At 43.5% G+C, this 52,706-nt stretch carries 36 protein-coding genes; 18 read left to right on the top strand and 18 right to left on the bottom strand.

The features are described from left to right. Positions 1-403, top strand: a 403-nt coding sequence (locus G8O23_RS17285; protein WP_219932520.1) for a hypothetical protein, incomplete at its 5' end; no start/stop codon positions are given. A gap of 149 nt (positions 404-552) precedes the next feature. Here G8O23_RS17285 and G8O23_RS13135 read toward each other — a convergent pair. Next, a complete protein-coding gene (locus tag G8O23_RS13135; RefSeq protein ID WP_166365576.1) occupies positions 553-1,539 on the bottom strand; it encodes a PorP/SprF family type IX secretion system membrane protein in 987 nt (328 codons plus the stop codon). 842 nt (positions 1,540-2,381) lie between these two features. Then, complete coding sequence (locus G8O23_RS13130; protein ID WP_166365574.1) at positions 2,382-10,763, bottom strand: PKD domain-containing protein; 8,382 nt, start codon at positions 10,761-10,763, stop codon at positions 2,382-2,384. 778 nt (positions 10,764-11,541) lie between these two features. Between G8O23_RS13130 and G8O23_RS13125 the strand changes: the two genes are divergently transcribed. From G8O23_RS13125 to G8O23_RS13115, 3 genes are all read left to right on the top strand, one after another. After that, entirely contained in the window at positions 11,542-11,709 is a 168-nt protein-coding gene (locus G8O23_RS13125) for a hypothetical protein (protein ID WP_166365572.1), read from the top strand. A gap of 461 nt (positions 11,710-12,170) precedes the next feature. Next, entirely contained in the window at positions 12,171-12,488 is a 318-nt protein-coding gene (locus G8O23_RS13120) for a GIY-YIG nuclease family protein (RefSeq protein WP_166365570.1), read from the top strand. Positions 12,489-13,248: 760 nt separating this feature from the next. Beyond that, entirely contained in the window at positions 13,249-19,905 is a 6,657-nt protein-coding gene (locus G8O23_RS13115; RefSeq protein WP_166365569.1) for a T9SS type A sorting domain-containing protein, read from the top strand. A gap of 345 nt (positions 19,906-20,250) precedes the next feature. On the opposite strand, the gene G8O23_RS13110 is transcribed toward G8O23_RS13115, so the two are convergent. Then, on the bottom strand, positions 20,251-22,431 hold the full coding sequence (locus G8O23_RS13110; RefSeq protein WP_166365567.1) for a TonB-dependent receptor plug domain-containing protein: 2,181 nt from the start codon (positions 22,429-22,431) through the stop codon (positions 20,251-20,253). A gap of 355 nt (positions 22,432-22,786) precedes the next feature. On the opposite strand from G8O23_RS13110, the gene G8O23_RS13105 reads away from it, so the two are divergent. Both G8O23_RS13105 and G8O23_RS13100 read left to right on the top strand, forming a co-directional pair. Then, complete coding sequence (locus G8O23_RS13105; RefSeq protein WP_166365565.1) at positions 22,787-25,189, top strand: YfiR/HmsC family protein; 2,403 nt, start codon at positions 22,787-22,789, stop codon at positions 25,187-25,189. Between the two features lie 161 nt (positions 25,190-25,350). Then, positions 25,351-25,746, top strand: a complete 396-nt coding sequence (locus G8O23_RS13100; protein WP_166365562.1) for a DUF1987 domain-containing protein — start codon at positions 25,351-25,353, stop codon at positions 25,744-25,746. A 7-nt stretch (positions 25,747-25,753) separates the two neighbouring features. Here the strand turns inward: G8O23_RS13100 and G8O23_RS13095 are convergent, their stop codons facing one another. After that, complete coding sequence (locus tag G8O23_RS13095; protein WP_166365560.1) at positions 25,754-26,452, bottom strand: hypothetical protein; 699 nt, start codon at positions 26,450-26,452, stop codon at positions 25,754-25,756. Positions 26,453-26,600: 148 nt separating this feature from the next. Between G8O23_RS13095 and G8O23_RS13090 the strand changes: the two genes are divergently transcribed. From G8O23_RS13090 to G8O23_RS13070, 5 genes are all read left to right on the top strand, one after another. Then, positions 26,601-26,885, top strand: coding sequence for a hypothetical protein (locus G8O23_RS13090; protein ID WP_166365558.1), 285 nt, complete (start codon positions 26,601-26,603; stop codon positions 26,883-26,885). A 102-nt stretch (positions 26,886-26,987) separates the two neighbouring features. After that, a complete protein-coding gene (locus G8O23_RS13085; protein ID WP_166365556.1) occupies positions 26,988-28,163 on the top strand; it encodes a MalY/PatB family protein in 1,176 nt (391 codons plus the stop codon). A 159-nt stretch (positions 28,164-28,322) separates the two neighbouring features. Continuing rightward, positions 28,323-29,417 carry a serine hydrolase domain-containing protein gene (locus G8O23_RS13080; RefSeq protein ID WP_166365554.1) on the top strand — a complete coding sequence of 365 codons (1,095 nt, stop codon included), beginning with the start codon at positions 28,323-28,325 and terminating at the stop codon, positions 29,415-29,417. Positions 29,418-29,446: 29 nt separating this feature from the next. Continuing rightward, a complete protein-coding gene (locus G8O23_RS13075; RefSeq protein WP_166365552.1) occupies positions 29,447-30,454 on the top strand; it encodes a dihydroorotate dehydrogenase-like protein in 1,008 nt (335 codons plus the stop codon). A gap of 4 nt (positions 30,455-30,458) precedes the next feature. After that, positions 30,459-31,805: a deoxyribodipyrimidine photo-lyase gene (locus tag G8O23_RS13070; RefSeq protein WP_166365550.1), complete on the top strand. Its 1,347-nt coding sequence runs from the start codon at positions 30,459-30,461 to the stop codon at positions 31,803-31,805. 48 nt (positions 31,806-31,853) lie between these two features. Here G8O23_RS13070 and G8O23_RS13065 read toward each other — a convergent pair whose 3' ends face one another. Next, complete coding sequence (locus tag G8O23_RS13065) at positions 31,854-32,399, bottom strand: DUF3575 domain-containing protein (RefSeq protein ID WP_219932518.1); 546 nt, start codon at positions 32,397-32,399, stop codon at positions 31,854-31,856. 252 nt (positions 32,400-32,651) lie between these two features. On the opposite strand from G8O23_RS13065, the gene G8O23_RS13060 reads away from it, so the two are divergent. Next, positions 32,652-33,887 (top strand): alkaline phosphatase family protein, encoded by a 1,236-nt coding sequence (locus G8O23_RS13060; protein WP_166365548.1) that lies wholly within the window; start codon positions 32,652-32,654, stop codon positions 33,885-33,887. Positions 33,888-34,037: 150 nt separating this feature from the next. On the opposite strand, the gene G8O23_RS13055 is transcribed toward G8O23_RS13060, so the two are convergent. The 3 genes from G8O23_RS13055 to G8O23_RS13045 all read right to left on the bottom strand — a co-directional run bounded on the left by G8O23_RS13055 (position 34,038) and on the right by G8O23_RS13045 (position 39,442). After that, positions 34,038-36,452: a TonB-dependent receptor gene (locus G8O23_RS13055; RefSeq protein ID WP_166365546.1), complete on the bottom strand. Its 2,415-nt coding sequence runs from the start codon at positions 36,450-36,452 to the stop codon at positions 34,038-34,040. A 99-nt stretch (positions 36,453-36,551) separates the two neighbouring features. Next, positions 36,552-36,911: a hypothetical protein gene (locus tag G8O23_RS13050; RefSeq protein WP_166365544.1), complete on the bottom strand. Its 360-nt coding sequence runs from the start codon at positions 36,909-36,911 to the stop codon at positions 36,552-36,554. Positions 36,912-37,108: 197 nt separating this feature from the next. Next, on the bottom strand, positions 37,109-39,442 hold the full coding sequence (locus G8O23_RS13045; protein WP_166365542.1) for an ATP-binding protein: 2,334 nt from the start codon (positions 39,440-39,442) through the stop codon (positions 37,109-37,111). A gap of 79 nt (positions 39,443-39,521) precedes the next feature. Here G8O23_RS13045 and G8O23_RS13040 point away from each other — a divergent pair, with 79 nt between their 5' ends. Beyond that, positions 39,522-41,669 (top strand): Tex family protein, encoded by a 2,148-nt coding sequence (locus G8O23_RS13040; protein WP_166365541.1) that lies wholly within the window; start codon positions 39,522-39,524, stop codon positions 41,667-41,669. A gap of 236 nt (positions 41,670-41,905) precedes the next feature. Here the strand turns inward: G8O23_RS13040 and G8O23_RS13035 are convergent, their stop codons facing one another. From G8O23_RS13035 to G8O23_RS13025, 3 genes are read right to left on the bottom strand one after another with little or no spacing between them, the layout of a single operon-like run. After that, positions 41,906-42,703 carry a hypothetical protein gene (locus G8O23_RS13035; RefSeq protein WP_166365539.1) on the bottom strand — a complete coding sequence of 266 codons (798 nt, stop codon included), beginning with the start codon at positions 42,701-42,703 and terminating at the stop codon, positions 41,906-41,908. Between the two features lie 43 nt (positions 42,704-42,746). After that, a complete protein-coding gene (locus G8O23_RS13030) occupies positions 42,747-43,025 on the bottom strand; it encodes a hypothetical protein (RefSeq protein ID WP_166365537.1) in 279 nt (92 codons plus the stop codon). Positions 43,026-43,085: 60 nt separating this feature from the next. Continuing rightward, complete coding sequence (locus G8O23_RS13025) at positions 43,086-43,634, bottom strand: phospholipase D-like domain-containing protein (RefSeq protein WP_166365535.1); 549 nt, start codon at positions 43,632-43,634, stop codon at positions 43,086-43,088. A gap of 538 nt (positions 43,635-44,172) precedes the next feature. Between G8O23_RS13025 and G8O23_RS13020 the strand changes: the two genes are divergently transcribed. From G8O23_RS13020 to G8O23_RS13010, 3 genes are all read left to right on the top strand, one after another. Beyond that, positions 44,173-44,940: a type IV toxin-antitoxin system AbiEi family antitoxin gene (locus tag G8O23_RS13020; protein WP_166365533.1), complete on the top strand. Its 768-nt coding sequence runs from the start codon at positions 44,173-44,175 to the stop codon at positions 44,938-44,940. Continuing rightward, a complete protein-coding gene (locus tag G8O23_RS13015; RefSeq protein WP_219932516.1) occupies positions 44,937-45,863 on the top strand; it encodes a nucleotidyl transferase AbiEii/AbiGii toxin family protein in 927 nt (308 codons plus the stop codon). Before G8O23_RS13020 ends, G8O23_RS13015 begins: the two co-directional genes overlap by 4 nt. Positions 45,864-45,993: 130 nt before the next feature. Further along, positions 45,994-46,524 (top strand): hypothetical protein, encoded by a 531-nt coding sequence (locus G8O23_RS13010; protein ID WP_166365531.1) that lies wholly within the window; start codon positions 45,994-45,996, stop codon positions 46,522-46,524. A gap of 3 nt (positions 46,525-46,527) precedes the next feature. On the opposite strand, the gene G8O23_RS13005 is transcribed toward G8O23_RS13010, so the two are convergent. Further along, positions 46,528-46,749 carry a helix-turn-helix transcriptional regulator gene (locus G8O23_RS13005; protein ID WP_166360980.1) on the bottom strand — a complete coding sequence of 74 codons (222 nt, stop codon included), beginning with the start codon at positions 46,747-46,749 and terminating at the stop codon, positions 46,528-46,530. 135 nt (positions 46,750-46,884) lie between these two features. Further along, positions 46,885-47,007, bottom strand: a complete 123-nt coding sequence (locus G8O23_RS17575) for a hypothetical protein (protein ID WP_262888070.1) — start codon at positions 47,005-47,007, stop codon at positions 46,885-46,887. 394 nt (positions 47,008-47,401) lie between these two features. Here G8O23_RS17575 and G8O23_RS13000 point away from each other — a divergent pair, with 394 nt between their 5' ends. Together G8O23_RS13000 and G8O23_RS12995 are read left to right on the top strand one after the other, a co-directional pair. Beyond that, on the top strand, positions 47,402-48,067 hold the full coding sequence (locus tag G8O23_RS13000) for a hypothetical protein (protein WP_166365529.1): 666 nt from the start codon (positions 47,402-47,404) through the stop codon (positions 48,065-48,067). Between the two features lies 1 nt (position 48,068). After that, on the top strand, positions 48,069-48,803 hold the full coding sequence (locus G8O23_RS12995) for a DUF3307 domain-containing protein (protein ID WP_166365527.1): 735 nt from the start codon (positions 48,069-48,071) through the stop codon (positions 48,801-48,803). Positions 48,804-48,838: 35 nt separating this feature from the next. On the opposite strand, the gene G8O23_RS12990 is transcribed toward G8O23_RS12995, so the two are convergent. The 5 genes from G8O23_RS12990 to G8O23_RS12970 all read right to left on the bottom strand — a co-directional run bounded on the left by G8O23_RS12990 (position 48,839) and on the right by G8O23_RS12970 (position 52,480). Next, on the bottom strand, positions 48,839-49,450 hold the full coding sequence (locus tag G8O23_RS12990) for a hypothetical protein (protein ID WP_166365525.1): 612 nt from the start codon (positions 49,448-49,450) through the stop codon (positions 48,839-48,841). A gap of 50 nt (positions 49,451-49,500) precedes the next feature. Further along, a complete protein-coding gene (locus G8O23_RS12985) occupies positions 49,501-49,761 on the bottom strand; it encodes a hypothetical protein (protein ID WP_166365522.1) in 261 nt (86 codons plus the stop codon). Positions 49,762-49,957: 196 nt separating this feature from the next. Further along, positions 49,958-50,857 (bottom strand): helix-turn-helix transcriptional regulator, encoded by a 900-nt coding sequence (locus G8O23_RS12980; protein WP_166365520.1) that lies wholly within the window; start codon positions 50,855-50,857, stop codon positions 49,958-49,960. Between the two features lie 88 nt (positions 50,858-50,945). Continuing rightward, positions 50,946-51,731 carry a uracil-DNA glycosylase family protein gene (locus G8O23_RS12975; protein WP_166365518.1) on the bottom strand — a complete coding sequence of 262 codons (786 nt, stop codon included), beginning with the start codon at positions 51,729-51,731 and terminating at the stop codon, positions 50,946-50,948. Positions 51,732-51,868: 137 nt separating this feature from the next. Next, positions 51,869-52,480 carry a hypothetical protein gene (locus G8O23_RS12970; protein WP_166365516.1) on the bottom strand — a complete coding sequence of 204 codons (612 nt, stop codon included), beginning with the start codon at positions 52,478-52,480 and terminating at the stop codon, positions 51,869-51,871. Positions 52,481-52,706: the final 226 nt, after the last annotated feature.

The following is a 52,706-nucleotide window of genomic DNA, read 5'->3' as shown; positions in this document are numbered from 1 at the left end:
TCAAGGCTACGCCTGCCTCGCACGAAAAACTACGCTTGCAGGCGGAAAAAATCTGAACTCGCACCTCCTACGTCGGTGCTCAAACAGCAGATTTTTTTTTACCGCCCGCTGCACTTGTTTTTCGGCTCACCAGCCGATGCCAGAGGGAAAACGAATAGACCTCGGAAAAACGAATCATATTCTAATTTCGAGTTTTTCAGCAGACCATAGGTTATCCATACCCCTGTTCCATATCGCCTACATCGCCATAGGGCTTGGGGTTCAGCAGGGCGGGCAGCAGCATCCCTGCCTGCCGAAACGGCAGTGCAGGCAGGGTTTTACATTCCCGCCTGACCGCTTCAGTCGGGCAGGGATTCTTTGCTTACTTTCTCATCAAGGAGAAAGTAAGGGGGCTTTTACCTAATGCTTAGTAATAAAGCTAGCCAGATGCGCTATATTGGGCGTGTAATATAGATTCTGATTTGGGTGACCCAATGCACAAAACGGGAACAAGATGCTGCTGATGGATAAGATTGCCAGACAATTTAGGGAAAAACAAAAGTAGGTAACCATCTAGAAGGTTGGGCAGGGAATTGCTCTATACCGCTTACGGACGTTGGCCTTAAAGGTGTAGTTAACCGAAATCTCATGCGAGCCACCCGATCCAAACCCTAACCGCGAAACGGTAAAATCGTAACTATACCCAAAGCTGATGTCTTGGAGACGATAGCCTAACAAAAAGGCTACTGCATCGGTTCCGGGGTACTCCTTAACAAGTGGTATCCCCCTATACCACACGCCAAATAGGAAAGGCTGACGGTACCAATACACGCCCAGGTCGAGCTGAATGGATTTATCCTGCATTTTAAGGTTAAAGGCAGTGGTAATGCTCTCCTCAATGGGTCGCATAATGAAGCCCCTTAGGATAAAGCGTGCTCCACCATAAACAGAGATTTTGTATGGAGTTCGCGCATCGTCGCCATAGAATGTGCGCTCGGGGCGTAGCATATGATCCCAGGTGGCACCAAGCCATATATTGTCGGAGTAAGCGAGTATAGATGTAGACACATCTATATCGCGGACAGTGGGGTTACCTGGCGCTTGGATTGAGGACGGGGGTATTGGAGTAGAGGTTAGCTGGTCGCCAAAGATCAATTTTGAGTAATCTACAGATTGCTGAACGTAGTAAAACCCAATCCCAGGACGAATATGGTAATCGGGGTGCGGCGTAATATCGTAGCTATACATTATACCCGCCAAGGTAGTTCCCATCCGACCATCGCCGGCAATGTCGCCCACCAAAAGTAACCCAAGACCACTCTTAAAGTTTATGAAGTTATGGTCGTACGATACGCTATAGGTTTGAAATGTGCCGGGTACCATCGACCACTGGTTACGATAGTTGGCCACCACGCGCTGGCCGGGAATACCACCTGCATACGATGGCGCCAAGTATAGCGGACTAGCGTAAAACTGCGTAAACTGTGGATCCTGCGAGTGAGCAGCAAATCCCAAAAAGGCTAAAAGCAATATGGCGAAAAAGCGTTTCAGTGATTTCAATTTTATACGTTAAACAGTAAAAATACTATAATTATTGTTATCTGCCATTAATTATCATTTTGATGCTGCCATTTTACCTGCCTCTGGTAGGTGAACCTGCCCTTGGCCGGGATCTTCGCACTCCTGTCAGGTCATCAGGCAACCCTCGTTATCTTTTAGACGCTGACAGGAGCTTCGCACCCTGTCTGCCGACAGGCAGGGCTGTCAGGTCAACCAAAACCAATCATTCAATCAAAACTCACTAAACTTTAAACTATATGAACCTGTCTGCCGACAGGCAGGCTCTACAAACTTTATGAACTCTAAACCCTAAACCTTAAACCCTAAACCTTAAACTCTAAACCTTAAACTCTAAACCTTAAACTCTAAACCTTAAACTCTAAACTTTAAACTCTAAACTTTAAACTCTAAACTTTAGACACTCTATGAACTTTATGAACTCTAAACATTAAACTCTAAACTCTACATTCATTTGACGCTGACAGGAGCTTCGCACCCTGTCTGCCGACAGGCAGGGCTGTCAGGTCAACCAAAACCAATCATTCAATCAAAACTCACTAAACTTTAAACTATATGAACCTGTCTGCCGACAGGCAGGCTCTACAAACTTTATGAACTCTAAACCCTAAACCTTAAACCCTAAACCTTAAACTCTAAACCTTAAACTCTAAACCTTAAACTCTAAACCTTAAACTCTAAACTTTAAACTCTAAACTTTAAACTCTAAACTTTAGACACTCTATGAACTTTATGAACTCTAAACATTAAACTCTAAACTCTACATTCATTTGACGCTGACAGGAGCTTCGCACGCTGTCAGGTCTCTAACTCAACCGACCTGCCTACCTCAACAGCGTAACATTACCCCGCACATCGAACAGCTCGCCATTAGAGAATTTACCCACAGCACGCCACACGTATACATCCTGATTGGCTAGCTTACCTTTGTAATAGCCATCCCAACCAATCTTAATATCATTACTTTCAAATATCTGCTCGCCCCACCGGTTAAATATCATCAACCTGTACTCAATAACCCCATCGGCAACGGGGTGGAACACCTCATTCTTGTAGTCCACCTCATCGTAGTAACCACCATTGGGACCCAACTTGCTAGGCATAAAAGCATTGGGGAATAGTATTTTACCCTCACCCTCAACCCAAACGGCAGGGAAACGCGAATCGTAATCGATACACTCATGAATCAGCAGGTTTCCATCATCGTCCTTATGCTCATACTCGGCAAAAGCCATAAGGCTAACCCTATACTCTCCCAGCTCATCGTAAATGTGAACCGGATCCTTCTCGCTCGACTTGGGGGTTCCATCGCCAAAGTCCCAAACGTACTTATTAGCATTCTCCGATAGGTTAAAGAAGTGAACCTTGGCATTGGGCAGAAGAACCCTTTCGGGCATCACCTCAAATCGTGCCACAGGATTCTCAAACACCCTAAAGGTGCGATAGTAGTTCTTCTCACCACCATCGCCGTATACCCTAAGCCCAATATTGTAATACCCAGGCTCAGTAATGGTTAGGGTAGGTTCAAACTCGGTTGAGAAAGGCTCATCGGCATTATTCAACCTCCACTCAAAGGCCGTTGCCTGTCTGTCGGTCAGGTAGAACTTGGAATCGTTAAAGAACTTTATTACCAGCGGAGAGCATGAGCGGTAGTTATCGGCCCTAAATATGGAGATTGGCTCGGGTGGCAACAAGGTTAATTTTTGAGCAACAAAATCGCTACACTTCTCATTCTCGATGAAGAGGGTAACCTCGTACCTAAAATCATCATCTCTAAATCCCCAGTGCTCGTATGTGTGCGATAAGCTCTGATCCATACTGGTACTAGTATTTCCATCGCCAAAGGTCCAACTATGAGCCCATGAAGCTGGCATACCACCTGGACGCGACTGGTTACGGAACTCGAAGGTTGGAAGCGTACCATTCTGCGGAAATACCTGGTGAGGAGGGATAATGGCAAAATCGGCAATGGGTGCAGCATAAACCGTTAACGGTAGTATTTCGGTATGCTCGCAGTCGTACTCGGACATCACCGTAAGCGACACATCGAATACTCTATCCTCAGTGCCATTATTTACAAAGCGATAGCTAGGAGCAAACGACGAGGAAGTGATTCCACCATCATCGAAATCCCAGTAGTAACGCCATGCGTTACGGGAGTTATTCACAAAATCGACCTCGAATGGGTTGCATAACGCATGATTACCATCATCGGTATCGAAAATTGAGGTAACCTCTGGGAAAACCTGAATGGTTTGGTGCGTAATATCATCGCACCCATCCTCGGTTTTAACGTAAAGCGATATGGTGTACGATTCGATGTTGTCGTTAAAGTTACGGAACTCATGGGGCAGGTTACCATCATTGGTGGTAGGCCCAACAACTGGAGAGCCATCGCCATAATCGTAAGTAAACTCAAGGGTCGATCCTCGGTTCTTACCGATGGACTGGTTAATTATCTCGAGGTTAAATGGCGAGCACTCCATATACTCGGTTAGCTCAATCAGCGCCTGGGGCTTTGGCCAAACGGTAACTGTGAAAGGAAAAAAGTCGGTACAGCCATGCTCCGATACAGAAGTTAATCGGCCTGTATACGATTGATTAGCAACCAGAGATGAGTTTTGGTACTCCTGAGTAGGACTCTGATTATTGGTGGTAACACCTATCCCCAGATCCCAAGTGTATTTCCCATTGCCTGTACCACCAAACACATTGGAGGTGTTCGTAAAATTGATGTTTAGCGGATGACAGCCCTCCAACGTGGCATCGAAGCTGGGATAAACATGAGGAAATACGCTAACCGTTTCTGTTGATGACTTAGTACAACCTCCCCCAACGGTGTAAACCGAAGTATTTAATGATGTAACTAGATCAATTACAGGATTCTGAATAGAGAGCACATCACCTGCACCCAATGGATTGGTAAAGGTAATTACACCCGGCTGCGCCGCTGTGGATGTTGCGGTTGAAACAGTTGAACCATTTCCAGTAAAATTCCACTGGTAGGTATAAGTGCTTGATACGGATGTATTGTTTAGTGTAACATTCAATGGGGTACAGCCCTCTATTTTATCAACAGCAAACGATGACACCACCCAAGGGTAAACGGTTACCCGCGGAGTGCTTGTGGTTGCTGTTTTAACACAACCCAACGGATTGGTTGCTGTAAGGTTTATGTCGTATAGAAGCGACTTGGTTTTATCGGTATGCGCATAGTCACGAGTTGCTGGGGTAATACTGTTGGAGGTTGTTCCATTGCCCAAATCCCATAGGAATTGACCATTCCAAGGTGTTCCATTAACTCTAATCAGGTTAACCCCCGTACTTGTATTGCTAAAGCTAACGGTAAGCGGATTACACCCCTCGGTGGTTGGTAGGTTGAAGCTAGGTAGCATCTCTGGATACACCTGTATTTTGCGGGTAGATGTGTTGGCACAAGTTCGACCCGATGGATGTGTTTGCGTAATGCTAAATTCCACATCATACTCTACAATCTGATTAGGATTGGCATTGGTGAACGGATGGGTATGTGTAAGGGGAGAACTAGCATTGAACATATCCTCCTCGCCACCATAGCCATAATCCCAATGAAACTGTGTGGTTACTCCCGTCTGCTTGCTATACTTTGCGGCATTGGTAAAGGTAACGGGCAGCGGATAATCGCAAACATCGCCAATTTCGAATGTAAAGATGGATTCCACCTTTGGGTGAACAATTACATTAACCTCACGATTTGCAGTACATCCAGTGGCCAGCTGCGTAGCAAATATTTTGGTGCTGGTGGTGAAATCGGCATCGCTAAGGTTTGTAAAATCTTTGGTTACCTGATTTACAAAACCAGTGGTTCGAGTATTTCCATCGCCAAAATCCCATTGTAGCGATACATCGTTAATTCCTCCTCCGCTGCTACTGGCGTTCTTATTAAACTCAAGCGTTGCACCTGTTAAACCTGAGCATACGGCAGGAGGAATGTCATAAATGGGATCTAACTCAGGATATACCCTAACGGTATTGCCAGCTGTTTCGTCCCAACAGGTTCGGGTAATACCATTGTAGTTATTCCAGTGCGTTTGCGCACGGAAATGCACTGTGTAATCAATGGGATCGACTTGACCCGTATTAACCAACACGGCAGGTGTACTACCATCAGACGTGATATCTGGATCGCCTGTGTTAGGTGTAAAGATCCATGTAAAACTGGGGGTTGCGCTGCCATGAGTAGAACCCACATTGCTTGAAGAGTTGGTAAGGGTTAGATCCACATCACCACCGCAGATATCGCCTATGTCAAAGTTTTGAGCAGCTACCACACGAGGGAAAACGGTTATATTATGGGTTGCATCCTCGGTACAGCCCAAATGGTTCTCGGCGGTTAGGGTAATTGAGATATCATGCGGAGCTAGACTAAAATTACGGAATGTATGCTCAAAATTCTCAGTTTTGTAGGTATTACTAGTACCAGTGGTAGTGTTTTGCACCAACCATCGCCACTCACGAATCGATTCGCCCTTGGTAGCTTGGTTCTCGAAGCTGAAGAAATCGTTATCGCAGCTGGCATCGCGGGTGTTTGACAGCAGGTTGATTGCGCTACTTAGCTGAGGATAGACCTCAAGAAGGTAGTCGCTGTAATCTTCGCAACCAAACACGTTTAACAGATGAAGCGTTATTAGCTTATTAGTTATCAGTTCGGTTGAATTATCATATAATACTTCCCAGTTTTGTCCTCCAGTGGAGGTGGCAATTGCCTCGCTGTCCCATACCCAGTTGTAATCGGCATCGGCTATGGTTTCACTCAAATCTGTAATCTCAATCTCCATTGGAGTACAAATTTCAGTAATGGTGGCATCAAAGTTGGCATTAGGCGTTGGATTTACCGTCACAACTCGTTCGTGTTCTCCTACACAGCCTCCAATAGCAACTTCGCTAGTGGCCGTTAGTTTCACCCTGTAGTTTAGTGGTGTAATATGGCTTGGGTTAGTTAGCCTAGGAGTAAAGTTTTGCAAATACGAGCTGGTAACCAAATTATCTGCACTATCAAACACCTCCCATTGAACATTATTTACTATTGGAGAGCTGAGAGCATATAAGTTTGATGTGTTTTGGAATTCAATATCCAAAGGAGAGCAAAGGTTTCCATACTCATTGCCTACTGTGGGTAGGTCGTCTGTCCACTGAGCCTGAACCTCGGGGTAGATGGTAACCTCAACACTGTTGTTGACAACGGGTGGACAGGCACCCCTTGTGGCCGTTAAGGTAATTGTCTCTTTAACAATCCCACCTGTCTGATTACCAACCGGAGTAAAAACGGGAGAGTGCCCAGAGGGATCCTGCCCACTAAAGAACCAGTCGTAATCCGTTCCATTATTGGGTGCATTTACAACAAGGGTGTAGGGGGCGCACCCCTCAACGCTTTCAATACTAAACTCGGCCTTAACCTCGGGCTGTATCTCGTAAGTTTTGGTTCTGAACCCCGAACACCCATAGGTATTTGTTGCCGTGAGGGTTACATCCATATTGAATGATGCAGCGTGTGGATTCTCGACCTGTAGCACAGGATTAATTTCATTGGACTCTGCAATATTTCCGAATTTCCAGTGCCTAAAGCTAATATTATCGTCTTTGGGTGTAAACGCACTTTGAAAATTCATACTAACAGGAGGACAAATCTGCGTAACCCCTGGGTCTACCTGTAATCCACCTATAAAAGCATCAAAATCTACTGTAACAGGTGGGTTCACCTGTATCTGCTCAATTCTGGTAACATTACAGCCAGCTTCATTGTACACATCTAGCTGAACATCAATAAATATTTCACCATCGGCGTTTGGTGTAAAGCTGGGGGAGTAGTAGTTAAATGTTCGTGTACCAATATCTACTCCAGGAGTTTCAGGGGTGCCGTCAATTGTCCATTGAAATGTCCCATCGGCCACTATTGATGAATGGGTAATGTAGACGTTAAAATCGCCTGTAACATGATCGGGACAAATCTCAAAGGGATCGATTACAATTTCGGCCAGGATGTAGGGTTGCACCTCGATGGTTTGTGGGGTAGATACAAAGCTACAACCAAAATCGTTGGTGGCAGTGTATGTTATTATTTTATCCTCAGGATTAGGATAGAAATTAGTAAGCGTTATGGGGGCATTGTAATCGTCGGGGTAGGTCCCTAGTGGTGGGATAATAGGCTCGGGATTGGTTATTTGCGCCACACCATTTACGCGCCACTGGTACCTATCGGTATTGCGTATATTACTTGCATTTAAATTTACTACCAAGGGTGAGCAGTTAATATCGGGAGCACCCGGAGGGGTTATGGTAATATCGGCGGTTGGATTAGGGTACACCTCAAAAATTACCTCATCCTCCGATGGGGTACAACCACCATAGCTAACCCTAAGCACAAGCCTATACTGCTCAACCTGATTATCGTCCCTGTTATTTTCGAGGTTAAACACTTCGGCTGGTGGAGTTGCTGTGCTAGACATAGCATACGGAGCGGCATCTCCAACTCTCCACAATTCCCACTCGTAGGTATCAATTGCACCTTCGCTCACACTACGTATAGTTGTGTTGTTATTCACCAGCGGAGAGCAATCCTCGGTATAGCTGGCAGAAATAATTGCATTAAAGTAGGGCTGCACTGTAATGCTACGAGTAGCATCGTCCGAACATTGCTCCCAGCGGTCGGTTACCGTAAGCTTGGGGAAAAACGTTTGTGGGCCTGTTGATTTATTCTGGAAAGTGTGGGTTGGATTCTCCTCGTACGAGGTATTGAGACCATCAAACTCCCAGTAGTAGCGCCCCACCTCACCAGTAACTATTGGGGTAAATTCGGCTGTGTGAGGATGACAATTGGGGCTACCATCGGTAGAAGCCGCATCAAGAGCAAAATCGGCAGTTATACGAGGGTATACCCTAATGGTTTTTTTTACCTCCTTTGGGCATATACCATCAGTACTTAACACCTTCAATGTCACCTCATAGTCAATAAAATCGTTGGTGTTATTATCGAACCACGCGGTAAATTTGCCATCTAGATTCTCCACAATTTCATGTTCCAACCCTAGCACTCCACCGGGGTTAGGCGGATTAAAGGGGTCGATAAGAACAGTGGGGTCAGCGGGATCTATTCCTTCCCACCAGAAAGCGTCGGCAAAATCGCCATCGCTATTCAAATCCCATTGGCTCGTAGCATGACCTTGCGATAGGTTGGTAAACTCAACCTTAAGGGGAGCACATCCTGAGGTAACATCCGAGGTGAATGCTGCAATCACCGGATCGGAGATTGTAACAAAAAAATCGATCTGCTCGGTTAAAGCACATGCACCGCTAATGGTTGCTGTGTAGGTGATATTTTCGGTAACGTTAATTGCAGTAGGTCTATCGGAGTTAGGGTTATCGAGAAATTTGGTAGGTGTCCACGAAAAGGTTCTCCCTCCCACGGCAACAAGTTCAACATTATCGCCATAACAACCCACGTAAGAATCGTCCTCACCATAATCCTCGTAAACCCTTGGTACTATCTCGTTAAAATCGGAGAAGTAGCCGTAAAAAGCATCGGCATTAGTTGCGCTTACACCATTACCTGCACCGTTGATTACCCCCAAGTGAAAAACGTTTTTGTCGTTAACCAGTCGGTAGGCTACATTGGCCACAATATCGTCGGCCTTAACACGGGCATACTTATACCTTGTAAATGGTTCAACAGCGCCCGGTAAGGGCTTAAATGTAGTTGCAGCATTTGCAGGCAGGAGTTCAGGTAGCTCTGCAGCAGTAACATCAACACCCTCCTTAAGCAGCCTAAAACCATCCTCAGCTCCCTCGTAAACAAGGATATTCAGATAAAAATCGAAACTTCCCGAGGAAGTTGTTCCGGGTCTTAGTGGACAGGCTTGGAAATTGTCCTTCATAGTTCGATTAAAGGAGGTAACAAAATTTCCGGTGCAAACGCTTATGGTTGGAATAATGGATCCGGCAAACTGGGTCCCCACCCCCGATTGGTGAAAAATATAAACAGGTTTAGTGCTTGACACAGTGGCTACCTCTGCTGCAAAGGGCATAAGCACATCTTGCTGGACTCCTACCCCAACCGTAAAGCTTGATGTTCCTATTACGGTACTCCCATCAAAAAATTCAACATCTACGCTAGTACCAGCTTCGGTACCTACTACATAGAAATACTCGTAGGAGGTTGATGTTCCATTATTCTGAGCATAGCCCCTAACCACTGCGTAGCTGGTTCCAATATGGGTTATGGGTACCAGCTGGTCGGCAACATAATCGACAGAGCCTGGGCTAAGAGCCATGTCCTCTTTGGTTATGACGGCCACGGTTTTTATAACGCCTGGGCTATTCTGCACCACCTCAACCATAGAACCTGCTAGTTTTGTAGTGAAGGATGTTCTATACTCATCTGTTCTGCTCTGAAAGGGTGTTATAATGGCAGTTTGGCCTGCATCGAGAAATAAACTATGGGTTCCGTTTGCTAATGAGGTTACCCCAGCGCCATTGCTAAATGTAAATATGCGTGCGGGTACAGTAATACGCACATGTGTATTGTCATGCGTAGCCACTATATCAAAAGAGCTGTATGGCCTTCGGGTGTAATTGTATCCACTAGAAATTGGATAATTGGTTTGGAATGGCACAAAAAACTTTTCGCCCAGGGCATTACGTCCCTTTAGGGTTAGCAGCTCCTTATTATTTATGGCTCCAATCTCGTAGTAAACCGTAATTAGGTTATCCGAGGTAATCCGTATCCCCTTATTAGCCCTATTAATATATGGCTCAGCCAATCCTGTATGAGATGCTGTATAGGCCAATACATTCTCCATGGTCTGTGCTGGCGAAACCACCACATCACTAATATAGTCATAAAGGTTAAGCCTCTCAGTTTGGTTGGCAGGTATGTTTAGCACGATGGGTGTGAAGTTAGCCTCGTTGGCTGGCATCGATATGGTAACCACCGCAGGCTTATCAAGGGTAGTTATATTTAAACGTGTTGGGGTTCCATCATTGCAAGGATTTGCTACAGTACCACTCTGGTGGTACCTGTTGATCTCAGGGATGGAGAACCAGAACTCGGTATCGGTTTGGGCAAAGGCATTACCATTTAGCAGCATAACCAATGCTACTACTCCCCATGAAGTGAGAACCCTTTTGTATTTAAAGCTGCAGCGAGCAGTATTTACTAGCCAGTTAACCATAGTAAAGATTATTGAGAAACAATCATCAAAAATACACTATTAGTGTAAATTTTAACGAGATCTATCAAAAAAAGTTGTGAATTAGGTAACCCTTCTCAACTAAAACTAGAAAACCACCTACATGGCCACTTTACAAACCATTATTTACTCAAGGGTTGACTACTGGCTTAGCAAATAGTCAACCCTTGAGTAAAAAAGGTGGGCGCTGGCGATTAGAGGATTTAGCTACGCTGCTACTGCGTGGTCTTGCTTCCTGCCTGACTGCGTCATTCAGGCAGGCGCTCGGAATGACATGCTGTAGTCGGTTATTAAAAAGGGGGGACGCAGTAAATACTCAAGGGTTGACTACTGGCCTAGCAAATAGTCAACCCTTGAGTAAAAATAGGGTGGACGCTGGCGATTAGAGGATTTAGCTACGCTGCTACTTCGTGATCTCACTACGCCTGCCTGACTGCGTCATTCAGGCAGGCGCTCGGAATGACAGGCTGTAGTCGGTTATTAAAAAGGGGGGACGCAGTAAATACTCAAGGGTTGACTACTGGCCTAGCAAATAGTCAACCCTTGAGTAAAAATAGGGTAAACGCTGGCGATTAGAGGATTCCTCACCCCGACAAGCGGGGTTCGGAATGACACGCTGTAGCCGATTATAGGGGGGTGTGGTGGCATGGCGGCTTCGCCGCCATGCCACCACACCCCCCTCCTACACAAAAGGCGAACTGTCATTCCGAACCCCGCCCTTTGGGGTGAGGAATCTATATATTGACTCTACAAACGTGCAATGGAATCGGCTTGTTGGGGTGAGGAATCTTTCATGAGTACGGCCACTAGCCTTACCCTTGGGGGCAATGGGTATGGAGTATGGGAAGATAGTTGGAATGGCAAGCTTAGTCGGTACAGAAGGGGGCACTGTAAATACTCAAGGGTTGACTACTGGCTAGGCCAGTAGTCAACCCTTGAGTAAAAAGGTGGGCGCTGGCGGTTAGAAGATTTAGCTACGCTGCTACTGCGTGGTCTCACCCCGACAGGCGGGGTTCGGAATGACAGGCTGTAGTCGGTTATTAAAAAGGGTGGGCACTGGCGATTAGAGGATTCCTCACCCCGACAAGCGGGGTTCGGAATGACACACTGAAGCCGATTATAGGGGGTGTGGTGGCAGGGCGGCGTAGCCGCCCTGCCACCACACCCTACCCTCCTTCACAAAAGGCGAAATGTCATTCCGAGCTAAGCGAGGAATCTATGCATAGATCATAGAAACGAGTAATGGAATTGGCTTGTTGGGGTGAGGAATCTTTTTCAGATCTGAAGAAAAATGCAGAAATGATTCTATTCACTTAAGCAACATTGGGTATGGTTAAGGAAAAAATCATTAATATTGCTTAAAGCGATACGCAACAACTACTTAGACCTATGGAAAAGATCTATATTTATTATGTTTATATCCTAACCACTAAGTATAACAGTGTTCTTTACACTGGGGTAACCAACAACCTAAGCCGAAGGTGTATAGAGCACAAGTCGGGTAAAACAAAGGGCTTTACCCAAAAGTATAACGTGCATAAACTTGTATATTTTGAGGTGTACGACTACATTGACCTAGCCATAGCACGTGAAAAACAGATAAAGGGATACTCTAGAGCGAAGAAGGAGAAGTTAATCAACGAGTTCAACCCAGAATGGCAAGAACTATGTAATAATGGTATGATAAAAAACCTAATACATAAATAAATCATACAGTTAGATAATGCCTCAGATGACTTTATCGTACTGCTAATTTGGGGTCGAACTGTGCATAGCAGTTGGGATGCAAGCTTGGGATGATAGGTTGTCGGAAATGCAAACGAAGTATTGAGGCGGCAAATGGATTTAGCTACGCTGCTACTGCGTGGTCTCACTACGCCTGCCTGACTGCGTCATTCAGGCAGGCGCTCGGAATGACAGGCTGTAGTCGGTTATTAAAAAGGGTGGGCACTGGCGATTAGATGATTCCTCACCCCGACAAGCGGGGTTCGGAATGACACGTTGTAGCCGATTATAGGGGTTTGGCGGCAGGGCGGCTACGCCGCCCTGCCGCCAAACCCTACCCTTCCCTCCTTCACAAAAGACGAAATGTCATTCCGAGCTAAGCGAGGAATCTATGCATAGATCATAGAAACGAGTAATGGAATCGGCTTGTTGGGGTGAGAAGTATTTCAAGACCCTTCACTGTGGGGAGAAGAACTGGGGTAAAACAATTATTAATCTAGCCAATGTAACATTCCACACCAAAATAACGATTATTAGTCAAAAAAAATAATAATTTTGAAGTTGAAAAGCCTAGTATATCAAAAGGCATATGGAAACCTTTTCGTTTTTTGGAACAACTTAACTTCCATTGTCGTAAAACTAAAGGTGTTATAGAATTGTTTCTTCAATGCGAAGATTAATACTCGTACAATAAGTTATCTTTTGATTTAAATTGATAAACAAACCTTAATAGGTTGAACTTATGAAAAGGATAGTTATCGTAATATTACCATTTTTACTGGTAATAAATGCATACGGACAAGTAACCTTGCCCTTAACCCAAGGCTTTGAGGGGGCAACATTCCCTCCTTCAGGATGGACGCAGGCTTTTATCTCGGGCTCTAGAGCGTGGACTGTAAACCAAGGTGGATTTAAGCCCCCTGGCATATCCTACGGAAGTCCCCCGTTTGCCTATGAGGGTGATTACAATGCCTTTTTCCAAACCAACACGGTAGGACATACCACTAAACTAATAACCCCACCCCTTGATATGAGGACGGTTGCAAAGCCAATCGTGCAATTCTATGAGGCTAGGGTAAAGAGGCTCCAAGCCGACGAACTTCGAGTTTACTTTAGGATAAGCCCGCAAGATGATTGGCATTTACTAGAAGAGTATCTGGATGAATCGGCAGTATGGACTCCCAGACAAATAGTACTACCTTTTAAGAACGAAACGGAGCTGGATGACACCTTAAGAACAAACACCTTTCAAATAGCTTTTGAAGCAACCTCCCGATCAGGCTATGGTGTTTGTGTCGACAATGTAAATGTATACGAGTCGGCTGTTTTTCCGCTTGAGGTAGACAATGTAAGTGCACGTACAACTAAAATCTCAATAGCCTCGGGTACTACATTAAATCCAATTGGATACGCCATTATTAATGTAAAAGGTAACGATGGTACACTATCTCTTAACTCTCTAACTGTAGAATATATTGGAAGTAGGGTTGATGATATAGTTAGTATGAGGCTTTACTCCACTTCCGACTCAACCTTTAGAAAAAACAACCAAATAAATGCAACCCTAAGCAAGTCAGGCAATTCCTTTATATTTACAGATATCAGCCATAATCTTTCAGCGGGTGACAACCTAGTTTGGATTACAGCTGATATAGACATCAATGCTGACCACAATAGCGAGCTTAGCTTCTCAATACCCGCTAACTCAATAAGCATTGGTAGTCACACATACCCTTCGTTGCAGCTAAATCCGGGAGGTAAAAGTTATATCCAAAAATCGATTAAGGTATACGACTTCGATGAAGAAAATGGTTGGGAACTTGACCCAACGGGACATTGGCAAATAGGGTATAATACCGGTAGCGGGCGTCAGGATCCGGAAGGGCCATACGACGGGGCTGCAGCATTGGCAACAAATTTAGATGGTAACTACCCAACAGGTATTACAGAACCCATCCACGCCATTTCAGACAATATCAATGCCAAGTATTTTCAGAACATTCAGGTATATTATCGCCGATGGCTTAACACAAACTATCAGCATAATATGCTAGTAAGCATAAGCCCCGACAACAAAGTATCATGGAATACGCTATGGCAAAATTTTGGTGCTGCTATTCAGGATAACAATTGGATGCGAAGCTCTCACAACACTTTTTTAAGTCGAAGGGAAAACATAAGTTTACGGTTTACATTAGGTACTAATATCACCTCACTTGCTTATGGTGGATGGAACGTGGACAACTTAGCAATAACAGGTGAATTTATCCATAGCGATGTTGGCGTAAAAAGTCTAATTAGTCCAATACAATCTTGTGGACTTACCAACCAAGAAGAAGTTAAGGTTATTGTCCGCAACTATGGCGGCGCAACGGTAAGCAAAACTTTTGATGTTGGATACTCTCTTAATGGTGGAACCACATGGGTGCGCGAAGAGTTTAGTTCACCAATAAAAAGTGAAGCGGATGGTGAGGGCGATTTCGAGATGGAATTCACCTTTGCCACCAAGGCCGACTTTTCAACACCCGGACTAAAGAACCTAAGGTTTAGAACTTTCCTTGAGGGTGATCAGGATGTTAACAATGATGTGCATAGTAAATCATTATATGCATTCCCAACCTATGCATATCCATACCAATCCTCTTTTGAAAGCAACAACGGTTTTTGGTATCCAAGCGGCACAAATAGTACCTGGCAATGGGGAACACCATCAGGTGCATTTATAAAAAATGCATCAAATGGCAACAGAGCTTGGGCAACATCGCTTTCGGGGAACTACAAGAGCAATGAAAAATCTTATCTCGAAAGCCCATGCTACGATCTAAGCACAGCGGTAATGCCAATCATTGCATTTGACTATATGATGCAAACAGAACCAGGTGTTGATGGTTTAACACTTGAGTATTCAGTAGATGGGGGTACAACATGGACCTCACTTACAGCCCATAATGATTACGCATATAACTGGTTCGACACCCCCACCATCAGCTCCCTAAACGCCCCTGGCTGGAGTGTAAACAAAACTCAATACGTTACAGCTAAAAACATGCTGCCATCTGATGCCATTGGGGTTAATGGTGTGAAGTTTCGCTTTGTTTTTGGTTCAAACGCAACCACACAATACGAAGGAGTAGCCATTGATATGGTTAGAATTTACGAACTACCATTCGATGTAGGGATCACAGAATTGGTGTCGCCCATCGATGCGTGTGAAATAGGTTATAACGTACCACTTGACCTGAAATTAAAAAACTATGGTTTTAGAACAATACCCCAAAATACTGAGATTCCCATTGTTGTGCAGGTTGATGGTGGGGCTCTAAAAATGGAAACCATAACTACCCCTAGCCAACTTGCGCAAAACGATGAGTACACCTTTACTACCACTAACACATTTAACCTGTTTAGCGCTGGGGTACATGAAATAGTTGCCTACACAAACCTTGAAGTTGATGACAACAATGCCAATAATTCCCATGAAACCTCTGTTGAGGTGTTAGGTATGCCCGAGTTTACTCTTGGGCCAGACATTGGTGTTGAAGACTTCACCAACCCAATAACTATTGATGCAGGCACGGGATACGACTCTTACAGCTGGTATAAGTTACCCGATGAGAGTTCAACAATTGGGACATCAAACTCAATTGAAGTTTCCGAGTTTGGCGATTACAAAGTTGCCATAACAAAAGTTATCGATCCTGAATTAACATGCTACGCCGAGGATGATGTAAGGGTTATGGTTGCAGAAAAAGATATTGGGGTTATAAACATTACCAATATTGCTAACGAATGTGAAAGGCTTGCTCCAATTAACCCAACAATTATTATTAAATCGTTCCGTTACTCTACCTTCACAGAGGGTGAAGTTATACCTCTTGTAGTTGAAGTAGATAATCAAATTGTGCTTAATGAGGATTTTACTCCCGAATTGGGTTGGGGAGGACTAGATGACGAAGTTGAATACACCTTTACTGGAGCTATTGATATTAGTGAGGAGAAAACTTACAACATATCAATTTATACTAATCTTGAAAAGGATCTGGATCGCGAAAATGACAGTTACGATAAGGAGGTAACAACTTTTGGATATCCCGAGGTAAATATTCTGGTGAAAACTAACGATAGCCCGCTAACATTCGAAGAATTCAGTGAAATTGCAACAACCGCTGCCGACACATTGATATTTAAAGTAGAAGAAGGTTTTAGCAGCTACACGTGGGAAATGCAAGCTTTTGGCCAATCCGAGTGGGTTACTACTGGTACTGACGCAAATACCTACACACCCGCGGTGAACAATTCTTCAACCTACAGGGTAACAGCTACCGATTCCAATGGATGTGGTGACGCTCAGCACTCAGTATTTGTTAATGCATTCGATATTGCCATAACAAGTATAAACAACCCCACAGCCGAATTTTGCGATGGAGGTGAAGAGATTCCTCTTTCAATTACACTCAAAAACGTTGGAAATGATGAATTCCCAGCAGGAACTGTAATTGAACTTTCAGCACTGACCCCAATGGGAGACCAAAACACTGTGTTAACCTTGAGTAATCCACTTACAATTAATGAAGAAACAACCTACGTTTTCCCACAAAATAAGCTTTTCACTATAGGTGAAACCTACATCAATTTTGTAGCTAACACCGCTTTAGATTTGAGTGACAGCAACAATGAGCAAGGTATGGTTGTTACGGTAAACCCATCACCTTCGGTTAGCATTGAGCCCGATGTGCTTTATAAAATATTTAGCACATCCGAATCGTATGAGATAAAACCAACCTACTCCGAGGATATACTATCGTACCTGTGGCACGATGGCCTTGATGAGGCAAACTATACCATTTGGGGAGTTCCAAATGATGAGGTTTATAGCGTAACGGTTGAGAACGAGTATGGTTGTACTGCTTACGACGAAATGCGTGTAGTGACCAGCGACCTTTCAATTTCGACTATTACCTTTCCAAGAACTGGATGCGAGCTTAGGGACAACGCTGATGTTACATTTACTCTAGTTAATAACGGAAATACAACATACACTTCCGGAACCGATATCAACGTTAACTTGTTCCTAAATGGGGCTTTTGTAACTACCGAGACAATAAACCTAACAGAAGACTTCATATCAAAAACTTCTAAACAAATAACACTCGATCAGAAATTGAACCTTGGGGGTATGAATAGCGCCACGGTACAGCTCGTTGTTAGTTCTGCTGCCGAAGAGGTTGACAATGAGAATAACTCCCGAAACAAGTCGGTTTATGCTTTGGGTTACCCTAGCCCTAATTTGGGAGCCGATAGGGATATTTATGGATGGGGCTTAGAACTTGACCCTGGATACTACGATACATACGTTTGGCATGACAATACAAGTGATAGGATATACAACGCAGAAGAAACTGGTACCTATAGCGTAACCGTTACCGACTTCTCTGGCTGTCCTGGTAGTGCCGAGGTAGTCCTAACTTTCTACAAAGATGATATCGAACTGCTTGAGGTATTAGAACCAGAAACTGGCTGTGGACTTTCAAATGCTGAGCCAGTAACATTTAAACTCAGAAACAATGGGAACTATCCAATTCCTGAAGGACGTGAAATTCAGGTTGGCTTCATACAAAACTTTACCAATTATTCAGCTATCCATACTGTGGAAGAACCCATTGGAGTTGATGAGGAGGTTGAAATTACCCTTCCCATTACCATCGACTTATCCTTATTGACTACTCGAACAATCAACTTTTGGGTTGATATGGAGAATGATGGCTTCGAAAACAACACCCTTAGCAAGAGCATTACCACATTTAAAGAGGTAAGTTTCAACTTTAACCATGCACCAGGTAAAATATCAAATGTTCCACTTGAACTGAGCGCTGTAAGGAATGATGGCGACGCTGAATACATATTCTACCAGTGGCAATTCAATGGGGTTAATGTATCAACCGATGAAACATTTATAGCCGACGAAACTGGCATCTACGGGCTTACAGTAGAAGACACAAATGGATGTGAAGGCTATAGAGAGGCCAACTATACAATCCTAATGCCCGACTACACCATTAGTGAGCTTATTTCGCCTGCCAACACTTGCGTATTCGGTAATAACCATGAAGTTACGGTTGAGGTTACCAACGTAGGAACCGATGTTTTAGATGACGATGAAGAGATAGATATTGAGCTATGGCTTAACGGTACTCTAATTACTACTGAAACATTCGAAATGGAAAGCGATCTTGAGCCTGGTCAAAGCATTGTGATTACGCTCGATTACAAGCTTAACCTAGGTTCCGCTTCTGAACACTCCATTGGGGTAAAGGTTATTGCTCCAATTGACAGAAACTCTAGCAACGATATGCTTACCGAAACAGTAATTGCCTACGGAAACCCACAGGTGAATTTGGGAGGCGACAGGGCAATTAATACCGGATCGGTTGTACTCGATGCTGGTGCTGGCTACCAATCGTACGAGTGGCAAGATGGTTCAACCAACCAAACCTTTACTGTAACCGAAACAGGAACCTACAGCGTAACAGTTATTGATGACAACGGGTGTATTGGTTCCGATGCCGTAACAATCACCGTCCTAGTACCAGACTATGCTGTTACTGGCATTATTGCCCCAGCAGCAGGATGCGATCTAACATCAACCGAAACCATCACCCTTGAGATCACCAACGTGGGAACAGATATCCTAAGGATTGGTGATAAGGTACCTGTTACATTCGAGGTGGACAACCAAGTGGTAGCCACTGAGGAGCATACCGTTACCCAACGAATTGAACCATCTAACAAGGGTCAATTCACCCTAAGCACCAAGGCAAACCTATCGCAGGTTAAAACCTACGGTTTAAAGGCTACGGTTAGCTATGCGTTAGACAATAACACCAGCAACAACTCCTATAGTGCTGCCGTTGAGCACTACCCAAGCCCAACGGTCGACCTGGGCGGTGACCAAGAGGTTACCCTTCCCTACACCATCGAATCGGGGGTAAGCGATGTGGACTATCTATGGAGCACGGGAGCCACCACCCCATCGATTACGGTTGACAACCCAGGCGAATACTGGCTAACAGTTACAAATAGCTATGGCTGCGAAGCATCCGATACCATTACCCTAACCATCTCATCGGTTCAGGTAATTCCGGGCAGCAACACGGTTGTTACCGTATTCCCCAACCCAGCCGACCAGTGGATTACCGTTAGGGTTGAACCCCAAACCCCTGCTAAGTACGTAATTGAACTAATTTCGCCCAGCGGACAAAGGGTTTACTCCTACAGCACTGAGCAAGCACAGCAATTCGACCATAGGATTGATGTGAACAACTTCGCATCGGGTGTTTATATTCTTAGGGTATCGTCGGGTGGTGGGTGGATTACCGTTAGGTTGGTAATCCAACGGTAGCCTACCACCGCATAAATAAAAAGAGCTGCAAGATTGTCTTGCAGCTCTCTTTTTGCTTGGATAAATCGGTGGAGAACCTGTCAGCGCTGCCAAGGGCAGGCAGGCAGGCAGGCAGGCAGGTTGGACAGGTTGGAAGGGTTCGTAGATTCAACTGTTTAGTAAACGCTGACAGCTTGCCTGCCTTTGGCAGAGTCTAACGACGCTGTCAGGTTTACTAGGTGGGCAGGCAGGTTGCTTGCCTCTGCTTGTCTCGTAAACCTTTTGGTTGACGAGATAAGAACAGCGTTTATTGCTGTGATGACGAGGGATGATTGGTAGTTAGATCAAAGCAAATAGCCATTTCTCCTAGAAATGTATGCCAATGCTCAGCATCAGGTAGCGGCTATGCCCCAATGTTCCCTTTTCAAAAATATCGTTACTTCGCGTGGTGGGGTAACGAACCTCGGTGTTTAAAAGGTTATGTAGGTATAGCGAGCAGTATACATTCTCGTGAAATATATTGTTGAATCGTACATTTGTGTTCAGCAAAAAATATCCGGGTGCCTGTTGCCCTATCCTTGAACCATCGGCAATAAGCTGAATGGGGTTTCGGTTATCGTTAGCATTACTTGCATCGCGGGTATCGGGGCGCCAGTAGGTTTCCATCGCCCCAACGTAGTACCCCGAAAGCCCCACAGAAACCCGTTTAACCAGCAGATACGATAAAGTTCCGTAGGCAAGGAAAGAGGGGGCATACTCAAGCGCAATATCCTCATACCCCTCCTGTCGGTTATTAGAGTGCTGTAGGATAACGCTTAAGCTGGAACTGAAATTTTGTGTAGGTTTCAACTGTATTGAGGTTTCTAACCCTAGGGTTGTTAGTTTGCCCGAATTGGTATTGTAAAGCCTCATCACACCGTTCTCCATTTGGTTGGTACGCGAGATTAGGTTGTTGGCAAAATTTTGAAATAAACTCACATTAAGTACCGAACGATTCGATAGCATGCTGTAGTAGTTAACCTCTAGGGTTTGCATATTGGCTGGTTTCAGCTGCTCCCTATCGGGATACCTTACAATATCCATATTCTCCCCAATTGAGGCTTGCTTAATGGCTCTACCATACATAAACTTTAGGTGATGCTTACTACTAATATGATAAAGTAGGGCTGCACGGGGGATAATGTATGGATCGCCATACATATATTCTCCTACTCGCGAAAGGTAATTGTATGTACCCGAGGGGTCGAACCGTACCGAGTAGCTAATTTCATACCCCGGGGTTTGCTCAACACGAGCACCCGCAAACAGGCTAAACCTATCGGTTAATGCGTAGCTTGTTTGAAAAAAGGCCGCCCATGTTTGAATGGTATGACCACGAGCCAATCCAGCATCGAGGTTAACATAATCGTCGCTTAGGTTTGGTGCATCTACCACAAGCTTATCGCGCATCACCCTTCGGTAGTACGCACCAAAGGTAACATCCCACTTTGAAGTTGGATTGAGGTTGATATTTAGCTCCGCATCCAAAGCATCGGAAAAGATGTCGTTAAAGCCATAGGCTGTTGTATCGGAATTATGCTTGTAATCGAGCAGGTTGCGAAACGAGTAGTACCCAACCTCAGCCTTAGCCTCAATTTCTTTGCTAAATGATCGTTTGTAACCAAATACTGAGCTTGTAGCCTGAATATTAGCAACGTGACCATCGTCAAAACCAGGGTAGTAGTCAATAACACCCCGCTTGGAGTGCGATTGTAGAAATCCGAAGTAAAAATTATCTATGCTAAACCACGCATCGAGGTATATCCTATGGTATTCGAGCTGGCCACTGCTGGTAGGGTTGGCCGGCAAGTTCCAGCCATCATGAATATCATCAGTCATCTTACTGTAGGGCTGATTAATTCCGTTGGATCCGTACCCCGCTAGGTTAATGCTAAACTTAAGCTTGTCGCTTCCCCCCGACACACGACCATAAGCCCTGTAGTTGCCATTGCTACCAGCAGCTATTGCAGCCAGCGACTCATCATCGGTTTGGTTTGTAATAATATTAATGGCACCTAGGAATGCATTGCTCCCGTACACCACCGACATGGGGCCACGGATAACCTCAATCCTATCGATAGCCTCAACAGCAACATTAATTTTTGAAAGAGGAAACGAATTATACCAGTCCTCGCGTTGCGAAACCCCATTCACCATAACAACCATAGTGCTAAACGACCCGGATGAAAAAAAGCCTCTAATTCCAAAATTATCGGCGCCAAACCAAAGGTAATCGTTAATATGGTACATACCGGGTACATTACTCAGTACCTCTTCAAGCGTTTGCCAACCGTAGTTTTCAATATCTTGGCGCGATATTACAACAATGCTTGCGGGCACGTCGGCAATGGTCTCCGATCGCTTCGCTGCCGATTCTACTCGAAGGTTCATCAGGTCGTCGAGCGTGTAGTCCAGCAACAGTATTGAGTCCTGTTGCTGCGCCATTCCTGTATGGCTCCATAGCAAAATGAATAGTAAAGCTATCAAGCGACTCAATACTTTTTGCATAGTACTATTTATCATTTTATAAAGATTTCGCGCTGCAATAAATATAATGTATTTTACCATATCCCTATATTTCTTAGAGTCCTTTTTTTACTGACAAATAAAGTGTTTAATATTGCATCGCCATATGACATTTGGCATCATTAAAATTTGAATATACCATATACCTTTTATAATACAATGCTACCAAATCATTACAAAAATAATCATTAAACATTTTTCAGCTAGGCTGTTGGGTTGTACTCTATTATTTCAATGAAAGCAAAACCTAGTATTATTAGTATTTTTTCATACATTTGGATGAGTTGAAATAAAAATTGACTCCATACTATTTTATTATAGAGCGAAATAAGCCCATATGCATAGTGTAAAAATAGTTATCATAAGCATTCTCATCTTTTTTAGCAAGTTATCGTCGGCTCAGCAGATCTCCGATGCCAACCTAAGGGCAGCTTTCACATATCAATTTGCATTAAATACTAGTTGGCCCAACGAGAACAATCTAGACACATTCAGAATTTTGCTGGTGAGCGACAATTCGGAGCTCAGGCAAAAGTTTAACGAGGTTTTTACCGGACGACAGATTAAGGGAAAACCCACCAGTATCATTTTTGCTAACGATGCAAACATTCCCCTACTACCAGCTCCGCACATCGTATATATCGATCAATCGAAGAGGCTGTTCGAAAACCGCATTTTTGAGCGCGTAGACAATCAACCCGTGCTGGTTATTACGGAGGAAAGTAATCTGCGATCGGGTACGATGATAAACCTGGTTTACATCGATGAGAATAGAACAAGCATTTCGTTTGAGCTAAACCGAGAGAACATTGAGCGTAAAGGGATGGCTGTATCGCCTCAGCTACTTATCCGTGGTGGATCAAGGGTTGATTTTGCGGAACTTTACGAGAAGCAGGAGGAGACTCTTCGAACCGAAAGGGAAAGAGCAGAGATATACAGAGAACAAGTTCAGGAGTATCAGCTTGTGATTGCACGACAGCAAGCAGCCATCGACTCACAAAACCATAGAATTGCAGAGCAAGTAGAGGAGATTAGAGCCAAGCAAAAAGAGCTTAACCAGCAACAGATGGTACTCCAGGAACTTAGACTACTGCTCGATTCGGTATCGGCTGAGGTAGTGCAGCAGCAAGAGGTACTGGCATATAATGTAAGAATGCTTGCTAGGCAACAGGCTGACGTTAGCCAGCAACAAAAGAAGTTGGAACAGCAAGAGGCAGAAATTGAAGAGCGGAACAACATACTACTTGAGCAGCGAAAAAAGATGCTTGAGCAGCAGCATCAGATTGATGATCAGAGCAAGGTGCTGGCCAAGCAAGAGAATCAGATTGTTGGGCAAAAGCGTTGGCTGCATCTATCTCTCACCACGGTGTTTTTGGGAATTATTGTGCTTATCTTACTAACCCGATCTAACTCCATAAGGCGCCGTGCCAACAAACTACTTAGGGAAAAGAACCTGGCCATTGAGCAACAGAAAGAGCAGATTGAAGAGCAAAAAGCGGAAATTGAAAAACAGGCCTTGGAGCTTGAGGAGCAGAATATCAACCTTGAGGCCATTGTAGAGAAAAGAACCCTCGAATTTAAACTTGCCAAAAATAGGGCTGAGGAGAGCGATAGGTTAAAAAGTGCTTTCCTAGCCAATATGAGCCATGAAATTCGTACCCCATTAAACGCCATCATAGGTTTTTCCGAACTACTTTCAAATAAGTTGGAAAGTCCCGGTACGTCGGAGAGTAGCTACATTAAGGTTATAATAAACAGCTCGTACGATTTGCTAAGGCTTATAAACGATATTATTGATATTGCTAAAATTGAGGCTGGCCAGCTGCAGCTCGAGCAAAATGAGTGCGATATTATTGACGAGCTTAAAACACTCCATAGCACCTACAGCCAGATTATTGATTCGAAACCAGAGAAGAAAGAAGTAAGCCTACAGCTTAACTACTCATCCACCACCGAAAGGCTTGTAGTGAAAACCGATGGAAACCGATTGCGGCAAGTGCTCCGTAATTTGCTCGATAATGCCATTAAGTTTACAGAAAGTGGAAGTATTGAATTTGGCTACAAAGAGGTAAACGGATCGCTCCAGTTCTTTGTTTCCGATACCGGCATAGGGATTCCCAAAGCAAGCCAAAAATCGCTTTTCCAGCGCTTTGTAAAAATCGAACACCGAGAGCATAAGCTGTATCCTGGAACGGGTCTGGGGTTGGTGATTTCAAAGAATTTAGTTGAGCTTATGGGTGGTAGAATCTGGTTCCAATCCGAACAGCAAAAGGGTACAACGTTTTTCTTCACAATCCCTTTACTTGCCCAAGGCAATAGCGCCAAAACGCCGCCCCAGCTGCAGCCCAAGATTGATCAAGTTCAAACCTTTAAAGGAAAAACGGCCCTAATCTGCGAGGATGATGAGGCATCAAGAAACCTTCTGTGCAACTACCTCGATGTACTGGAGCTAAACTACTTTGTTGCCACCAATGCCCATGAAGCCGTTGAGCAGTTCCAAACCAATCAATCTTTAATTGATATTGTGCTGCTCGATATACAGCTCCCCGATGGCGACGGGTACTCTGTTCTTAAACAAATAAGGGATTTGGAAAACAAGAAAACCCCCGTTGTTGCCCAAACGGCCTTTGCTATGGCCAACGATGCCAAGCGAATTTACGAAAGCGGGTTTAACGAATACCTAGCCAAACCCTACCTGCTAAACGACATTTCATCTGTACTAGCCAAGTTAATAGGGTAATCCCAGTGGTTAAACAGTTGATGCAAAAAGATTTATATATTAACCTCAACAAAACGAAGGTTCAACTTGTGATAAGTTAATTTTATCAAATCGTAGGGTTTCTTATTGATTTATTCTAGGCAAATGCCCTATCTTTACAGTGAAGTTTACTCAACAAAGCTATGAAACCACTAAAAATAGAAGCAGCCATCGACACCCCGGAAATAATTTTCGATCCTGCTACCAATATATTTTCAATATCAGGCATCTCTCATCCCGAGAATGCCAAGGAGTTCTACGAGGAGATTCTCGACTGGCTCGATGAATTTTACCAAGAGATTGAAGCAAAGAAGGGGCAAAAAATCATTGTCGACCTTAACTTCAAGTACATCAACTCATCATCATACAAGTACCTAAGGGAAATCATGAAAAAAGTTGCCAACATCAAGCGTAATGGTGTTGAGGTAGAAGTAATTTGGAACTACCAGGAGGACGATGAGGATTTGCTTAACGAGGGGATGGTGCTTTTTGAACTACCAGATATTAGCCTCGACTACCGCTGTATTCCCTACAACTAAACCTACCCTACTCCCTACCAGCAGCATGCTGCTGATTTTCAATGCGTGCAGCAATCGATCTCATAAGCTTTGCAAGCGAAGCTAGCTCAGGAGCAGTTGCTTTGCCAGTAAATCGATGGTTCACCCTGTCGTAGGTAAGATTAAGTGCAATGTCATCGGTTGTGCAGCCTACAATGGGCGCCAGCACCTTAGCCAGCACATCGGGTGACAAATCGTTTCTAATAACCCCAAAGTTAAGTAGCTGCGCAATCAGCGATGAGAGAGCCCCTGGGGCAAGGCCTTTATGGTTTGTATTGGTCGATACGACCTCTGGATTCGAATCATGCTCCTGCGTTTTAAAAATACGCTCCAAGATTTCGAGCTTAACATTCTCCAGAAAGCTTATTAACCGAGGTAAATACTTTTGATGTATATAAACCGACTCGGCATGCCTGAGGCCATGGTCTCCAGTCTCCAGATGATCTATACTTGACTTTAGATTCTTAAGCCACAGGTCAATGGCCACCACTGTGTAGTCATTCAATGGGATAGACTCAATGGTAACCTTAGCCTTTCGTAAAAAAGGGTTGAACTTGGCCTCGAAGTACTCCTCAATCATAAGCTCCGACTGGCTTAGGACTGACTCCTCCGAGAAAAGATTAGCCACCTGATCGCGCAGCGTACTGAACGTTGCTATGGTTTGACTAACTACTTGCGCCCTATCCATAAAATTTTCTTTAAAAATCTATAAAACATTGCAATATAGCTATTTTTTAGCGTTTTTTTACCACAAGAACAACGCCTAAGCCATTTTTATTCACAATCTTTTCATATTTTTGTGCCTTAAATTAATATCAACAAAACAGCAAACAACTATGGCAAGCATCAGAAACATTAAGAAGGATATTGACTACCTAGTGAGCGAGGTGATCTCCGACTGCTACACCTACCTATACCTGCATGGCGACAAGAATCAGGATAAGGTGGTAAACATAATTGAGGATGTGGTAAACAAGCGCAATGAGTTTTTCCAAAGGGTAAATAGCCCCGACAAGTCAATGGATCGCAAGCAAACCCGTCAGCACTACAAGGCTGTTTACAGCGACCTACTCTCTACCGTTGACAATTCATTCTCAAAGCTAAGCGAGCTTACCAAATAGCACAACCAAAAATCTACCTAAAAGGTTCTCATCGTTTGGCATGGCTCAATGGTGGGAACTTTTTGTTTTTATCCTACTCCAGATTAAAACTCCTAAAAAACTATGAAGTACGATTTTTCAACCGAGATACCACGGCAAGGCACATCAACCATTAAATATGATAAGCGCGAGCTAATTTTTGGCAATGACAAAGTAATCCCTATGTGGGTGGCCGATATGGATATTGCTACTCCCCCCTTTATTATAGAACGGTTGCAAAAACGGCTTCAGCATCCAATACTAGGATACACCCTGCAGGACGATGAGTACAACAACTCCATTGCTTGGTGGTTACAAAAACGTTTTGGGTGGCAAATCGAAACCACTTGGTTATCGTACTGCCCCGGCATTGTGGCTGGGCTTAACCACGCCGTGCAGGCGTATACAAATCCGGGCGACAAGGTGCTTATACAATCGCCAGTTTACCACCCATTCTACTATGCTGTAAAGCAAAATGGCCGCGAGTTGCTTACCAACCCACTGGTTCTCACCAACGGTAAGTACCAAATAGATTTTGAAGATTTTGAGGCTAAGCTTAGCCAAGGGGTCAAACTTTTCATCCTATGCTCACCGCATAACCCCGTGGGCAGGGTGTGGACAACCGATGAGCTAAACCGAATGGCCGACCTTTGCCTTAAGCACAAGGTGCTAATTGTAGCCGACGAAATCCATGCCGACTTGGTATTCGAACCCAACAAGCATATCCCCTTTGCTACCCTATCGCCAGAGGTAGCCAACAAGACCATAACCTTTGGGTCGGCCAGCAAAACATTCAACATTGCGGGTCTGGCCACCGCATGGATTGCCATATCCAACACCCAGCTGCTTAAGCGATACAACCTGCAAGCCCAGCGCAACGGCACCTGGCACGGCAATATTTTTGGTTTTGAGGCAACCAAGGCAGCCTACTCGCCCCAAGGCGAGGAGTGGTTGGAGCAGCTACTTTGGTACCTTGCAGAAAACACTTCGTTGGTTCGAAATTTCCTCGAGGCTGAGCTGCCCAAGGTAAAACTTGTTGAACCCGAGGGGACCTACCTTCTATGGCTCGACTTTAGGGAGTACAACCTGAGCAACGATGAGCTTAAAAAGTTACTGGTTGAGAAAGCTGGTATAGGTTTAAACGAAGGAGAGATGTTTGGCGAAGAGGGCAGCGGGTTTCAACGGATGAATATTGCATGCCCTTCGCAAACCGTATCGCTTGCCCTGCAAAAGATTAAGGATGCATTTTGCGACCTGTAATCCACTACATGACTAATTATCAAGGGTTAATTTTTAAACATGTTGAACATTTACCAGTGTTTTTTAGTTTCTTATGGTGAATTAGGCTGTAAGTAACTTGTATAGGTTGGCAGATATTGCATAACTTTATATAAGTTTTAAACCAGATTTATATTTGCCATGAGAATACTAAAAGTATTGGTAACTATTGTGCTCATAATTGGATTGTTGGCCATTAGCCAACGGGCAGAATCCCAGCGTCCACCAGCAACGCTATTCTATGCCGACTCCATTGACAACATCAATATAGATATTCGAAACGATAGGTACGGCAAGATATCGAGCCTAATTATTTATCACAACCACCGAATAGCTTACGAATCTTACTACGGATTTACCCAGGCATCCACACTGCACCCCATTAGCTCGGTTACCAAAAGCATAACATCGCTTGCCGTAGGCATTTGCCTCGATAAAGGATTTATTCCTTCGCTGGATATAAAACTTGTTGATTATTTGCCTGAGTACGAGTACATATTCGAAAACGATCATCGAAAAAAGGCCATTACCCTAAGGCATCTGCTCGAACAGACCAGCGGTTTTAAGTGGGACGAATGGTCTATACATTACTCATACGCCGGCAACCCGCTAATTGAGCTTAGCCAAAAGCCTGAAAGCTGGATCCCCATAATCCTTAGCTTACCTATGGATACCATACCCGGTACCAAATTCAACTACAATAGCGGTTGCTCCGATTTAATAAAAGAACTTGTGGAGCGTACCTCAGGTATGGATTTCAGAGCTTTTGTTGATAAGCATATCCTTACCCCTCTAAATATAGCGTCGTATCACTGGGATACCTATCCTGAGAATGGACAGCCTGCCTGGGGTGGACTGTCGCTTACCACGCGCGATATGGCCAAAATTGGAGTCTTAGTTCATAATTACGGGAAGTGGGGACACAAAACGGTAGTGTCGGAGCAATGGATAACCGAGTCGGTTGCACAGGTGATTGAAGCCGATAGCATAGGCTACGGCTACCACTGGTGGGTCAAATCCCAGCCCGATGGGCAACCCCTAGTATTTGCAGCAGGTTACGGCGATCAGTACGTTTTTATAGCACCCGACAAGCGTTTGGTTGTGGCCATAAACGCAAAGAACTTCACGGATCATAAGTGGGAACGCGACCACAACGACCTTATCGACAGAATACTGCGAGCCTACATACACAATGGGATGGCTCAAAGCGGCACCAATACTAACAAGCAAACCTAAATAAATAATCTACCTAAATACAAATAGTTATGGCAAACCTAAAAACTACCTATCTGGGTTTAGAACTAAAAAACCCACTAATCGTAGGGGCTTCGTCGCTAACCGCCGACCCCGAAAAACTTGGTGCCTTGGATAACGCTGGTGCCATAGTTATCAAATCGCTTTTCGAAGAGCAGGTTCAGCTCGAGGAGTTGGAACTTATGAACGCTATGGAGGAGTATGCCGAGCGTAACGCAGAGATGACGCGACTATTCCCCGACAACAAGCATGCCGGATCCAAGGAGCACCTTGTGGTGCTAAAGAAGGCTAAAGAGAACACCAACGTTCCAGTAATTGCAAGCCTAAATGCAGTACATGACGATACCTGGGTTGAATATGCCAAGCAAATTGAACAAACTGGGGTTGATGCCATTGAGCTAAATCTTTTTACCACACCCCGAAATTTTGAGATGGCCGAAGCCGATATTGTACAATCGCAGGTGGATACCCTAAACAAGGTGAGCAAAGCGGTTTCAATCCCAATTGGTGTTAAGCTTAGCCCATTCTACACCAATCCCCTATCGGTGATTTCGAGGTTGGATACAGAAAAGGTGAATGGCTTTGTGCTTTTTAACAAGATGTTTCAGCCCGATATCGATATAGAGAAAGAAACGCTTGAGCAAACCATAGTGCTTAGCGATAGCTACGATGTGCGCCTTGCCATACGCTTTGCTGGACTACTATACGGAAACATCAAAGCCGATATTGCCAGCGCTGGGGGTATTATGAATGGAGCCGATGCTATTAAAACAATACTAGCAGGCGCATCTGCATTTCAGGTGGTAAGTGCCCTATATGTGAACGGCAACGAGCATATTAAAACCATACTATCTGACATTGAGGCCTGGATGGACAAGAAGGGTTATGCCCAAATTGATGATTTTAAGGGCAAGCTTTCGCGCAAAAATATTAAGGATCCTTTTGCATACCGACGCTCACAGTACGTCGATATCATCATGAAATCGGAGCAGTACCTAACACGCAAAACCCTTCGATAGCTCAATGGTCGATAAGCAAAGGGTTTCCCTGCTAAAACAGGAAGAAATAAAGGCAACAGGCCCAGTTGTTTACTGGATGTCGCGCGATCAGCGAGTCCACGACAACTGGGCCTTACTTTACGCCATTGAGCAGGCCAATATGCTAAATGCCCCCGTGCTAGTTGTTTTCGCTCTTAGCAACACGTTTCTAGGTGCTACATCACGTCACTACGCATTTATGCTAGAAGGATTAAAGGAGATTGAAGCTAACCTTAGCGTTGCTGGAATAGCTTTTGAACTCCTCACTGGCGACCCAATAAAAACAATTCCCAGCTACATCAGCCAAATCAATAGCAGTCTGCTTGTATCCGACTTCGACCCGCTACGCATAAAAAAGCAATGGAAAGATGGCGTGAACTCAGCCATCAATATCCCGCATCATGAGGTTGATGCTCACAACATTGTTCCTTGCCGAGTAGCTTCGCAGAAGACCGAATTTGGGGCATACACCCTACGGCCAAAAATCAACAGGCTACTTCCTCAGTTCCTAACCGATTTCCCTATTCTGCAGCCTCCTGTAAACAAGAGCAATAGCGCTGGTGTTGACTGGCAAGCCATTGAAAGCTGGATTGATGCCGACAAAAACGTGAAGCCAATCGAATGGATTCGGCCCGGTGAAATGGCTGCTCAGGCATTGCTCCACTACTTTATCGAGAAAAGGCTAACTGGATACAGCACCCGTCGCAACGATCCGATGGCCAACGGCCAGTCGAACCTATCGCCATATCTACATTATGGTCATATCTCAGCACAGCGTGTAGCCATCGAGGTGTCGAAGGCCAATGTATCCAATGATGATAAATCGGCTTTTCTCGAAGAACTTATTGTAAGACGAGAGCTATCGGACAACTTCTGCCACTACAATACGAACTACGATAATACCCAGGGATTTCATGCGTGGGCCAAGGAGTCTCATCTTGTCCACAGCAACGATGAACGGGAATATCTGTATTCCCTCTCCGAATTTGACCAGGCCAAAACCCATGACGACCTTTGGAATGCAGCACAAAAAGAGATGATTACCACAGGTAAAATGCACGGTTACATGCGAATGTACTGGGCAAAGAAAATTTTGGAGTGGACCCAATCGCCCGAGCAAGCTATGGAATTTGCCATATACCTAAACGATAAGTATAGCCTCGATGGGCGCGACCCCAACGGCTACGCTGGCATTGCTTGGAGCATTGGTGGAGTGCATGACAGGGCGTGGGGTACAAGACCAGTATTTGGGAAAATCCGTTATATGAACTACAATGGCTGCAAGCGCAAATTTGATGTTACGAAGTACACAAATCGGTTTGCTGCAAAATAACAAAGGGGCATAGCGCCCCTTACGTTATAACAGAGTTGGAGTATTATGCTAAAAAGCAAAACCTAAAGCAAAGCCCATACGAGTTCGGAAACCCTCAAAGATATCACCGCTAAACGACTCGCCCTGAAGTTCAGCAGAGGCGTTCCCCTTGGCGTAGTGTCCGCCAAAGAATAGATCCATTGTAAAACCCGACTTGGTTACCCATTGCCTTCCCAACGAAACACCTCCTCCAAAATTGGTGTATCCAAAGTGGTCGGTACTCTCTTTTATCGTTACGCTATAGTTTTGATAACGGATATAGGGACCAATATAAAATCCATCAATAGCATCCTGTTTTGCATAGAACCTAACCTCAGGGGTTAGTATTAACCCTGAAAAACCAGTATCGTCGAACTTGTAGTTAAGGTAGGCAACGCCTAATTGACCCGAAGTAAAGTCATTAATTTTGCGTTCATAAAAAACCGAACCTGTTCCTACAATAAGGCTTAGGGTGTTAACCTTAAGAACATTTTTCTCTTCCGATACATCGGGTTTCTCTGCCAGCAAAGGCATCGATATAACCAATGCCAATACAATTGTAATTGCTTTTTTCATGAATTAAGTTTTTTAATTTGATTAGGCGTCATAACAACCAAATTATATGCCAATAGTCACATTCCGAAGCTATGCATACCAAAAATATTTCTAAATAAAAACCAACCCACTGGTTTTCTGAAGTAAGGACTACTCTAATAATTTTGAATATTTTTTGTGTAGATTTGTTGATCTATCATTTAAAACCTTTCGTAAGGTTTGGTATCAAACAGAATACAAGCAAATCAAAGTAAACAAACCATAAGTATAATTATGAAACGAATAACCCATCAAATTACCAGATTCTGGATTGCACTAGTTTTGGTATCTGCCCTGGGCCTAGCCTACAGTTGCCAGCCCGAAAAAATTGCAAAAGACGATCAGTACGTTGTAATCCTTTCGCTCGATGCCTTTCGCTGGGACTACCCAACCCTTGCAAGCACACCAAACCTCGATAAAATGGCGAAGAATGGTGTTGCCGCGGAGGCACTTATTCCTTGCTACCCAAGCAAAACATTTCCCAACCACTACAGCCTGGCAACGGGTCTTCATCCCAACAACCATGGGCTGGTTTGCAATCGCTTTTACGACCCTGAGCTTGGATTCTACTCCATGGGCGACAGGAGTGCTGTGGAGAATACGGGCTTTTATGGCGGTGAACCATTCTGGGTAACTGCCGAGAAGCAAGGTTTAAAAGCGGCTACCTACTACTGGGTTGGGTCCGAAGCGCCAATTGGCGGGAGTCACCCATCGTTTTGGAAAAGGTACGACCAGTCGGTTCCCTTTAGCGATAGGATTGATACGGTAATTCATTGGCTTAGCCTACCCCAAGATCAGAGACCTAAACTTGTTGCTTGGTACTACCATGAACCCGACTGGATTGCACACAGGGATGGTCCAACAGGTAATGAAACCCTTGCCATGGTAGAACATTTGGACAGCCTAGTGGGTGTGTTCATAAATAGGATGCAGGAACTACCCATTGGCAAAAAGGTAAATTTTATTGTTGTTTCCGATCATGGCATGGCCGAGATTTCACCTTCAAAATACATCAACCTAAATAAGCATATTAAGCGTGATTGGTTTGAGGTGATAACTGGCGGAAATCCGGTATATAGCCTACAGCCAAAGGATGAGTTCAGAGAGCAAGCAGTTGCTGCTTTAAAATCCATTCCAAATCTAAAGGTTTGGGAACGTCACGAGATCCCCGAACGTCTTCACTACGGCTCAAATCCTCGCATACAGGATCTTGTAATTGAAGCAGCAGAGAATTACAGCGTGGGCTTTTCTTCGGATAGCACCCGATATACTGGCGGTGCACATGGTTACGACAATGCCTACCCCGATATGCATGGTATTTTCTTTGCCCAAGGCCCTGCATTTAAAAGGGGGCATAAGCAAAAGGCATTTATCAACACCAATATATACAATATTATTACCTATACGCTAGGGCTAACACCTGCCGAGAATGATGGTAATTGGGAAGATGTAAAAGATATCTTCAGGTAATTAGCTCACCAAGTAGCACAAGGAGGTTTTCTATAAACAAATTTAGAATTGAATACTTGAAAAACCTCTAAGATAGAAACGAATAAAAAGAGGGTGTCTAAGACTTTTTAGACACCCTCTTACTTATGATGAGAATTAGTGAATTGTGATCTATCTTAGCCTATTACCAATTCTTAATCCGAAGTAAATCATTCTTGGCTGGTTTGGCCCATACATGTAACCTGGGTCACGCTCGATACCGGAGTCAAAATCGCTCTGGTATGAGTTGAACATATTCTTTACCCCAGCAAATACCTGCATAGTAGCGCCATTCATCTTAAGGTTATACCCAACCCTTAGGCCAAGGTCAAAGAATGGGTTGGTGGTACGCAGCTCTCCCTCCTCTGGGTCGTCGATTGTTGGGCCAAAATAGGGAACAAGCATCGACCCGGTGTAGGTTCCCGTTGTACTCAGGCTTAGCTTCTTGGTTGGATTCCAATCGGCAGTAAAGAAACCATAGGTGTTGGGAGTTCTAAAAAAGTTTCGCTCATCGAACTCCTGCTCCTCCTCAAACATACTACGCTGCAAGGTTAACCCAGCTCGGAGGGAAATTTTCTCAGCAGGAATCACCGTTAGTTCCGAGTTAAGCCCCTTAACCACAGCCCCCTCCTCTGCATTTACACGGGTATAAATTATAACACCATGCTCGTCGATATCGCCATACTCGTTGGCAAATGGGTTGTTAAGCTTGGTATAAAACCCCTCGAGAAGCAAGTTCGATTTTACCTCGCCAAAATTCTGGTTAATATCAAGCGAGGCCATAAAGCTATGGCTTGTCTCCTGATGTAAGTCGGGCGAATTCCTATGAATAACCTTTCTTGAGCCTGAGGTCTCAATGTGCAGATCCTCATCAAAAATTTGGGGAGCGCGATAGCCCATGGCGTAGCTAACCCTTGCCTGCATCATGTCGCTAAAGTCGTACATAAGGGTAACCCTGGGGCTAAGCACATTACCAACTATATCGTTGTTTGGGCTCTCGGCATCGGCTATACGGTAGTGATCGAAGCGTACGCCTGCTGTTGTTTTAAAACTATTTATCGAATAATCGACCTGGGTAAAGGCACCCGTAATGTTTTGCCTTTGGTTGGCAACCATAGTATTCTCGGTATGGGGTACCGAGATAATTTCATTATCAACAATCACAGCGTTTTCGTAATCGGGGTACCCGAGCTTGGTATCCTTTAGCATCCCGCCTTGGTTCTCGGCGCCAAAGATAATACCCACGCTCTCCTTATTGATCTTGTACTGAGCCCCCACGGTGTAGGTTAAATCGTTGGTAAAGCCATAATCGCTTAGCGACTGCTCTGCGCCGTAGTAGGAGTCCCGATCGACGTTTTGAGCTGATACAAAGACCGACAGCAAGTTCATGTCACCCACAAACTGATCGAAAGTTAATGCCCCAGTAGTAATATTGTGGGTTACGGCTTCGGCAATGCCAGCCTCATGTAGGGGATAGTCATGCCTATCGCCCCCTCTCCTATTCTCGCGAATGTTGAAAAAATCGGCGGTTAGCTTGCTCCTGTTGCCAAAGCGATGAAAAGCTCTTGCTCCAACGCTTGTGTTCTCAATGGATGCCAATTCGGAAAAGCCGTCGTTGTTCGCATCAAAAGGAGTGCGGTTGCGTACAAATCCAAATACAGCCAACCCAGTTTTTATATCTGATGATACTGCGGTTGCGCTAAAGTTCATGCTATTATCGGGTGCTAAGCCACCAGAGTTGCTCATCCCAATCCCCGAAATTCCTCCATTTAGACCAAATTCGTAGGAGTTGTTTATAGGATCTTTAAGGATTAGGTTTACCGTTCCGGCAATGGCGTTGCTACCGTAAAGTGCCGATCCACCGCCGCGAATCACCTCTACCCTATCCACCATATTCGAGGGGATAAGTTCAAGGCCATACACTCCTGCCAAGCCGCTAAATATTGGTCGGCTATTGATAAGTATTTGGGAATAGGGTCCCTCCAAACCGTTCATCCGAAGCTGAGTGAACCCACAGTTCTGGCAATTATTCTCCATGCGCAGCCCCGGACTAAAGTTAAGTCCATCGCTAAGAACAACCGACTGGGTCATAGTGAAGAGCTTGGGGGTAACGGTATTCACCACCACCGACGATTCACGACGACGCTGCTCGTTCCTATCGCCCGTTACCACAATCTCATCGAGCCCAACGGCATCCTCCGACATGGTGAAGTTAAGTTCAAGCGTTTGCCCGGCAATAATGGTCACCTCCTTTTGTGCCGATGTAAAACCAATGGCTGTAGCCACAACTGTATATGTTCCCTCAGGGATATTTACAATGCGATAGTGCCCTGTTTCATCGGTTGAAGTACCAATGGTTGTTCCCTTCAGCACCACGTTGGCGAATGGTATATGTTCACCACCATTTAGCACATGGCCCACAAGGTGAGCATCGCTTTTGCGCTTTACCCCATGTTGATGCTGGTGCTGTCGGCGCCCCTGCTGAGCAAATGATGTAGTTGTTGATATTAAAATAAACGAAAGGCAAAATAGTATAATAGTTCTCATAATAATTCAAAGGGTAGTGCACACAAAGCATCTATTTGTATGCTCTGCTGCCAATTAAAAAAATGGATAAAAGAAAAATGGATAAAAGGGGATACGGTTTTAGAAGGCGTAGTATGGAGGAGCCCTATTGGAACATATTTGCGAGATATTGTAACCAAATCTTTGAAGAATAAAATAGTGCTTAACTATTTTAGGCTGCATTACGCTAGCTACTACTCGGAATAAACCAACAGTAAACAGGATTAATAAGCTATCGAAAAAAAGCAGTTCAACCTTTGTATGCTGGTGGGTTTGGTTAGGCTCATTAGCTTGATTGGACTTGCTAAACGGGTGAGCATGCACTAATAAAGTCCCATCCGACAACCTATGCAGGTGCATAAAGAGGGTATTATTGAGCGTTAGCAGCCCAATAATACCCACCAGAGCAATGGCAAAATACTTTTTAACTATGTAATGCATACCTGCTTTCATGCTGCAAAGATGGGGTTGTTATTTGGATCACACAATACCTAAAAGTTGGTATTCGTAAAGAACAACTCATCATATGAGCTTACAAATCGATAAAGGTTTAATATGTTAAAGGAGGAAAAATATTTGGCCTACCGCAATGGGCTAGCCTAATACGAAAATCATCTTATTTTTAGAAATGATTATGTTCACAAGAACTTAGCAAGCAGGCTATAAAACTCATCCAAATTAATGGGTTTGGAGATGTAACCATTACACCCCACTTCCAGCGCCATATCCTTATCATCAACCATTGCATTTGCTGTTTGAGCAACCACTGGGAGCAACGGCCTAAAGGATTTAATCTCACGGGTTGCTTGATAACCATCCATTTGCGGCAGCTGAAGATCCATAAGAACCAGGTGGATATCATTATTCTTTTTGCATACGTCAATTGCCTCTTCGGCCAAGCTTACTCCAATAAAGTTTGCCTTGGTAGGAGCAATCAACTCCCTTAAAAGTATGAGGGACTCTTCAACATCATCAACTGCCAGAATATTTTTCCCTTGCCAATCTGGGTACCCTGAGTCTGGCCTAGCGCAATTACACAACCCCTCATCATTTCTACTTGGCACAAAAGGAACTGTAAACCAAAAGCGAGAGCCACTCTCCCCATCAGATTCCACCCCAATATCGCCCATCATTTTGTTCACAATACCTTTGCTTATTGCTAACCCTAACCCGGAACCACCATATGCCCTTGAAGTAGACTCGTCGGCTTGGCGAAACCGGTCAAAAATATACTCACTCTTCTCGCCTTTTATTCCAATACCACTATCCTCTACATAAAAATACATCATATCACCCTTTATCTGGTAGCCAAATTCAATAAATCCCATATTGGTAAACTTTAGGGCATTACTCAGCAAATTCATAAACACCTGTCGTAACCTGTCGTAATCAGTTAGCACCATCATTTGGCTATACTCAGTGGGTATTTTATAGCGGAGGTCTATGTGTGGCTTATTCAACCTACTCTTCTCTGAGCTGTACATAAGATAAAGCTCATTGATTAGCTTATTAATGTCATAAGCTCCGGACTTGATCTCAAGTTGATTGGCTTCAATTTTAGAAATGTCAATGATATCATTAATGAGGTTCAATAAAATCTCTGAATTTCCATTAATAACATCAAGGTACTTATTAACCTTGTCTTGAGGTAAATTGGGGCGAATCTTGAGTAGCTTTGCAAAACCAATTATACCATTCATAGGAGTTCGGATTTCATGGCTCATATTGGCCAAGAAAGCACTTTTTAACCTATTGCTCTCATCGGCTTTCTCCTTGGCCTCCTCGAGCTGGGCGTTCTGCTCATTTAGCTGCTCGGCATAAATACGCTCCGAGATCAACTTCTTCTTCTTGAGCCTATTTATTGCTAAAAGCAGAAATATTATTATTAAAAGTACAATAATAGTAAGGGTAAAGCCCCTGATAAGTTTGTAGTTACTAATTAAAAACTGATAGGGTGAGTTTATAACCACTCTATCCTTGGGTAATGATGACATGGAAATGTTATGCTTCTTAAGGTACGTATGGTTAAACGCATTAAAGGTTGGCCCATGGATTGCTTCGAGACCATCCACCTCCTCGCCGTTAAGGATTCGTACACCCATTAAACCGGCCAATTGGCCATGGGATCTCCCCATAATCATTTTCCCCCCAACAATGCCATTGTTCAAATAAAAGTCCCAGGTACCGTATATAGGAATTGAAATAACCTCACTCACAGCGACTAACGCTTGCTCATACGATAAGTATCGCTGAAGCCTATCGACATTAAATAGCAAAAAAAGCATAACATCTCCCTCACCTAAAGCAGAGGTATAGCTCTGCAGTTCCTCAAGGGTGAAATCGGATAATATCTCTGTGGAGAAGGGGTATTGCTTTTCCTCTATCAATTCTTCTACTTTCAGCTGAAGGCCCTCCCCAGTAGTAGTTCGATCGGCAACTATGTGCAATTGCTTTATATTAGGATGCAACCCTTTTATCAGTTCAATATTTCCCTCAAAATCAACCTCCTCAATTACACCTGTGAAACCAGGCAAAAATTCATACTGATTATTTATCCCACAAAAAACTATGGGAAGGTTTGGGAAAAGGGAGTCTCGATAGGTCTCAACAAAACGTAATGCATCATTATCGGTGACGAATACCAGATCGAGCTTAACAGCAGAAAATTTCTGCTTAAACAGCAGGGAATACGCATTAAATATATTCTCGGGATTAATTCGTTTGCAATCAAGGTACTCAATAAATAACTCTATCTCTAGCCCCGATTGAATTAACTCATCAGAAATACCTAATGTCAGGCTATCTGTCCAGCTTAACCCACTATGGTATGAGTTTATAATCAATACACTCCTAGAAGTTTTATTCTCTGGGTTTGCAATTGCTACATGGCCAAAAACAGTAACTACTGATAAACAGGCCCCAAGAACTGTTTTCTTAAAAAAAAGCGTAATCCGCTCACCTAATCTTTGCATATTACTATTTTTGTGAACCATTGTATTGCTATAAATATACGTAGTTTTTAGTTTATTTCCATTCTCAATATTTTATTAAATGATTGATCAGGATAAGAAACACATAGAGATTATCTCCAATGAGTTGAATACTAGTTTTAAGCAGGTTGCAAATACTGTAAAGCTGCTAAACGAAGGATCTACCATCCCATTTATTAGCCGATACCGGAAAGAACAAACCGGTAGCCTCGACGAGGTGGCCATTACCAATATCCGCGACCGGTTAAACAAGCTGGTTGAACTCCACAAGCGTAAAGAGACCGTTTTAACCACAATAGATGAGCAGGGGAAACTTACCAGCGAGCTACGCAAACGGATTGAAGAGTGCTACGACCCCGTTGAACTGGAGGATATTTACCTACCCTACAAGCCCAAGCGCCGCACCAAGGCCACCATTGCCAAGGAGAAAGGCCTTGAGCCCCTTGCTGAAATCATCATGAAGCAACAAAACATTAATTTGGAGGAGGTTGCTCAAAAGTATATAACCGATGAGGTGCCAAATATTGAGGATGCTCTTGCTGGGGCTCGCGATATAATTGCCGAGTGGATTAGCGAGAACGAGAGGGCAAGGAATATCGTACGGCGTCACTTCCATCAAAAGGCCATAATCCGCTCTAAGGTTACCAAGGGCAAGGAGGAGGAGGGCGTAAAGTTTTCCGATTATTTCGACTGGCAGGAAGCTGTAAAAAAATGCGCTTCGCACCGATTTATGGCCATGCGCCGTGGCCAGGCCGAAGGTTTCCTTAAGGTGTCAATTACCCCTCCCGCCGATGATGTGCTTGACGAGCTATCGGCAGCGTTTGTAAGAAATGATAACGAGTCGGCCGATCAGATTGATTTTGCCATTGAGGATAGCTACAAAAGGCTAATTGAACCTAGCATTGAGAACGAGTTCACCGCAGAGCTAAAGGCCAAAGCCGACGATGAAGCAATACGGGTATTTTCCGAAAACCTACGCCAGCTCCTACTGGCAGCTCCACTTGGTCAGAAAAATGTGCTGGGTATTGATCCGGGCTATCGTACGGGATGCAAGGTGGTTTGCCTCGACTCGCAGGGTAACCTAAAGCACAACGAAACCATCTATCCGCATGCACCTCAAAACGAGCAGGGGAAGGCCATGAGCAAAATATCGGCGCTGGTTGATACCTATAAAATTGATGCCATTGCCATTGGCAACGGAACGGCCAGCCGCGAAACCGAAGCGCTGGTGAAACGCATAAGGTTTAATAGGGATGTTAGGGTATTTGTGGTAAGTGAGGACGGTGCCTCAATTTACTCCGCCTCGGCAGTTGCCCGTGAGGAGTTTCCTGAATACGACGTAACCGTACGCGGAGCAATTTCCATTGGCCGTAGGCTCATGGATCCACTGGCCGAGCTGGTAAAAATCGACCCAAAATCTATTGGCGTGGGGCAATATCAACATGACGTGGATCAACCCAAGCTGAAGCAGGGGCTTGATACCGTGGTGGAGAGCTGCGTAAACCACGTGGGCGTAAATCTTAACACCGCAAGTAAACACCTGTTAACATATATTTCTGGTCTAGGCCCACAGCTGGCCAAAAATATAGTTGACTACCGACGCGAGAATGGTGATTTTACCAGCAGGACTCAACTAAAGAAGGTGCCCCGCCTTGGCGACAAAGCCTTTGAGCAGTGTGCCGGTTTCCTCCGCATTGGCAACGCTAAAAACCCACTCGACAACAGCGCGGTGCACCCCGAGAGCTACCACGTGGTGGAGCAAATGGCCAAGGATCTGGGATCGTCGGTAACAGACTTACTGCATGACGAGGAGCTCCGCAGCAAAATTGATATTAAAAAATATGTATCCTCCAGCATTGGCCTGCCCACGCTAAAGGATATTACCAACGAGCTGGCCAAACCGGGCCGCGACCCCAGGCAGGGAATCAAAGTGTTTGAATTTGCAGAGGGTGTGTACTCAATTGAACACCTGATCCCAGGCATGACACTCCCCGGTATTGTTACCAACATCACCAACTTTGGAGCTTTTGTTGATGTGGGTGTAAAGCAAGATGGATTGGTACATATATCGCAGCTAGCCGACAGATTCGTATCGAACCCTAACGACATTGTGAAGCTGCATCAGCACGTAATGGTAAAGGTGGTTGAGGTTGATGTGGCCCGCAAGCGAATTCAACTCACCATGAAGGGGCTGGAGGATGCCCAGTAGCTGAGTTGATGAAAATACTTAATGCAAACTGCAATGCCATAGGTTTGGTTTTGCAGTTTGATGTTTATTTGTACAGTTGGCTAGCTATCATGCCTATACCCTATTGGGTATAGACCTTTGCATTTCACCCATACAACCTATCGCCACAGAACTCCTTCCTGTCACACTGTTTGCAGTCAGTTCCTTTCAACCCTAGGTCAAACTGATTGATGATTTATCTTATAATATCGTAGAGTTTAAAGGTCGTCTATTTTTTCTGGTAATACCACCTGCTCAATATACCAGTATTCGCCATCGAATTGCAGCTCCATTTCGCCAGCTCCGCAGAAGCGTTGTATATGCAGAGCATTGTCAATAGTACCAACAAAATCGGCGGTGTAATATACATAGGCTTTTTCACCTTCTAAATTTATGCTGATAATGGCAAAATCAAGTTTCTTAAATGAGATGAACGAATCGCTGAAATGCTTTAGGTGGCTTTCCCCCTTTAAATTTTCAGCTAGGTGGTGGGCATAAAAGTTATACTCTTTCGCAAGGAAGAAGTGAAAAAAATCGCTACAATCGTTTTCTATGTTAAGCTCTTGGTTGGGATAAAACTCCTCATAAATAAAGCAGCTCATCATACCAGGCATATTAATGTCATCCACCTCTTGATGGACTAGCTCCTCAGTAATAAACCTGTAGAGTTCCCTGTCGGTAACATCGCAAAGAGCATCGAGGGAAATACCATTGCCATTCAGAAGGTTCATGGTATTTCCTAATACCTCAGAGATTTTGTCATCTGTAATTGCTGCTTCCTTTTCAAACACGGGATAATTGAGCCGTTGGTTGATGGTTATCCGCTTTCCCGAGTGGAACTGCTTTTCGAACTCCTCGATATTCTTTAGGAACTGGTTCTCAATCTCAGGCGATACTTTGCTACCGTCTTCAGGCTCTGAAAACTGAGCACCATGCTTAGCCATCAGTTTCATTTTAAGGAACAGGTTCTCGTCCTTAAGTTCCTCATTGTCAAATCTTGAATCGTCTTTGGCCATACATTGATTATTTTAAAATTATTATTATTTTTTTCGAATCTATTTAATCCTCATCACTATCCCACATCTCACTGTAATACCTTATATAATCGGCTGCAGCTTCTGGGTTAATATCCAAGTAGTATCGGCAGAGGGTTTTGTAAAGGGATAATACCTTATCATCGGAACAGAAATCGAGCATAAGGCTTAGTAGACATTCAATCTCTTTTTGATTTATTCTTTTATTGGTAATAATATCTTCAACCAAAGGTTTATACTCGGTGTAGGCCTGCGTGGTTAGGTCTTGTGTTTTTTTAGCAAGTTTTGATAGGTTATTGTCCATAAGAATACAGAATTACTAGATAATCAAAAGTAATAATATTGCTACTAAAATACTTCTTAGTTATTTATAATTTTGATGTACAGTATATTCATCCAACCTATCGCCACAGAACTCCTTCCTGTCACACTGTTTGCAATAGTCGCCTCGCCAAACCGTATCGAAATGGTTGATGGCGCTTTCAACAATTTCGGGATCGTTGGTTAGGATCCCTGCTTCAAAGTTTCGGCGGTTAGGGCTTTTCATACCAATTCCTGCACCTGTGAGATTGGCGGAGCCAATGTAGGCTGTTTCCAAATCGAAAATAAATATTTTGAAATGTACCCTTGGGCATATTGCGCGTTCGAGACCTTTGGCCAGGTTGGGATAATTGTCAAAATCATTTCGGAACAAAGGCCCTGGCTCTTTAGCATGGAGCAGCCTAATGTTTACCCTTTTGGAAACAAGCTTTGAAAGCAGTCCTAAGAATGGAATCGACCTGCTACCGTCTTTAATAAACAAATCCTTAATATCGGCAGTGCCAATCCACAGCTCCTGCTTTACCGAAAGGGTATGCAGAAGGACCTTGGTGTAGTGCTCCTCGTTTTGGATGTATTGGATGAAAGGGGGCATTGGCTGTGAATTACTTTAACGATTTCTGTGTTCCTTTCATTAAATCTTCCCCCTAACTTACAACCTAATTCTCTCCTAAAAAAACAAAGTTAACCTGATTCCTGCTTCTACCCCGACCCCTACAAACAACAAACCCGCTGCAAACAAATAGTTCACAGCGGGTTACAGTAATAAAAAGTACCCAAGGCAATCTTATCTAAAACAAAAATTTACTTACCTGACAAGAATGTTTAAACCTATTTGTACTCTTTTGATGCACCCTTACAATAACCTCAAAATAATGAGAATGAAGTAATGCGAAACTGTATTCCAGCGCTTATCGACCAATCTACCAATAGCAAATAAATTTAAGGCAATTTAGCAACTAGGCTTGTGCTTTATTATGAGTCTGCGTAATTGTGACTGGCGCATATGATGAATAATATTATTTTTATTTAAATCACCATAAGGGTAGTTTAATTACCCTATATGCGATATATTTAACATTCAATAACTAGGAATGCGATTTATTTTTTATATTTGTCAAAAACAATGCAGTATGAATACCCAAAATAAGACATATTTAAAAAGACTATTCAAAATATTGCATCCAGGACATGTGGTTACAGCTAACTGGCTGGAGAGTTTTGGCATTTCAAGGAATCTACAAAAATACTACCTTAAAAGTGGATGGCTGGAATCCTTAGGGCGAGGCGCATATAAGAAGCCAGGGGATACCATTGAGTGGCATGGGGCATTGAATACCATTCAAATGCAAACCGAATTAAGGGTTCATGTTGGAGGTTTGTCGGCATTGGCGCTCCAGGGCTTTAGCCACTACTTCAGAATGCGCAATGAAACGTTACACTTGTTCTCACCTCTAAAAACTAAACTTCCCAAATGGTTTGCTGATTACGATTGGACGATGGACATAAAGCATCATCAGAGCTCCTTTTTACCTCCTGATCTTGGAATCATAGAGCTAGAGCAGCAGGGAATCCTTATCAAAGCCTCCGCACCAGAAAGAGCCATTATGGAGTGTTTGTATTTAGCCCCAAAAAGCATCGATCTAGTGGAGTGTTACCACATCTTTGAGGGTCTTGTGAATCTAAAACCGAAGCTGCTGAATGAACTTTTGTCCAATTGTAATTCAGTAAAGGTTAGGCGCCTGTTTCTGTATATGGCTGAAAAATCGAACCACCAATGGTTTCAATTCCATAAACTGGAACAGATAAGCCTGGGGGCTGGTAACCGAATGCTTGCAGAAAAGGGGGTTTACATCCAAAAGTATTTAATATCTATACCTAAAGAACTAGCCGAATTATGATTTCATCAACGTACAGGGCGCAGGTGAATTTGCTGTTAGAGGTTTTGCCCTACGTATCGAAAGAGAAACTTTTCGCCCTAAAAGGGGGAACTGCCATCAACCTCTTTGTAAGAGACTTACCTCGCCTATCGGTGGATATTGACCTAACCTATCTACCTATTAATACTAGAGAGGTGGCCCTGAAAGATATCCAGGTGGGATTAAGTCGGATTAAGGCTGGTATCGAAAGTAACAAACCAGAAGTAAGGGTTCACCCTGTTGCATTAAACGACGAAACTAATGTAAAACTTAACGTACAGAGTAAAAATGCCCAGATAAAAATTGAGGTCAATACCATTTCCAGAGGCATTGTATTTCCAACACGGTTGATGCAGGTGGTTGACTCTGTTCAGGATGAATTTGGAAAGTTTGCTGCCATTGATGTTGTTTCTCTAGCAGAGCTGTATGGAGGTAAAATCTGTGCAGCTGCCGACCGTCAACATCCTCGTGATATATTTGATGTGAAGCTACTGCTTGAGAACGAAGGTTTAACCGATGAGATCTTGGATGGTGTGAAAATTGGGTTGATTAGCCACTACAAACCCATACATGAGCTGCTATACCCTATACTGAAAAACCAAAGATCTGCCTTTGAAAACCAATTTGCAGGGATGTCGCGGGTAGCGTTTTCCTATGATGACTATGAGCAAACCAGAGCGATTCTGGTTGAAACGCTGCAAAAAAGGCTGACTCACCTCGACAAAAAATTCTTGCTTAGCTTTGAGCAGGGAGAGCCAGAATGGAATCTATTCCCCTACCCTATTTTGAAGGATTTACCGGCCATTAGATGGAAACTTATTAATATCGAGAAACTTCGCAAATCAAATCCTGCTAAACACAAACAAATGGTCAACAAGCTGGAGATATCGCTTGATATGGCGTGAGTTGTCCTAAAGATAGGATTGCGATGATAAAACTAAAAAGCTACCTAAATCAAATTCTACTTACCTAAAAAGCGTGTCCATCGAAACGACACGGTTTGACGCAATCACACTGTACCTTTAAGGCAAAAAAATGGAAGCGAAATACAACTTTATTCTTGCCGATTTGCTGTGGAGCTATAGCGCCAAAGAAATCCCACCCAATTTATTACAGGATTTTGACCACAACGAGTTTATCGATGGATTTACAGAAGAGATGATACGAAAGCTAGCGACCCTTAAGGTCGATTTTATTAGCCATAACACATTCTCGACAAAGAGATACGCCAAGCTGAAAAAATTGTTGAATAAGTGCCTTGATGCAAGAAGCCTTAAGCTACAGTGCGTCAAAAATCAGGACTTTGAGGGGGCGGCATTACATAGGGAAAAGGAGCGTGAGCTACTCTCCCAAATTGAGAACGAGGGCTTTGGCCTCTCCTTCACCCAACAAAACGAATACGCCCTTTACCATGTTGATGTGGATACAAAGAATAGAAATGTAAGGTTTACCGTTTATTCCAATGGGAGTGAGTGCGAAACTTTCTTATTGGATATAGCTAAAAGAGTGGCAGAATGTACGGGAAAGAAAATGGGTGACAGTTCAAGCCAACTACCCACAACCTAATCTCTATTCAACCTCATCAAGTAGAGTTTTACGTGGAATGGGAACTGCTCCCACCCAATGTCCAAACAACCGGAGCACCTGATTCACCTTATCGAGCCGTAAGGTCTCCTTGCCCTGCTCCATTTCACGGACAAAACGCAAACCCACTCCGGCCTTTTCGGCCAGAGCCTGCTGCGTAAGCCCTGTGGCGGCTCGCCTTTGCTTTAAGAATTCGCCTAGTAGCATAACTATACCTTTTCGGGTATAAATATAGTATTTTTTTATTGCATTATACCTCATCGGGTATAAAAACGATGTATTGTGTGTATTTTATACCCGAACGGGATCAAAAAAGCTACTATCAGTGAACACCTAACAACTCTATATAATCCTAAGCACAGTATCCAGCACATTATCATCAATGTAAGGCATAAAGGCTTTTTCCCAAATATAGGAATGCTCGCTCAAATCGTCTAAATTGAATTGGCTCTCGTAACGTTTCAAGAAATCTAACGATCAAGGCATAACAGGCGTATTCGACGACGTGCAGGTTGGCCGGATTATTAAGATTATTGATATCGTGAATATGAATGCTTCGGTAATTTCGGGGTGATTAAATGGAGTATTGAGCAGTGTATTTATTGTTAGATATAAAACATTTAAACTAATCAAATTAAGCTAAGCTCTGCAAAGCGAAATAAAGTGAAGAATACTTATTAGCCCACTGGCTTATACTAATGCACTATTAGGTTATTTCCTTATATTTGTTGTAGTAATTTAATCTGACGCTAAAAGTAATATGAGTAATAACGATGCGTTAAACATTAGGCTATAGACTTATAATAAACCCATATAAGCCTGCAGCCTAATAAAATTTCATTAAGAAAAAAGATAGTATATGAAAGCTGTAGTTACTGCCGATATTATTGATTACACCAAACTTTCATCGAATGATGCTACTCGGGTTATTGATACAATTAGTAGTGTATTTAACAATCCCAAAGCATTGAGTAGTGTAAGGACTAACCTTAACGCAACCTTCTCCATAAAGCGGGGCGATAGCATTCAAGTGGAGATTGGCGTCCCCGAAGATGCCCTTAAGGTTGCCTTACTTCTAAAGACAGCCGTAAATGCAGTTAATTTAACTCCCGAGAAGAAACGGAATAAACCTATGGTAGATATGCGAATAGCTATTGGTATTGGCGAAATTGATGCGCAAAGGAGTGATGTAAACATATCGTCGGGTGAGGCATACGAGCATTCGGGACGCACACTCGATACCATGAAAAAAAGTAAAAGAAAAATACTAATAAAAACCCATAGTGAACAGTGGGATAACGAGATTAATACAGAGCTAGCGCTGCTAGAGGAGATAATGAAGGGATGGAAAATAACATCAGCAGAAGTTTTATACTTAACGCTTTTAGGTTTAAGGGAGAAGGATATTGAAGCGGAACTAGGAATAACACAATCGGCTGTTAACCAAAGAAAGGCTAATGCTGGCTGGAGTGGATTAGAAGCACTAATAAATAGATTTGAGGAACTAATTAGTGGGGGGAACTAAAATGGAGATAACAATACTAATACAGCTACTCTTAGCCCATGTACTTACCGATTTTGTGCTACAAACCGACAAATGGGTAAAAAAGAAACGGGAGTATGGCGTAAAGTCGTTGCACTTTTGGTTTCACGGCTTGCTTTCGGGCATTCTCACATACCTACTTCTTCAGCAATGGGGCAATTGGTGGGCACCTCTCACAATAATAATCACCCATATTGCAATTGATTACTGGAAGTTAAGGCATGAAAAGGGTAAGTCTAAAAAGAACAAGCACTTGGTAAACGCCTTTGTTATCGATCAGCTTTTACATTTGCTAGTTATTTTATTGCTATGGCTTACACTTATCAACGGTTTCGGAAAAGTTTTTCCATTTATCGCAATGCTATTTACAGAGAAAAACTATTTAGCTATAGTGTTTTCAGCTGTTGTGCTAATATGGCCAGCGGGGATCATAATTGGAAAAACAACAAAGCCATTTCGCCAGCAGATTGACATGGGGGATAGCCTTACTAAGGCGGGTTTATATATTGGTGTTTTAGAAAGGTTGCTAGTATTTGTATTCATAATTATTGGACAGTATGCTGCCATAGGATTTCTTATTGCAGCAAAGTCTATACTAAGAATAACCAAAGATAACAATAAGGATAGCAAAAAGAAGACTGAGTACGTGCTAATTGGTACAATGCTTAGCTTTACCGTAGCCATTCTGGTTGGATTACTTACAAAATCGATGTTTTGATGGAATGGGATGCAAAGGAACTAGCTATTGGGTTGCTATTTTGAATTTCCAATTAAAGGCTTTAGTAAACGGGTAAACTCCAATTCAAGCGGATTAATAAAGTTCCCAATATCTTCATGAAATATGATTAGGTGGATTTTTAACTTCAACTCCATATCTCGTGCCCAATGCTTTAATTGAAGTCCACCAACTTTAGGAGAGGCATAACCAAAGTGTGTTGAGAGCCTCGCTCCAACATTGCTTAATACCTTGCCAACATATAGTATATTAGTATCGATATTTGGATTCGGTTTTAAACTCGATTTGTTTCGCAAATTATCTATTGACCTATAATTTCTATACTTAGCAAGAATACTTTCGGCCAGACCTGCATCAAATTTTAAGAAATACAAACAAGGCTTTTTATTTGTTAAACTTTTTTCTTCATTGTCAAGTAATAATTTGTCAAGACCTCTAAAAAAGGATATTTTTAAACTTTCGGGCAAATCATACTCCCCCTTTCCACTATTGTCGTAATCAACAAGGTCTTTGCAATTAATTTCAAGAATTGAGGGCTGAAATTTATTATTAATAATATTTTGATAAAATGAGTATCCCCTCCTAGTCGCTTCTATCAATTCGTCTTTAATGATTGTATCAATATCCATAGTGCTTATTTTACCATTCATTGATAATGCCGTATTTTTTCTTAAACTCGTCAATCCAATCGGTATGTAATTATAGTATCAAAACGAAAGCAATCCGATTGGCTTGATAAGAACTCCAAAAAACTCTTCAAAATGGGGTAATCAATCTTATTCTTGTTAAACTTTAAAAGTTTTATAAGTATTCTACTATGAGCATTCTCATTGGCGCGCAACTCATCAATTATATTTATATGATAGGGTAACTGCTCACTCTCATCTTTATACTTTTTATAAAATGCATCGGAAAAACTTAAAACATCTTTCATTTCCATAATTCAAATTGTTATTGGGTTAACTATTATTACTTGTGTCATTCAACCCCAGTTATTTTTTAATTGCTTTCATATTATTGCTTCAATTTATATGGATAATAGAAGGTTTCTATTTAAACAAGGTAAGCATATTTTATAAAAGTCCCAAGTAATGAAATTTTGATAGGTGTAACAATTTTTCAAAACCTTTCCATTTCTACCCATACCCCTCCACCGCCTCCTCGTGGATGCTTCTGATTTGGTTGGCCAGCGATTGGGGTTCAAGGACTCGTACCCGCTCACCGTGCGAGAGGATCTCCATTACAAAATCCTCGGTGATAAACACCTTAAGCTTGATTCGCAGCTCCTGCTTGGTATCAATCAGTATCTGCTGGGTATGGTGCAAGGGCAACGATTTTATGTACTTCCCTTGGTATTCGGTAAACGATAGCACAACGTCCTTTGGCGTATCGGAGTTGGGACTAATTATGCCAAAGCAGTACCTGTAATGCTCCTGCACGTTAAAGTCCTGCGGAATGGTAAAGCGTTTCTTCGTAATATCCAGATCGGTGAGCCTGTCGAGACCAAACGATTTAATCTGGTTGTCCTTCAGATCCGCACCCACCACGTACCAGCGGTTCTTAAACTCCTTGAGCGCGTAGGGCTGCAACCTGCGCTGCGACACCTTATCGTCCCAGTACTTGGTGTACGTAAACTCAATCTCAAGGCCATTGCGGATGGCGTGCAGAATGCCGTACAGGTGCTCGGTTCCCTGCGGACGGCGATTCTCGAAGTGGATATGCGACGATATGCGATCGGTCACGTTAAGGGCGTTGAACGTGTCGAACGCTTCAAAGATGCGGGTATCCATCTCCGAGGCCTCATCGAACTCAATTCGGTACATCATATGCTTTCTATCGAACGTTATGTCGATATTGTACAAATTGCGAATATCCTTAATATCGCGCTGAAACTGGCGTTGCGATATGGAGTAGATGCAGCCATCCACCTCGCCCTGCACCTCCAGGTTATTCGCAATATCGGTAAACCTTAGCGGCTGCCTGCGCAGCATCTTGATGATGTGAATATATCTACCCAACGATTCTCTTTTAGACATGGTATTGGCTTTTAGTTTACATCAAAGATAAGTAGTCTAAACGACAATGTGCGTCGCTAAAGGTCTTGATCTTTCAAAAATTACTGATTCAACCTATTATTTGCAAGTCTAATTTATCCAGCAGCTGCTCCAGCTCATCCATTCGCCTAAGCGATGTACCTTGTGACGAGGAGGGATGTGGAATTCCAATTATAGAGACCGATGCATCGGCACGCCTGCCAAACGAGAGGCTTATTTCCCCCTGCCGAACCTCATTGCTGGCTTGGAAAAGATCCTTAACCCACAGGTAGTTGTACACCCCAAGCACAACGATAAACCTGGGTCGTAGGATTTCGACCTCACGCAAAAGAATATGCTGAGGGCAGTGGAGCCACATCGCAGGCAAGGGCTGACTGTTTTTTCCACTTGGCGCGCACTTAATGCTATTGGTAACCGCAATGTAGTCCAAAGCTGATTTCAATTCCTCCTTTGGGGGGTATGGCCTATCAGTTGGAGTTGGTATGATTCGAACAGCCCTCAGTAGCAAGGCCGAGTATGAGAGTAGCCGATGCCAAAACAGGCTACCTCGGTATCCGGACTTGGCAAAAGTTCTTACCCTGCCCAGCATAATCTCATCAATGGCAAGTTTAGCCAGCTTGTCCTCCGCATCGGCATCGCCAAAGCCATTCATATTGATACCCAGCGCCAGCACTCGCCCTGCATCATAATTACTGCCGATAAAGGGTGAGTACATACCCCAGTCGCAGTTCTCCCTTCGTTCCTCCTCCACCTCTGCCCAGCAGGTATGGCGATGGCTACAATTGTGCATTGGGGATTGGTGCAAAATATTCAAATCGTTGTACAGATTATCTAGCTCATTTTTTAGTTGTTGCATATCAGATTTATTTTGGGTTAATTCAACTTTGGGATTTAATTCAGGGAATCTAATACATTGCCATTGAAAACTCTCTGGGCGATAAATGCTACCTTGTAAATCCTACTTTAAACAACGACAAACAATTTGGACATAGGTTACATGCAATTATTCAGATGCCGAAAAAGCAGGTAAGCGCCTCTGTATTCGGGATAAAGGGTGGGTGAAAACTCTGCCCGCTCGGTAATTAAATCCTTTAGCGAAACCCCAAACAGGTTTATGCTCTCAGTCTCCGAAAAAGCAGAGGCCTCCTTCTGGTTTATACGCTTACGAAGGGTTTGGGCTTCAACAGGAGTGCATCCCGTAGCCATTACAACCAATTCTTCAAGCTGATAATTGTACAGGAGCCATCCGTTGGAGTCGTTCAGAAGCATATCGAGCTGTGAGCTTTTGCTTATCGCTGGTACAACAGCTCGCTTTAGTAGGTCTCTTCGCCTAGGATAAGCAGTTGTAAGCATTAGCACACTGACAAAATCGATTGTTTTAATATGCCCTAAGTAGTTTTCAAAGGATGAAAGATTGCTGTTTATATTGATATCAGAAAAAACAGTTGCGCAAACCACCTGCGTAAGCTCAGTATCGATATACACAATATGGCCAAAGAAATTTTTATAGAAGGAACTCCATCTATCGCCATAGTTTTTAATAATCAGCTGGGTATGAAATTCATCTTCACCCACTACAAAGTATTTCTCCTTAATTGTATTCATAGCTTAGATTATTTACCTATTGCGGCTGACTTATAAGCGAACTAAGCTGTGAGACACTGTGAAAAACTATTCCACAGTGTTCCACAGAGAATATACAGAGTATCACAATGCTTTTCAGGCAGCCTGGTTGTATTAGCCCCTTAAATCATCGGACGAGGATATAGATTAAAATCTGTACTTTTATGATGATGAAAAAACGAAGTTTTACCAAGGAAGAGAAGCTGCG

This window comes from Perlabentimonas gracilis (assembly GCF_011174675.1).
In the GTDB taxonomy this organism is placed as follows: Bacteria; Bacteroidota; Bacteroidia; order Bacteroidales; family Tenuifilaceae; genus Perlabentimonas; species Perlabentimonas gracilis.
Note: the sequence above shows the minus strand (reverse complement) of the source record. Positions and strands in the feature narration are given on the sequence as shown.

Coding starts and splice junctions, on each gene's coding strand:
- G8O23_RS13015 (WP_219932516.1), top strand. CDS start 44,937: ATGATTTCATCAACGTACAGGGCGCAGGTGAATTTGCTGTTAGAGGTT.
- G8O23_RS12985 (WP_166365522.1), bottom strand. CDS start 49,761: ATGGAAATGAAAGATGTTTTAAGTTTTTCCGATGCATTTTATAAAAAG.
- G8O23_RS13055 (WP_166365546.1), bottom strand. CDS start 36,452: ATGAGAACTATTATACTATTTTGCCTTTCGTTTATTTTAATATCAACA.
- G8O23_RS13025 (WP_166365535.1), bottom strand. CDS start 43,634: ATGCCCCCTTTCATCCAATACATCCAAAACGAGGAGCACTACACCAAG.
- G8O23_RS12995 (WP_166365527.1), top strand. CDS start 48,069: ATGGAGATAACAATACTAATACAGCTACTCTTAGCCCATGTACTTACC.
- G8O23_RS13020 (WP_166365533.1), top strand. CDS start 44,173: ATGAATACCCAAAATAAGACATATTTAAAAAGACTATTCAAAATATTG.
- G8O23_RS13085 (WP_166365556.1), top strand. CDS start 26,988: ATGAAGTACGATTTTTCAACCGAGATACCACGGCAAGGCACATCAACC.
- G8O23_RS13070 (WP_166365550.1), top strand. CDS start 30,459: ATGGTCGATAAGCAAAGGGTTTCCCTGCTAAAACAGGAAGAAATAAAG.
- G8O23_RS13050 (WP_166365544.1), bottom strand. CDS start 36,911: ATGCATTACATAGTTAAAAAGTATTTTGCCATTGCTCTGGTGGGTATT.
- G8O23_RS13030 (WP_166365537.1), bottom strand. CDS start 43,025: ATGGACAATAACCTATCAAAACTTGCTAAAAAAACACAAGACCTAACC.
- G8O23_RS13130 (WP_166365574.1), bottom strand. CDS start 10,763: ATGGTTAACTGGCTAGTAAATACTGCTCGCTGCAGCTTTAAATACAAA.
- G8O23_RS13010 (WP_166365531.1), top strand. CDS start 45,994: ATGGAAGCGAAATACAACTTTATTCTTGCCGATTTGCTGTGGAGCTAT.
- G8O23_RS13120 (WP_166365570.1), top strand. CDS start 12,171: ATGGAAAAGATCTATATTTATTATGTTTATATCCTAACCACTAAGTAT.
- G8O23_RS12975 (WP_166365518.1), bottom strand. CDS start 51,731: ATGCAACAACTAAAAAATGAGCTAGATAATCTGTACAACGATTTGAAT.
- G8O23_RS13110 (WP_166365567.1), bottom strand. CDS start 22,431: ATGCAAAAAGTATTGAGTCGCTTGATAGCTTTACTATTCATTTTGCTA.
- G8O23_RS12990 (WP_166365525.1), bottom strand. CDS start 49,450: ATGGATATTGATACAATCATTAAAGACGAATTGATAGAAGCGACTAGG.
- G8O23_RS13075 (WP_166365552.1), top strand. CDS start 29,447: ATGGCAAACCTAAAAACTACCTATCTGGGTTTAGAACTAAAAAACCCA.
- G8O23_RS13100 (WP_166365562.1), top strand. CDS start 25,351: ATGAAACCACTAAAAATAGAAGCAGCCATCGACACCCCGGAAATAATT.
- G8O23_RS13005 (WP_166360980.1), bottom strand. CDS start 46,749: ATGCTACTAGGCGAATTCTTAAAGCAAAGGCGAGCCGCCACAGGGCTT.
- G8O23_RS13060 (WP_166365548.1), top strand. CDS start 32,652: ATGAAACGAATAACCCATCAAATTACCAGATTCTGGATTGCACTAGTT.
- G8O23_RS12980 (WP_166365520.1), bottom strand. CDS start 50,857: ATGTCTAAAAGAGAATCGTTGGGTAGATATATTCACATCATCAAGATG.
- G8O23_RS13045 (WP_166365542.1), bottom strand. CDS start 39,442: ATGCAAAGATTAGGTGAGCGGATTACGCTTTTTTTTAAGAAAACAGTT.
- G8O23_RS13115 (WP_166365569.1), top strand. CDS start 13,249: ATGAAAAGGATAGTTATCGTAATATTACCATTTTTACTGGTAATAAAT.
- G8O23_RS13080 (WP_166365554.1), top strand. CDS start 28,323: ATGAGAATACTAAAAGTATTGGTAACTATTGTGCTCATAATTGGATTG.
- G8O23_RS13090 (WP_166365558.1), top strand. CDS start 26,601: ATGGCAAGCATCAGAAACATTAAGAAGGATATTGACTACCTAGTGAGC.
- G8O23_RS12970 (WP_166365516.1), bottom strand. CDS start 52,480: ATGAATACAATTAAGGAGAAATACTTTGTAGTGGGTGAAGATGAATTT.
- G8O23_RS13040 (WP_166365541.1), top strand. CDS start 39,522: ATGATTGATCAGGATAAGAAACACATAGAGATTATCTCCAATGAGTTG.
- G8O23_RS13035 (WP_166365539.1), bottom strand. CDS start 42,703: ATGGCCAAAGACGATTCAAGATTTGACAATGAGGAACTTAAGGACGAG.
- G8O23_RS13000 (WP_166365529.1), top strand. CDS start 47,402: ATGAAAGCTGTAGTTACTGCCGATATTATTGATTACACCAAACTTTCA.
- G8O23_RS13095 (WP_166365560.1), bottom strand. CDS start 26,452: ATGGATAGGGCGCAAGTAGTTAGTCAAACCATAGCAACGTTCAGTACG.
- G8O23_RS13105 (WP_166365565.1), top strand. CDS start 22,787: ATGCATAGTGTAAAAATAGTTATCATAAGCATTCTCATCTTTTTTAGC.
- G8O23_RS13125 (WP_166365572.1), top strand. CDS start 11,542: ATGGAATCGGCTTGTTGGGGTGAGGAATCTTTCATGAGTACGGCCACT.
- G8O23_RS13065 (WP_219932518.1), bottom strand. CDS start 32,399: ATGAAAAAAGCAATTACAATTGTATTGGCATTGGTTATATCGATGCCT.